Origin of the sequence: Amorphus sp. 3PC139-8 (assembly GCF_040750475.1) — a bacterium.
GTDB lineage: Bacteria > Pseudomonadota > Alphaproteobacteria > Rhizobiales > Amorphaceae > Amorphus.
In genome coordinates, this window is sequence record NZ_JABJVY010000035.1 from 1 (window position 1) to 46,282 (window position 46,282).

42 protein-coding genes and 1 riboswitch are annotated in these 46,282 nt (G+C 62.7%); of the genes, 18 read left to right on the forward strand and 24 right to left on the reverse strand.

Going from position 1 to position 46,282, the window contains the following annotated elements:
* Positions 1-89: 89 nt before the first annotated feature.
* Positions 90-512 carry a group II truncated hemoglobin gene (locus HNS03_RS22960; protein ID WP_367198390.1) on the reverse strand — a complete coding sequence of 141 codons (423 nt, stop codon included), beginning with the start codon at positions 510-512 and terminating at the stop codon, positions 90-92.
* A gap of 234 nt (positions 513-746) precedes the next feature.
* Here HNS03_RS22960 and HNS03_RS22965 point away from each other — a divergent pair, with 234 nt between their 5' ends.
* On the forward strand, positions 747-1,976 hold the full coding sequence (locus HNS03_RS22965; protein WP_367198391.1) for a GNAT family N-acetyltransferase: 1,230 nt from the start codon (positions 747-749) through the stop codon (positions 1,974-1,976).
* Between the two features lie 75 nt (positions 1,977-2,051).
* Entirely contained in the window at positions 2,052-2,480 is a 429-nt protein-coding gene (locus HNS03_RS22970; RefSeq protein ID WP_367198392.1) for an HIT family protein, read from the forward strand.
* Positions 2,481-2,631: 151 nt separating this feature from the next.
* On the opposite strand, the gene HNS03_RS22975 is transcribed toward HNS03_RS22970, so the two are convergent.
* The 7 genes from HNS03_RS22975 to HNS03_RS23005 all read right to left on the reverse strand — a co-directional run bounded on the left by HNS03_RS22975 (position 2,632) and on the right by HNS03_RS23005 (position 9,416).
* Positions 2,632-2,985 carry an AzlD domain-containing protein gene (locus HNS03_RS22975; protein ID WP_367198393.1) on the reverse strand — a complete coding sequence of 118 codons (354 nt, stop codon included), beginning with the start codon at positions 2,983-2,985 and terminating at the stop codon, positions 2,632-2,634.
* Entirely contained in the window at positions 2,982-3,707 is a 726-nt protein-coding gene (locus HNS03_RS22980; protein WP_367198394.1) for an AzlC family ABC transporter permease, read from the reverse strand. Before HNS03_RS22980 ends, HNS03_RS22975 begins: the two co-directional genes overlap by 4 nt.
* Before the next feature lie 157 nt (positions 3,708-3,864).
* Positions 3,865-4,794, reverse strand: coding sequence for a hypothetical protein (locus HNS03_RS22985; protein WP_367198395.1), 930 nt, complete (start codon positions 4,792-4,794; stop codon positions 3,865-3,867).
* A complete protein-coding gene (locus HNS03_RS22990) occupies positions 4,791-5,594 on the reverse strand; it encodes an ABC transporter ATP-binding protein (RefSeq protein ID WP_367198396.1) in 804 nt (267 codons plus the stop codon). Before HNS03_RS22990 ends, HNS03_RS22985 begins: the two co-directional genes overlap by 4 nt.
* Positions 5,591-6,595 carry a FecCD family ABC transporter permease gene (locus HNS03_RS22995; protein ID WP_367198397.1) on the reverse strand — a complete coding sequence of 335 codons (1,005 nt, stop codon included), beginning with the start codon at positions 6,593-6,595 and terminating at the stop codon, positions 5,591-5,593. Before HNS03_RS22995 ends, HNS03_RS22990 begins: the two co-directional genes overlap by 4 nt.
* The gene (locus tag HNS03_RS23000; RefSeq protein WP_367198399.1) at positions 6,592-7,479 is read right to left on the reverse strand and encodes an ABC transporter substrate-binding protein; all 888 of its coding nucleotides are present in this window, start codon (positions 7,477-7,479) and stop codon (positions 6,592-6,594) included. The genes HNS03_RS22995 and HNS03_RS23000 overlap by 4 nt, the downstream gene beginning before the upstream one ends.
* Positions 7,479-9,416: a TonB-dependent receptor plug domain-containing protein gene (locus HNS03_RS23005; protein WP_367198400.1), complete on the reverse strand. Its 1,938-nt coding sequence runs from the start codon at positions 9,414-9,416 to the stop codon at positions 7,479-7,481. Before HNS03_RS23005 ends, HNS03_RS23000 begins: the two co-directional genes overlap by 1 nt.
* A 152-nt stretch (positions 9,417-9,568) precedes the next feature.
* Positions 9,569-9,771, reverse strand: a riboswitch (cobalamin riboswitch).
* Between the two features lie 308 nt (positions 9,772-10,079).
* Here HNS03_RS23005 and HNS03_RS23010 point away from each other — a divergent pair.
* The 7 genes from HNS03_RS23010 (at position 10,080) to HNS03_RS23040 (ending at position 18,534) form a co-directional block, all read left to right on the forward strand.
* Positions 10,080-10,655: an RNA polymerase sigma factor gene (locus HNS03_RS23010; RefSeq protein WP_367198401.1), complete on the forward strand. Its 576-nt coding sequence runs from the start codon at positions 10,080-10,082 to the stop codon at positions 10,653-10,655.
* Positions 10,656-10,986: 331 nt separating this feature from the next.
* On the forward strand, positions 10,987-11,925 hold the full coding sequence (locus HNS03_RS23015; protein ID WP_367198402.1) for a FecR domain-containing protein: 939 nt from the start codon (positions 10,987-10,989) through the stop codon (positions 11,923-11,925).
* A gap of 294 nt (positions 11,926-12,219) precedes the next feature.
* Complete coding sequence (locus tag HNS03_RS23020; RefSeq protein WP_367198403.1) at positions 12,220-14,679, forward strand: TonB-dependent receptor; 2,460 nt, start codon at positions 12,220-12,222, stop codon at positions 14,677-14,679.
* Between the two features lie 112 nt (positions 14,680-14,791).
* The gene (locus HNS03_RS23025) at positions 14,792-15,715 is read left to right on the forward strand and encodes an iron-siderophore ABC transporter substrate-binding protein (protein WP_367198404.1); all 924 of its coding nucleotides are present in this window, start codon (positions 14,792-14,794) and stop codon (positions 15,713-15,715) included.
* Complete coding sequence (locus HNS03_RS23030) at positions 15,712-16,758, forward strand: FecCD family ABC transporter permease (protein ID WP_367198405.1); 1,047 nt, start codon at positions 15,712-15,714, stop codon at positions 16,756-16,758. Before HNS03_RS23025 ends, HNS03_RS23030 begins: the two co-directional genes overlap by 4 nt.
* On the forward strand, positions 16,755-17,741 hold the full coding sequence (locus HNS03_RS23035; protein WP_367198406.1) for a FecCD family ABC transporter permease: 987 nt from the start codon (positions 16,755-16,757) through the stop codon (positions 17,739-17,741). Before HNS03_RS23030 ends, HNS03_RS23035 begins: the two co-directional genes overlap by 4 nt.
* Positions 17,728-18,534, forward strand: coding sequence for an ABC transporter ATP-binding protein (locus HNS03_RS23040; protein ID WP_367198407.1), 807 nt, complete (start codon positions 17,728-17,730; stop codon positions 18,532-18,534). Before HNS03_RS23035 ends, HNS03_RS23040 begins: the two co-directional genes overlap by 14 nt.
* A gap of 19 nt (positions 18,535-18,553) precedes the next feature.
* On the opposite strand, the gene HNS03_RS23045 is transcribed toward HNS03_RS23040, so the two are convergent.
* Positions 18,554-19,117, reverse strand: coding sequence for a fumarylacetoacetate hydrolase family protein (locus HNS03_RS23045; protein ID WP_367198432.1), 564 nt, complete (start codon positions 19,115-19,117; stop codon positions 18,554-18,556).
* A 41-nt stretch (positions 19,118-19,158) separates the two neighbouring features.
* Here HNS03_RS23045 and HNS03_RS23050 point away from each other — a divergent pair, with 41 nt between their 5' ends.
* Complete coding sequence (locus HNS03_RS23050; RefSeq protein WP_367198408.1) at positions 19,159-19,686, forward strand: FadR/GntR family transcriptional regulator; 528 nt, start codon at positions 19,159-19,161, stop codon at positions 19,684-19,686.
* 36 nt (positions 19,687-19,722) lie between these two features.
* Here HNS03_RS23050 and HNS03_RS23055 read toward each other — a convergent pair whose 3' ends face one another.
* From HNS03_RS23055 to HNS03_RS23075, 5 genes are read right to left on the reverse strand one after another with little or no spacing between them, the layout of a single operon-like run.
* Positions 19,723-20,484, reverse strand: coding sequence for a citryl-CoA lyase (locus tag HNS03_RS23055; RefSeq protein WP_367198409.1), 762 nt, complete (start codon positions 20,482-20,484; stop codon positions 19,723-19,725).
* A gap of 32 nt (positions 20,485-20,516) precedes the next feature.
* On the reverse strand, positions 20,517-21,644 hold the full coding sequence (locus HNS03_RS23060) for a CaiB/BaiF CoA transferase family protein (protein WP_367198410.1): 1,128 nt from the start codon (positions 21,642-21,644) through the stop codon (positions 20,517-20,519).
* Between the two features lie 10 nt (positions 21,645-21,654).
* Positions 21,655-23,631: a tripartite tricarboxylate transporter permease gene (locus HNS03_RS23065; RefSeq protein ID WP_367198411.1), complete on the reverse strand. Its 1,977-nt coding sequence runs from the start codon at positions 23,629-23,631 to the stop codon at positions 21,655-21,657.
* Positions 23,632-23,685: 54 nt separating this feature from the next.
* Entirely contained in the window at positions 23,686-24,825 is a 1,140-nt protein-coding gene (locus tag HNS03_RS23070) for a Bug family tripartite tricarboxylate transporter substrate binding protein (protein WP_367198412.1), read from the reverse strand.
* A 10-nt stretch (positions 24,826-24,835) separates the two neighbouring features.
* Entirely contained in the window at positions 24,836-25,990 is a 1,155-nt protein-coding gene (locus HNS03_RS23075; protein ID WP_367198413.1) for an acyl-CoA dehydrogenase family protein, read from the reverse strand.
* Positions 25,991-26,092: 102 nt separating this feature from the next.
* Between HNS03_RS23075 and HNS03_RS23080 the strand changes: the two genes are divergently transcribed.
* Positions 26,093-26,905: an IclR family transcriptional regulator C-terminal domain-containing protein gene (locus HNS03_RS23080; protein WP_367198414.1), complete on the forward strand. Its 813-nt coding sequence runs from the start codon at positions 26,093-26,095 to the stop codon at positions 26,903-26,905.
* A 27-nt stretch (positions 26,906-26,932) separates the two neighbouring features.
* Here the strand turns inward: HNS03_RS23080 and HNS03_RS23085 are convergent, their stop codons facing one another.
* Together HNS03_RS23085 and HNS03_RS23090 are read right to left on the reverse strand one after the other, a co-directional pair.
* The gene (locus HNS03_RS23085) at positions 26,933-27,340 is read right to left on the reverse strand and encodes a hypothetical protein (RefSeq protein WP_367198415.1); all 408 of its coding nucleotides are present in this window, start codon (positions 27,338-27,340) and stop codon (positions 26,933-26,935) included.
* Positions 27,341-27,418: 78 nt separating this feature from the next.
* The gene (locus HNS03_RS23090) at positions 27,419-28,351 is read right to left on the reverse strand and encodes a LysR family transcriptional regulator (protein ID WP_367198416.1); all 933 of its coding nucleotides are present in this window, start codon (positions 28,349-28,351) and stop codon (positions 27,419-27,421) included.
* 116 nt (positions 28,352-28,467) lie between these two features.
* Between HNS03_RS23090 and HNS03_RS23095 the strand changes: the two genes are divergently transcribed.
* From HNS03_RS23095 to HNS03_RS23120, 6 genes are all read left to right on the forward strand, one after another.
* The gene (locus HNS03_RS23095; RefSeq protein ID WP_367198417.1) at positions 28,468-29,472 is read left to right on the forward strand and encodes a TRAP transporter substrate-binding protein; all 1,005 of its coding nucleotides are present in this window, start codon (positions 28,468-28,470) and stop codon (positions 29,470-29,472) included.
* Positions 29,473-29,551: 79 nt separating this feature from the next.
* Complete coding sequence (locus tag HNS03_RS23100) at positions 29,552-30,052, forward strand: TRAP transporter small permease (RefSeq protein WP_367198418.1); 501 nt, start codon at positions 29,552-29,554, stop codon at positions 30,050-30,052.
* Complete coding sequence (locus HNS03_RS23105; protein WP_367198419.1) at positions 30,049-31,353, forward strand: TRAP transporter large permease; 1,305 nt, start codon at positions 30,049-30,051, stop codon at positions 31,351-31,353. Before HNS03_RS23100 ends, HNS03_RS23105 begins: the two co-directional genes overlap by 4 nt.
* Positions 31,354-31,371: 18 nt before the next feature.
* Positions 31,372-32,949, forward strand: a complete 1,578-nt coding sequence (locus HNS03_RS23110; protein ID WP_367198420.1) for a long-chain-fatty-acid--CoA ligase — start codon at positions 31,372-31,374, stop codon at positions 32,947-32,949.
* A gap of 53 nt (positions 32,950-33,002) precedes the next feature.
* The gene (locus HNS03_RS23115; RefSeq protein ID WP_367198421.1) at positions 33,003-33,815 is read left to right on the forward strand and encodes a p-hydroxycinnamoyl CoA hydratase/lyase; all 813 of its coding nucleotides are present in this window, start codon (positions 33,003-33,005) and stop codon (positions 33,813-33,815) included.
* A 62-nt stretch (positions 33,816-33,877) separates the two neighbouring features.
* Positions 33,878-34,321, forward strand: a complete 444-nt coding sequence (locus tag HNS03_RS23120) for a MaoC/PaaZ C-terminal domain-containing protein (RefSeq protein WP_367198422.1) — start codon at positions 33,878-33,880, stop codon at positions 34,319-34,321.
* A gap of 120 nt (positions 34,322-34,441) precedes the next feature.
* On the opposite strand, the gene HNS03_RS23125 is transcribed toward HNS03_RS23120, so the two are convergent.
* The 8 genes from HNS03_RS23125 to HNS03_RS23160 all read right to left on the reverse strand — a co-directional run bounded on the left by HNS03_RS23125 (position 34,442) and on the right by HNS03_RS23160 (position 45,623).
* Positions 34,442-35,476 carry an NAD(P)-dependent oxidoreductase gene (locus HNS03_RS23125; protein ID WP_367198423.1) on the reverse strand — a complete coding sequence of 345 codons (1,035 nt, stop codon included), beginning with the start codon at positions 35,474-35,476 and terminating at the stop codon, positions 34,442-34,444.
* Positions 35,477-35,478: 2 nt separating this feature from the next.
* Entirely contained in the window at positions 35,479-37,248 is a 1,770-nt protein-coding gene (locus HNS03_RS23130) for a thiamine pyrophosphate-binding protein (protein ID WP_367198424.1), read from the reverse strand.
* 30 nt (positions 37,249-37,278) lie between these two features.
* Positions 37,279-38,052, reverse strand: a complete 774-nt coding sequence (locus HNS03_RS23135) for an arylmalonate decarboxylase (protein ID WP_367198425.1) — start codon at positions 38,050-38,052, stop codon at positions 37,279-37,281.
* Positions 38,053-38,239: 187 nt separating this feature from the next.
* Positions 38,240-39,349 (reverse strand): C4-dicarboxylate TRAP transporter substrate-binding protein, encoded by a 1,110-nt coding sequence (locus HNS03_RS23140; RefSeq protein WP_367198426.1) that lies wholly within the window; start codon positions 39,347-39,349, stop codon positions 38,240-38,242.
* A 42-nt stretch (positions 39,350-39,391) separates the two neighbouring features.
* Positions 39,392-40,702 carry a TRAP transporter large permease gene (locus tag HNS03_RS23145; protein WP_367198427.1) on the reverse strand — a complete coding sequence of 437 codons (1,311 nt, stop codon included), beginning with the start codon at positions 40,700-40,702 and terminating at the stop codon, positions 39,392-39,394.
* Entirely contained in the window at positions 40,699-41,265 is a 567-nt protein-coding gene (locus HNS03_RS23150; protein WP_367198428.1) for a TRAP transporter small permease, read from the reverse strand. The genes HNS03_RS23145 and HNS03_RS23150 overlap by 4 nt, the downstream gene beginning before the upstream one ends.
* Before the next feature lie 240 nt (positions 41,266-41,505).
* Complete coding sequence (locus HNS03_RS23155; RefSeq protein ID WP_367198429.1) at positions 41,506-43,563, reverse strand: hydantoinase B/oxoprolinase family protein; 2,058 nt, start codon at positions 43,561-43,563, stop codon at positions 41,506-41,508.
* 11 nt (positions 43,564-43,574) lie between these two features.
* Complete coding sequence (locus HNS03_RS23160; protein ID WP_367198430.1) at positions 43,575-45,623, reverse strand: hydantoinase/oxoprolinase family protein; 2,049 nt, start codon at positions 45,621-45,623, stop codon at positions 43,575-43,577.
* Between the two features lie 203 nt (positions 45,624-45,826).
* Here HNS03_RS23160 and HNS03_RS23165 point away from each other — a divergent pair, with 203 nt between their 5' ends.
* Positions 45,827-46,237 (forward strand): IclR family transcriptional regulator, encoded by a 411-nt coding sequence (locus HNS03_RS23165; protein WP_367198431.1) that lies wholly within the window; start codon positions 45,827-45,829, stop codon positions 46,235-46,237.
* Positions 46,238-46,282 lie beyond the last annotated feature (45 nt).

Genomic DNA, 46,282 nt, shown 5'->3' on the forward strand with positions numbered 1-46,282 from the left:
TCGGCGGCGGCGGAGAGATTCTTGGCGGGCAGAGAATAGGACTCCATGAAGTCCTCCACGAACCCCTTCGCGTCGCCTCGCCCCGGCAATCAGCAGCGGGCGCTCGCCTCGTGCGGATTGCCGGGCTGATTGCGCATCCAGTCCGCCAGCCCCGCCATCGCATCATAGAGCACGGCCCGCGCCTCGTCGTCGGCGACGGTTTCATCCAGCGCGCCGCGCATGCACATCAGCCATTGGTCGCGCTCGCTTTCGCCGATCGGCACGCCGAGATGGCGCCAGCGCAGGCGCGGATGGCCCTTTTCGGCCGAATAAAGTCGCGGTCCACCGGTCCATTCGCCGAGATAGCGCTTGAAAACCTCTTTGGTGGAGGTGAGATCCGGCCGGTGCAGCGCACGGATGCCTTGCGCTTCCGGTAGCGTGTCCATGCGCGCATAAAACACCTCGACCAGCCGGTCGATGGTCGCAGCACCGCCAATCCGTTCGTAGAGCTGCGCGCGGTCCACACCCGTCATTCGGTGTCCTTTCGTACGTCGAAGCGTTTTAGCGCCGGCCCAGGGGCGCAGGCGATTCCGTCGGACATAAGGCCCGCTGAGAACTTTTCCCGTGCTGCATTCTGACGCATTTTGCGCGCCACATTCGCCGCGCCAACTCCGATTGCCTACCCGGCCCCTCTTGAGGTCGGCCCGCAAGCGCTTACCCTTAACGGGGGTACCGTCGCCCTCCTCCCGCTTGGCTCCGGATCCTTCATGACCGCCGACCCGACCCGATCGTCGAATCTCGTCCTCAAAGCCGCCGGCAGCGTCGCCTCGCTCGATCGCACGGTCTGGAACGGCCTCGCCAATCCCGGATGGCGGCGCGAAAACGGCAATCTCATTGCCGACGGCACGCCGGCCCGAGGCTACGATCCGTTCGTGGATCACGACTTCCTGACGGCACTGGAGGAAACCGGCTGCGTGGATGGCCGAAGCGGCTGGTATCCCCGCCCGCTCCTGATCGAGGATGAGGCGGGAACGCTGCGCGCCGCCGCGCCGAGCTACCTGAAAACCCATTCCCAAGGCGAATATGTGTTCGACCACGGCTGGGCCGATGCCTTCGAGCGCGCCGGCGGCACCTACTACCCCAAGCTTCAGGTCTCCGTTCCGTTCACGCCCGTGACGGGACCGCGCTTGCTGGTGCCGCCCGGTCCCGAAGCGCAGGTCCTGAAAACGCACTTGGCGGAAGGGCTCGCCACCTTCGCGCAACAAGCCGAAGCCTCCTCGGTGCACGCGACCTTCCTGCTTAAGGAGGACTGGGAGATCCTGGAGGCGCAAGGCTACTTGCCGCGCACCGACGTCCAGTTCCATTGGGTGGACCGCGGCTATGGCGATTTCGACGGCTTCCTGGCCGCGCTGTCGTCGCGCAAGCGCAAGCAGATCAAGCGCGAGCGGCGCGACGCCGTCGCTGCCGGGCTCGCCATCGAGTGGGTCAGCGGCGCCGACCTGACCGAGGCCCACTGGGACGACTTCTTCGCCTTCTACACCGACACCGGCGCCCGCAAATGGGGCCGGCCCTATCTCAACCGCGCCTTTTTTTCCGCGCTTTCGGATAAGATGGCGGATCGGGTGGCCCTGGTGTTCGCCCGCAACGAGGGCCATGCCGTCGCCGGCGCGCTCAACCTGATGGGCTCGGACACGCTCTACGGCCGCTACTGGGGTTGCCTGGAGGACCATCCGTTCCTGCATTTCGAGATCTGCTACTATCAGGCGATCGAGTTCGCGCTGTCGCGCGGCCTGACGCGGGTCGAGGCCGGCGCCCAGGGCGACCACAAGCTCGCCCGCGGTTACGAGCCGACCCTCACGCGCTCAGCCCATTTCATCCTGCATCCGGGCCTAAGAAAGGCGATCGCCGACTATCTGGCGCGCGAGCGCGAGGCGGTCGCGGTGGAGCGCGACATCCTCTCCGATCACGCGCCCTATCGCCGAGAGGACGGGTCTTGAGGACACGGGGCCATTCGGCTTGACCTGTCAGGCGGATCTTGTAGCGTCGCGCCGCAAACTGCGGAGAGAGGCCCGATGACCGGTTACGACGACACCAACGTCTTCGCGAAGATCCTTCGCGGCGAGCTTCCGGCGATCAAGGTCTACGAGGACGAGAAGACCTTCGCCTTCATGGACATCATGCCGCGCAGCGATGGTCACTGCCTGGTGATTCCGAAGGCGCCGTCGCGCAACATCCTCGACATCGCTCCGGACGACCTCTTCGCCGTCATGGTCACCGCCCAGAAGCTCGCCAAGGCCGCGAAGCAGGCATTTTCGGCCGACGGCATCACCATTCAGCAATTCTCCGAGCCGGCCGGCGGGCAGGTGGTGTTCCACACCCATGTCCACATTCTGCCGCGCTTCGACGGGGTCGCGCTGCGCCCGCACACGGGCGACATGGCCGACCAGGAGGTCTTGCTGGCCCAGGCCGACAAGCTGAAGGCGGCGCTTGCCGGGGCTTGAGCGCCCGGTTCTCGAGTTGACCAAGCCAGCGCGCACCCGCGCGCCGGCCAGCCGAAGGGGCGCTCCCGGCCACGTCGCGTACGGCGCGCGGAAGCGTTTCCGGGCGAAGGCGAAGCCGGTTCGCCGTCCGGAAACGCGCAAAACCGATGGATCAGAACAAGAACCAGGTGCCGATCACCAGCGCCTCGGCCACCAAAAGGCCTAGGACCAACCGCTTGCCGGTGACGAAGTAGACCGCAAGACCGGCGAGGGCGGCACCGACCCGAACCTCCATCGCCACATCGGCGAGGGCCCCGTTGGGAAACAGGATCAACTGCGCGATCAGGCCGGCCACGAGCGCTGTCGCAACCGCCTTGATCCAGGCGAAGAACTCCGAATCCTCCGTCAGCCGGCCTGCGAGCAGCACGCCGAGCCAGCGCCAGACATGGGTCGGCACCGCCGCAGCGATTAGGATCGAGAGATAAGGCCCAAGGCCGGCGAGGTTCATATCCGCCGCACCGCTCATGACCGGGCTCTCCCGATACGGCCGCCGACATAGGCAAGCGTTCCGCCGATCACCCCGGCCCAGAGAAGGTCAAGACCCAGGCCGGCCACATGCGCGATCGGCCCCAGCGCCAGCCCGAAAATCATCGCCAGATGATCCGCCCGCACCCGCCCCGCGCCCGACAGGGTGAGCAGAAAATAGAGCGGGGTCATCAGGAGCAGGGCGGCCGAGAGCCAGCCGGGAATATGACCGATCGCCACGAACCCGATCGCCGCCGCGACCAGATTGACCGTGACGAGGCCGATGGCGAACCCCGCGAAGTAGGCGAGCCGCGCCGGCGCCGGCGTCTTGGGCATCTCCGACATGGTGAAGACCCAGGACGTCACGGCCACGAAATGCGACAGGGCGAGCAGGCGCAAACGCGAGGTTCGCGGCGCGCGCACGACAGGCGTCCACGACATCAGCATCGGCAGGAAGCGGATCGAGGAGAGCGTCACGGCAAGCGCGGTCGCGATCCAGCCCGCCCCGTTCAAAACCGAGCCCACGAACACGAGTTGGGCCGGCAACGCCCAGACCGTCAGGGCGAGAAAGATCGTTTCCGTCAGGCTGAGCCCCGCATCCCGCGCAAGCGCGGCAAATCCGATCTGGGCGGTGATCAGCACGACCGCCGGCACCGACGCCATCTTGCTCACGCCCTTCACGAACCAGCCAAGGGAGGAGCGGAACGAAGGCGCGTCGGACACGAAGAAAGCCGCTTAAAAGACAGGGATGTATTGCCGGTATCATAGATCCGAGCCCCGTCCCAGGGCGGCAAGCGGCCGGCTGCCATGCATCCGATGCGCCCCTCGGCCCAGCTTCGCGGTCGATCGCAAACCGGTTGCGTTGGCCCTCGCCTCCCGCTTACGCGACGAGATGCCCGTGCTGGGCGATCGCCACCTTCACCGCCGCGCGCCGGTCCCGCGTGTTCGGTTCGGCAAGCTCCGCCGGATCGACGCCTTCGGCCAGAGCTTCCCAGATCTCCGCCTTGGTCCGGACCAGCTCGGGCACGCCGTGATCGGCGAGAATGGCCTGGAACGCCGTGTGGGCCGATGCGTCGAAGGGCCAGGTGCGACCGAAATGGTCCTTCAGAGGATGGGCGGGATAGAGATGCGCGCAGGGCACGAGGCCGTCGGGGATCGGATCGTTGGCGGCATGGGTGCGCCCGGTCTTAAGCAGTTGCGGCAGAACGTGGGTGTGCGGCCCCTCCGGGCTCTGCGCGTCCGGCGCGGGGATCGGCTGCTTGACCTCGCTCCGGCCGAGCTTGGTGACGAATACCCGGTGCGGCGAGAGCGCCGGCATTTCGGCCATCAGCGGATTGGCGGGATCGGAAACGGATCGCCCGACCGCTTCGCGCAACCGCTGAGTCGTCGCCGGATCGGCACTGCGCACGCAGACATCGACCTGGTGGGTGCCAAGCCCCATATCGAACAGGATCGCCTCCCGGTCGACCGGATCGACCGCGTCCGTATCCGGCCCGAGCTCGGTGACCACGGTGCGCCGGTTCATGGCCGCCTGCTCCGCCGGCAGGCAGAGCGCGATCGCGTGGTTCCAGCTCGTCGGATCCTTGGCCGGCGTCTCGTAGGCGACAAGGCGGAGTTCGGCTGCGGGAACGATCCGAAGCGCTCCGCGCGCTGTCGCGACAGAGAGATCATCCGCGAAAGCGGTCGCTTCGTCCGGATCGCGCAGGAATTCCGCGATCGCACCGAAGGTTCCGACACTCCAGCCAGCACGCGGATCTTGCAACAAGCGGCACAAGAGCGCGCCGGCTGCCGTGTTTGCGGTCTTCGTCATTCCGCCCCTCCTGCCGTCGATCCTTTGGGAAGGCGCCGCCAAGGGACGACGAACGGTTGCCCCTCATGCGCGCCCAGAACCGAAGAGACGCCATAGATTTCGGCGATGCGCTCTTCGGTCAGAACCTGATCCGGCCGTCCTTCGGCAACGACCCTGCCTCGGGTCAAAAGCACCAGCCGGTCGCAGAAGCGGGCGGCGAGCGACAGGTCGTGCAGCACGACGACCACCCCGGCGCCGTCTCGGACCGTCCGCGCCAGGAGCTCCATCACCTCGAGCTGGTGATAGGGATCGAGCGCGGCCGTCGGCTCGTCGGCGAGCAGCATGTCCGCCTCCACGGCCAGGGCGCGGGCCAGAAGAACGCGGGTGCGCTCGCCGCCGGAAAGGGTCTCGATCGACCGGCCGGCGAATTGCTCGATCTCGGCGGCACGCATCGCCCTGGAAATCGCCGCCTCGTCGCGCGCGGCATCGGACGCTCCGAACCCGCTGGAATAGGGGAGTCGGCCGAGCGCCACCACCCGTTCGACCGTGAGCGGCCACTCCACGCGACCGGACTGGGTCAGGAAGGCGAGCCATTGCGCAAGTTTGCGCGCGTCAACGTTGTCGGCGGCAACTGCGTCATAGAGCACCGAACCGGCATCGGGCACTCTAAGCCGGGCAAGCACGGAGAGAAGCGTGGACTTGCCCGCCCCGTTCGGACCGATGAGACCGACCAGCTCCCCCGGTCCCGCCGCAAAGCCCACGCGGTCCAGGATCGTCGTTCCGTTCAAACGGACCGTGATGTCGCGCGCCTCGATCCTCATCTCTCCAGCCTCCGGTAGCGCCAGACCAGCGAGAACAGGAAGGGCGCGCCGATGATCGCCGTCACGACGCCGAGCTGAAGCTCCGGGCGGCTCGGAATCAGCCGCACGGCGATGTCGGCGGCGAGCGTCAGCGAGGCCCCGCCGAGACCGCTTGCGAACAACAACCGTCCCGGACGATGGGCAACGAAAGGACGGAGCAGATGCGGCACGACCAGCCCCACGAAGCCGATCACGCCGGTGACCGCCGTCGCCGCGCCGACCGACAGCGCAACGCCACCGACAACGGCCGCGCGCACCCGGCGCATGCCGATGCCGAGGGTACGCGCCGTTTCTTCGCCGAGCGACAGGGCGTCGAGGGCCCGCGACGTCGACAGGAGCAGCATCCAGCCGACGATCATCGGAGCGATGGCGACCCAGACATGGGAGAAGCTGCGGTCGGCGAGCGAGCCCATCAGCCAGAACATAATCTCCATCGCCGCATAGGGGTTCGGCGCCAGATTGAGCGTCAGCGAGATCAACGCGCCGGCGAGGCTGTTGATGGCGACGCCTGCCAGGATCAGCGTCGTCGTGCTCATGCCGCGTCCGGCGACCGCGAACAGAAGCCCGCCCACGAGCAACGCGGCGACGATGCCGCCGAGCGGCAACAGCAGCGACGATGTGGCCGCGAGCCCGGAATAGAACACAACAACCGCGCCGAGTGCCGCCCCGCCGGAGACGCCGACCACGCCAGGCTCGGCGAGCGGGTTGCGCAGAAAGCCTTGCATGACGGCGCCCGACAGCCCCAGCGTGAAGCCAACGAGCAGACCGAGCAGCGCCCGCGGCAGCCGGAGCTCGACGAGCACGAGCGCGCCGATCGTTTCACGGCCGCCCAAGGCGTCGGCGCCGGCCGCCGGCAGGTCCAGCGGGGCATAGCCGATCGCGAGCGACAAGGCGAACAGGACCAGGGCAAGGCCGCCCAGCAAGGCGAGGAGCCACGGATAGCTCACCTCTGCACGCCTCATTGGCCGGCCCTCCGGTGGGTCTCGATCGTCTCGGCGGCTTGCCTCAGGAGTGCTAGCGCATCGACGAGCGCCGGCCCGGCGCAGGTCCACAGCCTGGGCGACAGGGACACCACCAGCGGGGCCTTGGGAAGCCTATCCAGGATCGGATGATGGAGGACCTCGTAGGCGAGCGCCGGCGAGGTTTCCTCGGCGTTGAGGATGAGCACATCGGGCTTAAGCCGGGCAAGCTGCTCCAGCGACAAGCGCCGATAGCGACCGAGATCCTGCTCGGCGCCGAGATTGCGCAGGCCCGCCGCCTCGATGACGGTATCCACCAGCGAGCCGGCACCCACCGTGAAGCCATTCGGCGCGAATACGACGGCGGTCGGCGCGTCGTCATCCGGCGTGGCCGGCCCGACGAACGCCCCGGCAATTTCCGCGACCATCGCCTCCGCCCGCTCCGACTGGCCGAGACGGTCTCCGAGCATCCGGATCTGAGCCTCGACCTCCGGCAGTGTGGTCGGGACCTCCAGTTCAAGAACCGGCTCGCCGACCCTGCGCAGGAAATCGACCGTCGTGCGGGTGGTGTAGCGGCCCGCCACCACGAGATCCGGCGACAGGCGCAGGATTTCCTCCGCCAGCCCATGGTTCGCCGGGTAGCGCGCCGCTTTGTCAGCCACGGTCGATTGGTCCGGGTTCTGGCCCAGATAGGTGACCGACACGATCTGGTCGGGATCCGCGAGCCGCAGCAGAAGTTCGTCGGCACATAGGTTCATCGAGACGACGCGCTCCGGCGCCGCCCGCTCATCGTCCGCCATCGACGCGGCCGGACCGGTCAAAATCCCGAGAAAGAGACCGGCGGCCGCGCACCCTACGACCGCCGAGAAAATGCGCGACACCGTCATCAGAAGGTCAGCTTGACACCGGCGTATGCGCTGATCCCCTCTTCGCCGTAGCCCCAAACGTCATAGTAATCCTCGTTCAGGATGTTGTTCACACGGCCATAGATCTGGGCATTTTCGTTGACATCGTAGGATGCCGCGAGGTTGACCAGCGTATAGGCATCCAGATCGACGACATAGGTCTGAGTGTAGCTTTGATTGTACACCCAGTCCTTCTGGACGCCGGTATAGTCGATGTTGAGGTTCACGTTCGCCCGGTCGTGCAGGAAGCGGTAGTTGATATCCAGGCTGGCGACGTTGCGCGGCCGGCGGACCAGCTCGGCACCGGTCGCATCGTGACCATCGGTGTAGGTGTAGGAAGCGCGCACCGTCAGCGGATCGATCGGATTCACCGACAGCCCAACCTCGACGCCGTCGATCTTCGAGGTGCCGGGCAGGTTGATGGAACTCTGCCCGGAGCCGGTGATCATGTCGGAGATCCGCTGGTTGAAATAGGTCACATCGACGCCGGCCCGCCCCGCGAACAATTGCTGGTCGACGCCGACATCCCAGCCGGTCGCCTCTTCGGGCTTGAGGTCCGGATTGCCGCTATAGGTGTTGGTGTAGCCGTAAAGCTCGAACATCGTCGGGTTCTTCACGCCGGTGCCGAACGAGCCGTGCAGCTTGGTGCCCGTCCGATCGATGAAATAGGCCGCTGTCGCCCGGTAAGTCGTGGAATCCTCGAAGATTTCGTTGACGTCGTGACGGATGCTGCCGGTCAGGTTCAAATTCTCAAACAGGCTGAGCTGATACTGGCCGACGAAGCCGGTGGAATTCACCGTGCGGTCGAACGAGGAATAGGCCGAGTCGGAGACCACGCCATCCTCTTCGTTCTGGACCGCGAAGGTCACCACGTGGCTCGCATCGAACACCTCCGGTGTGTTGAAGAACACGTTCGACTGGTAGTCGAACCGACGCGTCGAGCCTTCATAGGTGCTGGTCACGACGGTCGGAGCGAGATTGCGATACTTGGTGTCCGTCTTGGTGTAGCTGACGCCGGCGATCTGCTCCCAGTGGTGGTCGAACAGGCTGAGCCGGGCCTGGGCGCGCGAGTAGAGGTCGTCGCCGGTGGTGTCCTGCAGCGAATCCGTCGGCCCTGTATGGCCGTAAGCTGGCAGGTAGGTATCGGTGTCGGTGTCCGTCTTGGTGCTGGTGTAGCGGATCACGCCCGACATATCGAAATACTCGTTGGGGCTAAGGCTGCCTTTCGCGAACACGGTGCCGTTGCGATAGCCGTCCTTCTCCGTGTTGCCGAGATTTTCGCTGGCGACCGAGATCCCGTCGGTTTTGTAGCCCATTCCGCTCACGATGAAGTTGTACATCTCGCCGGCGCCGCTGATCGACGCATTCCCGTTGACCGTCCCGAACGAGCCACCCTCGAGCCGACCGGAGATATGGGTTCCCGGCTCGCCGGTCCGGGTCACGATGTTGATGACGCCGCCGACCGCGTCGGAGCCGTAGAGCGCGCTTTGGGGCCCCCTGAGGACCTCGATCCGCTCCACGTCGTCAGCGAGCAGCGTGGAAAAATCGAACTCCGAGCCGAAGGCAGGGTCATTCACCGGAACGCCGTCGATAAAAACCTTCGTCTGGTTGCCTTCCGATCCACGGATACGAACCTGGGTGAGCTGTCCGATCGGTCCCGTGCGGTTGACCGCCAGACCCGGTACTTGCCGCAGCGCGTCGGACACGAACTGGATCTTCTGCTCGCGCAGCTCCTCTCCGGTGATCACGGTGACCGCGCTGCCAACCTTGTCCAGCGACGTGGGCGCCAGGTTCGCCGTGACGGAGATCTCCGGCAGCGCGACCACCGAGGCGTCGCCGAGATCGGCATCCTGAGCATGCGCGGGCAGCGCAAGAAGGAACGGCGACAGCGAAACGGTGGCGCAGGCAACACGGCGCACGGCAGTACGCCGTCCACGAAGAGACGTCGGAAAAGATAACATGGCAGTCCTCGAGCGGCACACGGCCGGATGGCACGTCACCGCGATCGAGGCGGACCCATGCGAGGAACATGGAGACCGTACCCATCGAGACACCCCGCCCGATGTGACCGCGCGTGACCACGGCTGACGGCAGGTCTCCTGACTTGCGGGTCCTCGTCGCTCCGCTGCCTTCCCAGGATCATTTCGACCCCAGTGGCGTCCAACGCGGAGAACTCGCCGCTCACAGTTGCGGGGGCAGTCACGGAGTTGGCGCGCGTCGCCGCACCGTGTTCCCTATTGAGCCCGAAAGGGCACCGTCACGGTCAGGGATAAAGCGTCGCGGTCGGGAGTCAAGCCAGAGCAGAAGCATTCCAGTCCGACGTCCCCAACTTCGAAATCCTCAATTCCGGCCGAACAATTTGATCGACATTTCCTGCCCCGCCAGGAAATATAGAACTCGCATTTACTCTTTGCGATCTCCTAATAAACGCCGGTCCATATCCATGTTCGCATGACAAATTTTTAGTTATTACAAAGTGTATATTCTGATTGAACTTGCGTTAACTGTCGAAGAATTGCTATCGTTTGCGGACCCAGCTCGATCGAGTGGGCAATACTCATCATTTGGACGCCGGGGCGGACGTGGACGTCGCAGACGAGTATCAGTGCGAGCAAGGGGGCCAGGCGGCGCCGGTCGAGATCGATGCAGCCAGGGCGCTCTTGGATCAGGCGATCTCGGCCTACTATTCAGACCTTCACGCCGCGATCCGCCGGCGCGGAGCCGGCACGAGCCAAGCCACCGAGATTGTTCACGACCTCTATATTCAGCTCTCGCGCAAGCCGGAGCGCCTGGTCGGCAAGTCCTCGCTGCGGGCGTTCCTGATCCGGGCGGCGGTCAATCTGGGGATCGACCGGGCCCGGCGCGCCGCATTCGAGGCACGGCTGTTTGAATCCCTCGACATCTCCGTCCACGCGCCCACCATCGCTGCGCCGATCGAGACCCGGCTCGACCTGTCGCGCCGGCTGGCCGTCCTGCGCAAGGCGATCCTCGCGCTGCCCGCTCAGCGCCGCGACGTCTTCATCGCCCATCGCCTGGCCGGAATGGACAAGGATGAGATCGCCGAACAGCTCGGCATCACCCGCGGGCAGGTCAACCGCCACTTGCGCAAGGCGATGCTTCACTGCATGGAAAAAATAGACGAATTCGAAAACGGATAGGCCGCGTCGCCCTCTCCCATTCGTCTATCTCTAGAGGCTGTTATGGACTTGGAATAGAAGCTGCGTCGGGGAGAGCGGCGCGGACAACAGGAGAAAGGCGATCCGAATACTCTACCGTATTTGGGAGCCCTTCGACGCATTCGCCGTCCCTCTGTCCCCACCCCTTCGGACCGGTCGCTTTGTTTGCGCCGGTTCGTCGCCGATCTCGACCGTACTCCCGGTCCGCGCATCGATCGGCTCCTGCCGGAGCGAAGAAAACGGCAACGGCGCAGCCCCATTTGAAGTCCATAACAGCCTCCAAGATAGACCGAGACCAACGATGCCGCCGGCCGTGACATCCGAGAAACCGCACGATATCCGCGAACAGGCCATCGAGTGGCTGCTGCATCTGGAAGACGCAGATACGCCCGATGAAGATCGCCGCGCCTTCGAGGAGTGGCTGGGCCGCGATCCCGCCCACGCCGAGGCGTTCGAGAAGGCACGTCGGCTCTTCGGCGAATCGGCCGACGCGCTGAGAGAGAACCCCGAAGACACGCGCGCCGCGATCCGGAGAAAAGGCAACGGCCCGCTGCTGCCGGCCGTGCTGCTGGTCTGTCTCGTTCTGGCCGGCGGAATGTTCTTATGGGCCGATGGTCCGACCCGCCTTCAGGCCGATATCGTCTCCGGCGCGAACGAGAGCCCGATCCTCCGCTTAGGCGACGGCTCGACGGTTCAACTCGACGCAGGAAGCGCCGTCGCGGAGGACTTCACCACCGACGAACGGCGGATCCGACTTCTCAAAGGCCAGGCCTATTTCGAAGTCGCGCCCAATCGCGCGCGTCCGTTCGTCGTGCAGGTGGGCGACGAGCGTTTCGAAGCGGTCGGAACCGCCTTCGACGTCAACCGTACGGCAGGTCAGGCCGAAATAACGGTCACGGAAGGTAAGGTTCGGGTCCGCACCGGCGACGGAGCGGGCGTCGTCCTTTCGCCGCACATGCGCACTTCGGTGCGTGACGGCACCCTCGGGGCAGTCGAAACGGTTCCCGACGGCATGGAGACGCCCTGGCGCTCCGGCAGGCTCGTGTTCGAAGACAGGCCCTTGACTTGGGTCGTCGGCAACCTCGCCCGGCACCTGCCTGGCAAGGTTGTGATCGCTAACCCGGCACTCGGCGATCGGCGGATCACGGGGACGCTGGATCTTTCTGACCCGCACGCGGCCCTGAACGATCTCTCGACCGCCGTCGGCCTGCGCACTGTCCAGGCCGGAAGGCTTTTGACCGTCGTCTATTAGAGCATGTCCAGGCCAAGTGGACACCGGTCGGCCGTCCGGAAACGCTCTGAATTAATAGGTTAGAACCGTTCCGCGATTCCATGAAAAGCCGAACGGAGCCAGGCAATTGCGCCAAGAGGAGATCGTCGCCACCGGCGCCATTACCCTCCAGTTCGGTCCGCCGGCCTTAATCTGGATCAAAAAAATCGAGATTTTTTTGCCGGACCGGGCTTCGAGGCCGCAGCTCATTCGTCCCCCAAGGACCACCGCGTCAGTGGCGCTGTCGTACCGCGCGAGCCTTGTGGGATTTTTGGCATGCAGAATCGATCGAATGGAAATGGCCGGACGGCTCCCGCCCGGCTCCTCGGGCTGTCCCTGACAGCCTCGGCGCTTGTGCTGGGCGCGACCATCGTCCCCTTCTCCGCACAGGCCCAGCAAACGCAAACCACGATCAACGTTCCGGCCGGGCCGCTGTCGACCGCGCTCAACCGGCTGGCCGCCCAGACCGGGCTGCAGATCGTCGTCGACAGCGATCTCGTCGCCGGCATGTCCACGCCCGGCCTCTCCGGCACCTATAGCGCGGAGGAAGCGCTCGCCATCCTCACCTCCGGCACGGCCCTGCGCTACACCTTTACCGGGCCGACGACGGTGACGCTCGCCAGCGCCTTCCCCAACTCGCAAGGTGCCGTCGCGGCAAGCCAAGGAGCGGTGACGCTGGAGCCGATTACCGTGCAGGGCGAGAAATTCCCCCGCGACACGTTTCGCACCTACACCAGCGTCGGCGTGTCCACCAGCGCCGAGATCAGCGACTACAACGACACCACCTTCGACCAAGCCGTCAGCCGGATGGCGAACGTCACCGCCAACCAGACGGGCACCGGCGACAACAATTTCTCCATCCGCGGCCTCAATGCCGAAGGCGTGACGCAGCCCAGCCGCTCGGCGCCGATCATCTCCGTCGTGGTCGACGGGGCGACGCAAGGGGTCGAGGCAACCCGGCGCGGTAGCCGCGGCGTCTGGGACGTCGAGCAAATCGAGGTCCTGCGCGGCCCGCAATCGACGCTGCAGGGGCGCAATTCGCTCGGCGGCACGGTGATCGTCGATACCAAGGACCCGACCTATACGCCCGAGATCATCATCGAAGGGCAGATGGGAAATCAGGACTATTTCGACGGCGCGTTCGCAATCTCCACCCCGATCATCGCCGACCAGGTCGCCGTGCGGATCGCGGGCCAGGCCTTCCGCAAGGACAACGACATCGACTACCCCGATCCGTCGATCGCCTCGCTCGGCGATGACGAGTATGAAGAGCTCCGAGGCAAGCTCCTGATCGAACCGGAGGCGATACCGGGACTGAGCGCGCTCTTCACCGTCAGCCGCACCCATGACAAGCCGTCCTGGAACGCAGTAACCGGACCGGACTATTTCGCCCGGGAATATACCGACCCGTCCAACACGGCTGCGGAGTTCCGCGACACCTACGTCAACCGCTACATCGCCGAGCTCGGCTACGAATTTTCTCCGAGCCTTACGCTGAAGTCGATCACCGCGTTCAACGACGCCAACGTGTCGATCTCCTCACCGGCGGGGTCCTCCTTCGATCGCTCCGACAAGCGCGACGAGAAGGACTTTTCCCAGGACATCCAGCTCACCTTCAACCGGCCCGATTTCCCGCTTTCCGGCGTGTTCGGCGTGTTCGCCGGCAGCTTCGAGACCGACCTCAATTCCTCGATCGAGACCAACTCGCTGGCCGCCTACGGCATTCCGACCGCCAGCGTCCAACAGCTCGACGCGGAGAACAAGACAACGTCGGTCGCCGCCTATACCGACCTGCGCTACGAGGTGTGGGACCGCGTGACGCTGCTGGGCGGCGGCCGCATCCTGCAGGACACGGTCTCCTCCGACTATAACGGCAAGGCGCTGGACCTGGAGGCGACCCAGGTCAACATCATGCAGTGCCTCTATCTCGGCTGCGTGCCGGAGCCGGCCTACGGTTCGCTCAACGAGGACACCTCGGTCACCAATACCGTCTTCCTGCCGAAGCTCGGCATCGCATTCGACCTGAGCGAGGATCAGACCGTCGGGGTCACCGCAAGCCGCGGCTACCGGGCCGGATTTGCCGAGGCCGTGCCCGGCACCACGACCATCAACAAGGTCGATCCGGAATATCTGTGGTCCTACGAGGTGGCGTATCGCTCGCGCTGGCTGGAAGACAAGCTCGCGATCAACGCCAACACCTTCTACTACGACTACGAAAACCAGCAGATCCTGACCTATAATCCGAACTTCCCCGGTCAGACCTTCACCGAAAACAGCGGCAAGTCCCACGCCTACGGTGCGGAGTTCGAGGTGCGCTATCGACCCTTCGCGTCGCTGGAACTGTTCTCCACGCTCGGCCTGCTCAAGACCGAATTCGACGAAGGCGTCACCACGGCCGGCAACCTCACTGGCAAAGAGTTTCCGGAATCGCCCGCCGTCACGGCCGCCTTCGGAGGTGTCTGGCGCCATCATTCCGGCTTCTTCGCCTCCGCCGACGTCACCTACACCGACGGCTACTACAGCGGCGGCGACGTCATGAATTCTTCCGCACAGAAGGTGGACTCCTACACGCTCGTGAACGCCCAGCTCGGTTACGAGACCCGGTACGCCCTCGTCTCCGTCTTTGCCCGCAACCTGCTCGACGAGGACTATCTGACGAGCATCTCCAACACCGGTAACGAGGCAACGATCGGGGAAGGTCGCTTCTTCGGACTGCGCGTCAGCGCGCGCTACTAGAGCGTTTCCAGGCCAAGTGGAAACCGGTTGACCGTCCGGAAACGCGTGGAAACAGAGGGCTAGAACCGTTCGGCGATTCCGCGAAAAGCTGAACGGGCTAACAGGAAATCGAATGCTCCCACGTCTTGCGATCGCAACCGCGATCTTGATCGCCGCCGCGCCCGTCGCGGCGGCGTGCGACGGTCGTTTGATCGAGGCGGCGGACGTCGTCGGCAGCCCCATCTGCGTGCCGGAAAATCCCAGACGCATCGTCGTTCTTGATCCGACCTACAGCCTCGGCATGTCGCTGGAGCTGGGCCTTCCGGTCGTCGGCGCACCCCTTTTCGGAATGAGCGACGAGGATCTTCTCGCCAAAGCCGAAGCGCAATCGGTGACGGATCTCGGCGCTCTGACAGAGCCGAGCCTTGAAAGCATCATCGCGCTGAAACCCGACCTCATCCTCGGTAGCGGCTTCGTGGGAACCGGAATTCAAGAGATGCTGTCGACCATCGCGCCTACGGTGCTGATCACGGATCAGAACTGGAAGGACTTCTATCGCCGCCTGGCGGCTGTCACCGGCCGCGAAGCACGCGCCAGGGAAGCGCTCGCCACCTACGAGACGCGGGTCGCCGAGATACGGGCGAAGGTGCCGGACGTCCCGGTCTCGGTGATCCGCATCACCGGCTGGGACTTTCAGGTCTATCTCGACGCACCCGACGCCTACGGGCCGTTCCTGGTGATGCGCGAAGCGGGCGTAAAGCGCACCGATTATGAGACCGCCGATGCCGGAGGCCCGCGCCTCAAGCGCCCGGATCTGGAGGATCTCGCCGCCCTTTCCGGCGACATTCTTCTCTATATCGTTGGCGGGTCGAACGATTCCGACACCAGCGGCCGGCATGAAGAGGTTCTCGCCAACCCGCTGTGGCAAATGCTGCCGGCCGTGGAAGCAGGCAACGTGCACCGCGTCGATCCGGCGACCTGGATGGAGTTCAGCGGCGTGACCTCCGCGCACCGGGTGCTCGACGATATCGAGCGCCTCATCGTCCCCGGTCCATGACCGAGAGCCGGGCGCGGACCGTCGGGCCGAAACCGCAACTTATGCCGAGCGCCGAGCGCCACGTCGTCGCGCTTGGGGTTTTGGCGCTTGTGCTTGTCGCAACCGCCATGTGGTCGATGACCATCGGGCCGACCGACATTTCAATCACCGGCATATTCACGGCCCTGACCGGGTTCGACGGCTCGCGCGAGCACCTGATCGTGACCACGGTGCGCCTCCCGCGCATGCTGGCGGGCCTCGTGGCCGGCTCCGCGCTCGCCGTTTCCGGCGCGATCATGCAGGCGGTGACCAACAACCCGCTCGCCTCCCCCGGCCTTCTCGGGGTCAATGCCGGCGCGGCCTTTGCCGTGGTGGCCACCTTGACCTTCCTTCCCGATGCGCCGACCGGCTTCCATGTCTGGGCCGCCTTCGCCGGGGCCGCCATGGCGGCAACGGTCGTCTACCTGGTGGGCTCGATGGGGATTGCCGGGGCAACGCCCGTCAAGCTCGCGCTCGCCGGCGCGATCGTGTCAGCCTTCGTCGCCTCCCTCACCTCCTCCGTCCTGATCTTCGACAAGACGACGCTGGACGCGATCCGGTTCTGGTCGATCGGCTCGCTCGCCGGGCGCTCGCTGGACAACATCGCGACCGTCGCCCCCTATGTCGGGGCCGGCCTCACCCTTGCGATCGTATTTCGCCGCCAGATCACCACAATGAGCCTGGGCCTGTCGGTCGCGCGGACGGTGGGCCAGAATGTCGGGCTGTGGCGGACGATGGCCGCGATCATGGTGATCCTGCTCGCCGGAGGGGCGGTGGCCGTCGCCGGGCCGATCGGGTTCGTCGGCCTTGTGGTTCCCCACGTGGTCCGGCTTCTGGTCGGCATCGACTATCGCTGGATCCTCCCCTTCTGCGCCGTCGGGGGCGCCCTGCTCGTCATCGGGTCGGACGCCGCCGCCCGCGCCGTCTTTCCCGCGCGCGAAATCCCGGTTGGGGTCACCATGGCGCTGATCGGCGCGCCCTTCTTCGTCTATCTCGCCCGCTACCGGGTCGGAGGAGCGCGATGAGCCGCGCGTTGATCCTGATGGTGGCCGCGACCGTCCTCCTGTTCGCAGTCGCGCTCGGCCAAGGCGACCAGGCGCTAACACCCGGAGAGATTGCCGGCGCCCTTCTCGGAGATCCGACGACGAGTCCCGTCGCGTCGATGATCGTCATGGAGGTGCGTCTTCCCCGCGCGCTCCTGGCCTTGCTGGTGGGCGTCGCGCTCGGGGTCGCCGGCGCCATCGCCCAGACGGTGATGCGCAATCCGCTCGCCGAACCCGGCCTTCTCGGCATCAACGGCGGCGCCGCGTTCGCCGCCATCATCCTTATCGTCGGCTTCGGTCTGCGAGCGCCCACCCTGCTGCCGTGGTGCGCCTTTGCCGGCGCCTTCGCGATGGCGCTCGCCATCTATCTGCTCTCCTGGCGCAACGGCGCCTCGTCCATCCGCATCATCCTGATCGGCATCGGCCTGTCGTCGCTTGCCGGTGCCGCGATCAGCTTCGTCTCGGCATTCGGAGACGTCGCGGCGGTCCAGCGCGCCCAAGTCTGGTTAGCCGGCAGCGTCTACGACGCCCGTTGGGAGAAAGTGACAATCCTGGCGGCCTGGCTCGTGATCCCGCTCGGCGCGACATTTGTAATCAGTCGGGAACTGGACCTGATCGGCTTCGGCGAAAGCTCCGCACGCGGGCTCGGCCAGCGCGTCCACGTCGTCGGAGCATTGGCGGTGTTGATGTGCACGATCCTTTCCGCGGCCGCCGTGGCAGCGGCCGGGCTGATCGGCTTCGTGGGACTGATCGCGCCGCATATCGCCCGTCGGCTCGTCGGACATCGCCATCTCCGTCTCTTGCCGGCGGCGGGCCTCGTCGGGGCCGCCCTGGTGCTCGCCGCCGATCTGATCGGCCGGACCGTAATCGCGCCGGCCCAATTGCCCGCCGGTCTGGTGACGACTCTGATCGGTGCCCCCTTCTTCGGCTTTCTGTTGTGGAGGCGCCGCCATGTCGCAGGCTGATCCGAAGCCACCAGCCGCGCTCGCGGCGTCCGATCTGTCGACGGGCTATCCGGGGGCGCTGATCATCGACGGCCTGGACCTGGAGATCCCGCGCGCCACCTTCACCGCCCTGGTCGGACCGAACGGATGCGGAAAGTCCACGCTTTTGCGCGCGGTTGCGCGGCTCCAGCCGCTCCATCGCGGGACAGTTCTCCTCGACGGCCGCGCCATCGCCCAGCAATCCACAAAGGAGATTGCCCGCCAGGTCGGAATCCTGCCGCAGGCGCCGGAAGCCCCGGAAGGGCTCTCGGTGGCCGATCTGGTCCGCCAGGGCCGCTATCCGCACCGGGCGCTGTTCGGGCGATGGGCGGAGGCCGACGCGCGCGCCTGTGCCGATGCGCTCGACGTGACAGGGCTCACATCCCTGCAGGATCGACCGTTGGACAGCCTCTCCGGCGGACAGAAGCAGCGCGCCTGGATCGCCATGACGCTCGCCCAGCAGACCGCGATGCTTCTGCTCGACGAGCCGACGACCTATCTCGACCTCGCCCATCAGCTCGAGGTCCTCGATCTTCTGCGTGCCCTCGTCAAAGAGCAGGGGGCGACCGTCGTCGCCGTCCTGCACGACCTCAACCAGGCCGCCCGCTATGCCGACCACATCGTGATGATGAAGGATGGAGCAATCCTGGCGGAAGGCGCACCGGACGCCACCGTCACCCAGGCTCGCATCGAGGCGGTGTTCGACATCAAGGCTATGGTTATGCCGAATCCTGTCGACGGCACCCCCTTGATGATCGCCGTCACTCGCCGCTGAGCGAGCCCGATCCGTGCCGTTAGTGTGGCGATCGGGGTCGAATTTGCGTCTCGATGATGGTCAGGATGTCGAAGATCAAAAGCCACGTGTTTGACTGCTGCCGCGTCTCGCCGTTGACGGTGCAGGAGATCTCGGTGTCGGCGATGTCGATTTCGTCGCGCGTGACCGCGAACGGCCCCATCGGACAGAACGTGTCCTGGGACTTGCCGATCAGCCGCTGGCTGTAGCGCCCCTGCAGGTCGCGAGCGGTAACGTCGTTGACGATAGTGTAGCCCCAAACGTGGTCGAAGGCGTCGGCGGCGCGGATCCCGCGTCCACCATTGCCGACGATCACGGCGAGCTCCGCCTCGTAGTCGACGGCCTGCGTCACGGCGGGATCAATCACCACGTCCGCACCGCAGGCGACCACCGACTGCGACACCTTGGAGAAGATGATCGGATGGGCCGGAACGGCACCGGCCACGGCCGAGGAATCGAAGCCGGAGCGGGCGAACTCCTGAGCGTGATCGCAATAGTTCTTACCGACGCAGAAGACGTTGCGCTTGGGCAGCGGGATCGGCGCGTCCAGTTCGACCGCTGACAGCGGCCGAGTACGGCGTCGCGCGCAACACGGTGCGCCGTACGGTGGAAGCGATCGTGGCCGACGGCACGATCCAGCGCCATGTCGGACGCGGCAGCTTCATGTTGCGCAATCACGAGGAGATCGCGCGGATCGTGCAGCAGGTGACGGGGGTGTCGCCGGCCGACCTCATGGCGGTGCGGTTCATCGTGGAGCCGCCGCCCCCCGCGATCGCCGCCACCACCGCCAGCCGGTCCGATCTCGACGCCATTGCCGAGGCCCACAAGCGCACCTCCAGCGCCAAGGAGACGGAACGCTTCGAGCACTGGGACGCGGAGTTTCACCAGCTCATTTTCGCCGCAGCCCGCAACGAGCTCTTGATGAGCCTGCACGACATCCTGCGCACGATCCGCAACCGCAACACCTGGATCGAGTTGAAGCAGAAGACCTTTTCGGAAAACCGCCGGCTCGACTACTGCGCTCACCATGGCGCCATCCCGGCCGCCCTGACTCGGCGCGACGCCGAAGGCGCGGCGGCGGCGATGCGCATCCATCTCGAAGCGATCCAGATGACCCTGTTCGGCCGGTCTTGAGGTGGAGCGGCAAATCGTCGGGGCAAGGCGCCAAAACTAGGAAGTCGGAGGATTGTACTGAAATGCACCCTGCACGTCTTGCCAGATTTTTCGACCCGACGCCGACGTCCGATCCTCTTCGATGTGTGCGACGAGGCCGCCTGCCCGGGAAACCACGGAGATGGGCCGCATCGCACTGACGGGAATTCCGATCTCCAGCATCAGTGCGGCCAAGGCGCCAGTCGCGTTGATCGTCAGATGTTTACCGAACGCCTTGTCGACTTCTTCCGACAAAATCCGGATGAGCCCGATCGCCCGCCCTTCCGCGCCGGCCTCTTCGGCCAGTTCGAACAGACGCGGGCTTCGCGGATCATCCGGTCTGTGCAGATTGTGGCCGAAGCCCGGGATCGGTTTGCGCGTGGCGCGATGATCGGCAACGATCTTGGCGCAGTAGGCGCGCTGCTCTTCGGCCTCAAGACCGGCTTCAAGCAGCCGACCGCACCCGTCCATCGTGCCGGAAAACACATCGCCAACGCAGGTCAGACCGGCGGCCATGGCGATTTGCGCCTGATCCGGATTGCAGTCACGGACAAGCCGGGTGACGATCGCATGGGGCGTCATCCCGTGTTCCATAAGCGTCACTAGACAAAGATCGAGAATCTTGGTCTGCGTTGCATTCGGCATCCGACCGATCACCAAGAAATACAAGATCTCAGTAAAACTGTGCTGACCGAGTAATTCGTTGACGAGATCCTTTCCGCGCCAGGTGATCGAAGTTTCGTCGAAAGTCGAAATCTGCGTCGTCAGCCCATCATCCATCGAGGCACTCCCTTTCCTCACGGCCGTCTCTATTAGCTCTTGGGCAGGTATTCGTCGTTGTGCTCGCCGAGCAGCGGCGGCGGACTTTGCGGAGGAATTCGTGCACCGTCGAACCAGATCGGGCAGTGGATGGAACGCACGTTCGACCCATCGGCGGCTTTCCAATCGTGGAACGTCGCCAAGTGCTGAACCTGCGGATCGTGAGCGACCTCTTCGACCGCATTGACCGGTGCAAACGGCACGTCGAAACGTTCGAGCCGCGTGACCCACTCCGCACGGCTGCGTGTTTCGAAGGCAGCCGAAAGGCATTCGGCCAGCGCGGAATAGTTCTCAAACCGCAAAGCGCGCGTGGCGAAACGCGCATCGTCACCGAGGTCCGGACGCTCCAAAGCTTGACATAACGCCTCCCAGAACTTCGGCAGCGACGAGAGATGAAGGGCCAGAAGCTTGCCGTCCCGACACCGAACGGCATAACTCTGCGAAGCGGCCACGCGCGTCGTTGGGGTGACATCGAGGTTGCTGTCGACAAAGGCGAAGGGGTCGGGGATGAAGGCGATCGACGCTTCGAGCATGCTGACATCGACGCGTCGCCCGGCTCCTCCCGTTCGCTGACGCTCCAGAAGCGCCGCCATGACCCCGAGGGCGGCATACATACCGGTGACGTTGTCGGCGATCGTGGGGCCGGTGAGTTGCGGCGTATCGGGATCGATGAACAGACCGGTGATGCCAGCGAGCGACTGGGCCACGGCATCATAGGCCGGGCGCGCCGCATACGGCCCGTCCTTTCCGAATCCCGTTACCGAACAGCGAATGATATCGGGGTTGAGGCGTTCGATGGTCACATCGTCGAGGCCGAGCCGATCGAGCACGCCCGGACGAAAATTGTCGAGCAACACATCTGCCGTCCGCAGCATATCGTGGAGCGTCTGACGCCCATCGCCGGAGGTCAGATCGAGCGTCACGCTCTTCTTGTTCTTGTTGTAGGCTTTGAAGTGAGGACTGTAGAGCCCACCGAGAAAACTGCGAAATGGATCGCCGCCGTCGGGTCTTTCGATCTTGATGACTTCTGCACCCAATTCGGCGAGCAGGGATGTCGCCAGCGGGCCTGTTATTACGGCGCCCAGCTCCACGACGCGTATTCCGTCCAACGGTCTCGTCATTCAACGCTCCTTAAAACGAGATCAGCGTGGGATGCCACAGCACCCCACCGAGACGTCCAAAAACAAAGACCAGGATCAACCAACCGCACACCGCCTGCGCCAACGCCAGCTTCCATCGCCCCTTCAGCGCGATCAGCGTGTAGGACGCCATCGCGAGCACAATCGCCAGTGGCTGGTAGATCAGGTAGCTGAGGAGCACGATCGCGGTGAGCCACAGCAGGGTGGCCCCATCCCGCCAATCGCCTGCCAGTGACGCCACGCCCACGGGCCGGTCGCGCAGCGTTGCGGCATCGCGAACTGCCGCGCCGAGAGCCAAGAGAACGAGCGGCGCAGCCGAAAACAACGGGAAAAAACGGCTGTCCCAGGGCCACTCGAACGAGCGCCAGACCGCGAAGGCCGCACCTGCCGCAACGATCAAACCGAGGATCGCTGATGTCGCGGCGACAGACGGCGGGTCGCCGCTGATCCACTGGTCGCTCGCCCGTTTCGGCGCAGCATCGGCCTCGGTCTTTGCCCTGCGCTTTTTGACTTCGCGATAGACGCTCGTCGCGACGGTAAGCACGACGATCCCGCCCAGAACCAGACAGGCCGGCCGCGTCAGCCAGGAGAAGCCATGGATCTGCATGGCTAGGTGCAGCGACGTTTCGATGATCGGCCCGATGATGAAACCCAGAATAAATGCGGGCCGGGACCAGCCGGCGCGCTTCATGACTACGCCGAGACCCCCGAACGCCACCAGGGTGATCCAGTCTCCCATCTGATTGCCGGTCATCCACGCGCCCATCAGGACGAACAGCGTGACGCCCGGCACGAGCATGCGGCCTGGAACATATGCCAGCCGCGCCAACTGCTTGCTCCAGATCATCAAAGCAATCGCGCCGAGAACGTTGGCGATCACGAGGATGATGACCAGGCTCATCGTGACGTCGAGGTGGTACGACAGCATGGCGGGGCCCGGCGTCAGGCCCTGGATCAGAAAAGCGCCAAGCAGGATCGCCATCGGCGGACTGCCCGGGATCCCGAACACGAGTGTAGGGATCAAAGCCCCGCCCTTGGCGGCGTTGTTTGCCGTCTCAGGCGCAATGACGCCGCGAACGTCGCCTTTGCCGAAATTGTCGTTGTTCCGGCTTGTCTGAACCGCATGGCCGTAGGCGATCCAATCGACGATGGCCCCGCCAAGGCCTGGCAACATGCCGATATATGTTCCGAGCGCACCGCACCGCAGAACCAGCCACCAGTTGCGTCCCGCGTCCTTGACGCCGTCGAACAATGTCGCCCGATTTTCGGATGACGGCCTGTCGCGCGCGATCGATCGCCCATGCCGAGAAAGGTCGATGATCTCGGGGACGGCAAACAACCCAAGCACCACGGGAACCAGCGGCAGGCCGTCGAGGAGGTAGATGAAACCGAAGTCGTAGCGCGGTATCGCCCCCTGCGGCGCATATCCAACCATCGATATCAGCAATCCGAAGGTCGCGGCCGCCAGGCCGGTCAAGATCGAGCGTCCACTCAGAGAGCCGACCATCACCAGGCCGAGAAGCCCGAGCATCACGAACTCGGGCGCGGCGAACGACATGATCAGCGGCTTGACGATCGGTATCGACAGCGCCAGGCCGAGCGCGCCGAGAACGCCACCGATCGCGGAAACGGTAAATGCCGCGCCGAACGCACGCGGTGCTTCGCCGCGCTGGGCCATGGGAAACCCGTCCAGGATCGTCGCCTGTGAAGCCGCCGTCCCAGGAACGCCTAAGAGGACCGATGCAAGCGTATCGCTCGTGGTCGTCACAGAGAACATCCCAAGGAGGAACGCCATGGCCGGTCCGGTTTCCATGGTGAAGGTATAGGGAAGCAGGATCGACATGCCGGTGAGGCCCGACAACCCCGGCACCACACCCAGGCAAAGCCCGATACAGATACCGGCAAGCAACAGCGCCGGCGCCGGCCACACGAAAACGAGTGACGCGCCTGACAATAAGGCGTCGAACATGAAGAGGGATCCTGTGAGGCGGCTGCGGAAGCTTTGCGCTTCCGCAGTCTTTGTCTAGTTGGCAGAGGCCTCTGCAACGTAGTTCTCAAGGAACTGACGCATCTCGTCGGAGATGTTCAATTGCTCCTCCATCACCGCTTCCGCTTCCTCGCCAAGAACGAAAACCGGCACGAAATTCAGGCTTTTCATGGCGTCGCGCTGGAATTCCTCATCCTTGGCGAGATCCGCTAGCGCCTGGCGAAGATCGTCGACAGCCTCCGGGGGAGAACCGGGCGGCAACGCGATCAAGCGCAACATACGGGTCGAGAGCCTGTTGATCGTATCGTAGGCTTCCCAGAGCTGACCCGATGGTTCTTTGCCCTTCATCTGCTTGTACAGGTCATAGAAGGTTGGAATGGAGTCCGGCACGCCTTCGCCGCCCATAGGTTTGCCGTCACGCCACACTTCGTGCTGGTAGAGCGGCACGACAATTCCCGGCTCCACCATCGTCGGAACGACGACGGACATGTATGCGGGAATCGTTTCCGAGTAGAATTGAACTTCGTTCTGCTGAACGGCTTGCCGTGCCGGAGCATTTCCCTTGAAGCCGGTGATCACCCTGTGTGGAACGTCCAGAAGATCGAGCGACATGCGGATAAGAAGATCCTTGGAAATCGTTGGCCGAAGCCCCGCAGCCAGGAACGGTTCGGCATTCACGACATCCTCCGGATTTTCTATTCCCGGAGCGGCATCTTTTCGGATGTAGTTGATCGGCACCCCCTCGACGCCCCCGATCACCTCGAGGTCTCGCAGATCGATGGTGAGTGCCGGATCCTCCAGAAGCTGGTATTCATAAACGGCAGTGAAATAGGACACCGTAAGACCGTCCGGCGCGGCGGCTTCGCCCAGATGATTGGTGGCGACCAGGCCTCCCGCACCGGGCATATTGCGCACGATCACCTCCGGATGGCCGGGGATATGCTTGGCCAAATGCTTGGCCACCAGCCGTCCCTCGATATCTGTCGACCCGCCGGCGGAGTAGTTGATGAGGACATCGAGACGCTTGCCCTCATAAAACGGCTCCTGAGCATTGGCACCAACGGCAGTCGTGACCGCGAATGCACAGGCTAGAACCAGACCTCGTGATTTCATTCTCTCCTCCCTTTCGTTTTTGAAGCAGCGTTGTCCGCTCCTTTTGGTGACGCTCGCATTCACAAGGCGCGCGTTACGCGCTTTCGGCGAGCACCTGCCGCGCGATCGCCATGCGCATGACCTCCGAAGGACCTTCGGTGATCATGAAGCTCCGCTGATCGCGCCACAGCTTCTGGATCGGCATGTCCAGTGTCAGCCCCATGCCGCCATGGAACTGCAAACAGCGATCGGCAACGCGAAACCCCATCTCATCGCCATAGAGTTTGAGCATGTAGCTCTCCAAGCGAATGTCTTCGCCTTGATCGATCTTCCAGGCGGCCTGGCGCACCATCAGTTGGGTGGCATGCAATTCCGTGCGGCTGTCGGCCAAGGCCCACTGCACCGCCTGCCTGTCAGCGAGCCGTTCTCCGAACGTGCGACGTTCCAAAGCGTAGCGCGCCGTCATTTCGATGCAGCGCCGGGCAACGCCGCAGGCACGTGCGGCATGCCGGAGACGACCGAGATTGATCCAACGCTGTGCGAGCTTGAAACCCTCGCCTTCTTCGCCGACACGGTTCGAAACCGGAACGCGAGCGTTTTCGAACACGATCTCGCAGGGCGCATCGCCCATCATCGTGCGGTGCTTGGCGGCAATCCGCACGCCCTCGGTCGCCATATCGATCAGAAGGCAGGTTATTTGATCGCGACCTTCCCCCTGCCCGGCCGTCTTGACCATGACCTGGGCAAAATCCGCCGTGTCAGCGCCCGTTATGAACCGCTTGACGCCGTTGACGACATAATCGTCTCCCTCTCGGACGGCCCGCGTTCTCATCGAGCGGGGATCGGCACCAGCGTCGGGTTCAGTTTGTGCAAAGCACGCGGTCTTCTCGCCGCGGCACGTCGGATCGCGATATTGCTCGGCGAGCTTGCCGGTGAGGGTTTCCAGGATCGGCCCGACGGCCGGCCCAAAGATGCTTTGGTCCCGCGCTGGAACCGCTGTCGTGCGGCTGATTTCCTCCCAGAAGAGCGTCATACCGAGCGCGCCAAGCCCAGCGCCTCCGAGCTCCTGCGGGAGGTCCAGAAGCCACAACCCGGCTTGCTTCGCCTTCTCGCAGACTTGCGCCCGCTCCGCAGCCGGAAGCGCCCCGTCTTCATCCAAACGCGTTTCCAGCGGAATCAATTCCCGATCCACAAAACGCGCCAACATATCGCGAAACGCGGACAGCTCATCCGGCAGCGCCAGATCCACCTTGTCTCCTCCCCGGCGAAGACCTCTTATCGACATTGAGGCTCTTGATTGTGCGGACAGCGCACATTATGTTCGTAATTCGCGCAACCCTAGGGAGGCTCCGTGACCGCGTCAACCGAAAACCCGAAACCGCGAGCCGACTGGTTCATCACCTCCGTTGATCGCGGGCTGAGAGTCTTGCGCTCATTCGACCGAAACGCGCCACTTCAACGCGTCGGCGATATCGCCAAGAAAACAGGGATGTCGCGGGCCGCTGCGCGCCGGTTTCTGATGACGCTCGAAGAGCTCGGCTATCTGGGCTGCGACTCCGAGCAGCGATATTTCCTCAGACCGCTCGTGCTGACACTTGGCTATTCTTATTTGTCGTCACTCAACACGGCCGAACTCGTTCAGCCGATTCTGCAATCGGTCATGGAGCAGACTGGCGAATCCTGCAGCCTCGCCTTTCTCGAGGGTAGCGACATTCGCTACATCGCGCGCGCGATCTCGCCACGCCCCGTTCAGATCGCAGTTCGCCCCGGCGACCGGCTTCCCGCGCACGCAACGTCGATGGGTCGCGTTCTTCTCGCCGGCCTGCCGGAAGACGCTCTCAAGCGCTATTTCGCGACCGCGCGGATGGAAGCTTTCACGCCGCATACGTTGACCGATCCCGCCAAGCTACGGGAAATCGTCACCCGGGTTCGCGAGGAAGGGCACGCCGTGATCGACAGCGAGGTCGGTATCGGCATCGTTTCCATCGCAGTCCCCGTGCTCGGACCGAAGGGTGAAACGCGGGCGGCGATCAACATCAATTGCCAATCAGGCCGAACCGACACGATACAAACGATCCACCATCATTTGCCGGCGCTGAAAATCGCCGCCGATCAGGTCGCGTCGGTTCTGGAATCGCTGCCGGACGTCTTTTTCCGGGCCTGAGCAACAAGTGGCTCGTGAGCATTCCATTTAGACCGGTTCGATCTTAACGAAAAGGAATTGCTCAAGTTCTTGAATTTGGAGCCATTTTCCGCCGATCAGATGTGTCCACATGATCGGAGAAGGCTCTAGGGTCAGGACCCATAAATCCGGAGGCGATTTGGTCGAATGCACTGATCGGCCCGCGTTCGGCAGGTGCCGAATGCGGACGAGTCGATCGGAGCTTTCTGCGTCGAGCATCTTATCAGCGCGCCGTCGGAGCGCAGGATACTCGATGAGCGAGAGCGCAGGAAGCCCGGCCGGTTTTGCCGTTCCGACCTCTTCGAAGGGCCAGCTCTTGGGACGCCGCAGTCGGTCAAATCGATCCGCTCCTTCGGACGCCAAAACGGCTGCGATCTGCTGCTTCGACCCGCTCGGCCGGGGAAATACCCCGCCCATCGCGGCTCTCGTTGCATCTCTTTGCCGTTTCAGGCGCCATGGCCTGCAGATTTATGAGTCCTGACCCTAGGCCATGGCCTAAACGACCCGAAAGAAACTTCGCTGACCGTCATCCTGTTTGAGCAGAAGGGTCAGCACCATTTCCCGCAGCCATACCGCTCCGCGATCCGTCTCCGAGCGCTTGTGCCAATACAGCCTAAGATCGATTTTCGGCAGATCGAAGAGCAGCTCCACAGTCCTCAGCCGTGCCGCGCTGGCATAGAAGCGCGCCAGTTCCTCAGGCGCGGTTGCGATGAGATCGGTCTTCGCGACAATCAGTGGCGACGCCAGGAAATCGGTGACCTGAAGCGCAATGCGACGATCCAACCCCTGACCGCGCAATGTCTTGGCGATGATGCCGTCACCGCCACTGACCGACGAGACCGTGACATGGTCCAGGGCCAGATACTCACTCAAAGTGAGTGTTTCGCCGATCTGGGGATGATCCTCACGCGCGACACACATCCAACCGTCGATGAACAGCCGTCGCTGGATCATTCCCTCTTTCAAATGGGGCCAGACGCCCACCGCGATATCGATCTCGCCATTCTCGAAAGCCTCCATGTGACGAGATGCCTGTGTCGTCGTCACGACAAGACGAATACCGGGTGCAATCTTTCGAATCTGTTCCGTTAATACGGGCAGAAAAAGGATCTGTCCGATCTCGGACATCAGAACGGTGAATGTTCGGGTGGACGTGCTGGGCTCGAAATCCTGACCGGATGAAAGCGCATCCCTGAGAGACGATAGCGCGGTCGCGACGACCGGCCCGAGCTCCAACGCGCGTTGGGTCGGCACCATACCGCGACGTGTTCGAATGAATAGCTGATCCTGGAGAATGTGACGAAGGCGCGCGAGAGCCCCGCTCACGGCCGGCTGCGACAGATGAAGCCGCCGCGCCGCACCATTTACGCTGCCGTGCCGAAGAATGGCATCGAACACCACCAACAAATTCAAATCGAGCCGAGTCATATCCATAAGCGCGATATTAGAGCAAAACATACTCAATTTGACAAATATCACTACGCGCAGTTCTTCATGGCCCTGCGATCGACCGGCAGTCGATCGCTAGGTTTGGGAGGACCGCAATGTTTACAAAAAAGGGTGCAATCGCCCTGGGAGCCCTGCTGATCTCTGCGTTTTCGGCACATGCCGAACAGCAGAAACTGACCTTTTCGGTTTTTGAACCGCCACAGGCATTTGGGCCGGCCAAGGTTTATGGTCCGTGGGCGGAAGACGTAACCAAAGCTTCGAACGGAACCATCGAGATCGAGATGCTTGCAGGCGGTCAGTTGGGCTCGCCGCCGGCGCAGCTCGAGCTAGTTCAAAATGGCGTCGCAGATCTCGCGCTGATTATCCCGTCATTCACGCCAGGCCGGTTTCCCGGCAACGAAATCGCCGAACTCCCCTTCTTGTGGGATGACCCGAGCATTGCCGGGATCGCCGTAACCAACCTCGTCAAAAATGGGGATCTCGAATATCCCGGTATACATGTGATCGCCGCCGACGTGACCGGACCCTACCAGGTGCACTCGGCAAAGCCGGTCGAGACGCTCGACGACATGCGCGGACTAAGATTGCGCGCGGCCGGTCCGGTTTTTGCCGCTGCAACGTCCGCCCTGGGCGCCACCCCCGTCGGCCTGCCGACCCCATCTGTTGCGGAGAATATCAGCCGCGGCGTTCTCGACGGCACGCTTCAGGACTGGACGCTTCTCAACGCCTTCAGGATCATCGACGCAACCCCCTACCATTTCGACTATCCCCTCGGGGGCGTCACCGCACTCCTCGTTATGAATAAAGACGTCTACGACGATCTCCCGCAGGACGCTAAGGATGCGCTTGCTGAATATGGGGGGACGCACTTCGCCCGGCGTTGGGGCGAGGTGCTCAAGGCGGAAGAAAAGGCCGTTAAGGAAAGCGTCGAGAACGATCCGGACCAAGTGGCCGTCTATCCGAACGAGGTCGAGGCGGAGAAATGGACCGAGGCGCTGCAACCCGTCGTCGAAGACTGGGCGGCCAAGTCAGATCGCAATGCCGCGTTGCTGGAGGCCTTTAGGGCAGAGCTGAAAGGCGCCGAAGAGCAGATGCAGTGACCTTTAGCGGCGCGAGAGACTTCGACCTCTCACGCCGGTCGATCGCATCCCGCAGCTCACAGCACCGGCGAACAAGATCATGTCCAGAATCACAGCAGCTCTCGCCGCGATCGGCGTGTGCGCCTTGATGGCCATCACGCTGATCACCGTCGGCGATGCCATCCTGCGAACCTACTTCACCTCTCCAGTGGTCGGAGTGTCGGAGGTCGCCGAACTCTTGGCGCTCATAGCCATCGCGAGCTTTCTTCCGCTCTCGCTTGAGGCGCGCCATCACCTTTCGATCGACTTCCTGGCAGAGGCATTCGGTCGTCATAGCTATCGCTGGCTCGGCGTTTTCGGTGCCCTGCTGACGCTTGTGTTTTTCAGCATGATGGTGTGGCAACTGCTGCGCCACAGTCTCGACCTGCTGTCGTCCGGCGCGTCGACCTGGTTTCTCGCCTGGCCTGTCGGGCCATGGTGGCTTGCGACCACGGCGATCCTGTTCCTGTGCATTCCGGTTCAGATTCTGGTCGTCCGCGCGCTTCTGACTGAGAAAGGCGCGGAGCACTCCGGAGCGACGGCGAGCGAGGACCTGCTATGAGCGGACCTCTCGCAATGACGGCCATCGGCTTTGCCGGACTCTTCGCTCTCATCCTCATGCGCGTGCCGATCGGTGTCGCGATGGGCATTTCCGGCTTTGTCGGCTTCGGGATTCTCTCGGGGTTCGGCCCCGCACTGACCCTGTTCGGAACGGAACCGGCCCAGGTTCTCAGCAACGCGAACCTGGCGGTGGTCCCCCTTTTCCTGCTTATGGGCTCACTGGCGACGGTGAGTGGCCTCTCCGACGACATCTACCGTCTCGTCTATGCGATGATCGGACATTGGCCCGGCGGTCTTGCGTGCGCAACGGTGGGAGGCTGTGCCGGCTTCGGCGCCGTGTGCGGATCGTCGCCGGCCACCGCCGCAACGATGGGCCAAATCGCTCTGCCGCAGATGCTGCGGCGCGGCTACTCGCCGGGACTGGCCACGGGAACGATCGCGGCGGGCGGAACGCTCGGCATGCTCATTCCGCCGTCCATCGTGATGGTCATCTACGCCTTCCTTGCCCGCGAGTTCGTGATCGACATCTTCGTCGCAGCCTTGTTGCCGGCCCTGCTGGCGGTCGTCCTCCAGGTTTTGGCGATCATCGTCTATGTCAGGATTTGGCCGGAGGCCGCGCCGGCGGGAGAACGGATAGCCTGGCGGGAGCGGGCGCGGATCGTCCGCAACAGCTGGGGCGTCGTCATCATGATCGGCTCGGTCATGGGCGGTCTGTATTCCGGCATCTTCACCGTGAACGAAGCTGCTGCGGTCGGCGTTCTCGTGGCCTTCCTCTTCGCGATGTTTCGGCGCTCGCTAAACCGGCGGTCCGTTATCCGCATCGTTCGCGAGACCGCGTCGAATACGGCGATGATCTACGTGATCATCATCGGTGCGTCGATCTTCACCTATTTCGTCACCGCGACCCGTTTGCCAGGCGCTCTGACGCAGACATTCGGCGATATGGACGTGCCGCCGCTTGTTATCATCGTCGCCATCCTGGCGATGTACGTCGCGCTCGGGTGCGTCTTCGACACGATCTCCAGCATGGTCATAACGCTTCCCTTCGTCCTGCCCGTCGTCACCGGCCTGGGCTACGACGCCATCTGGTGGGGTATCGTCCTGATCATGGTGATCGAGCTCGGCATGATCACGCCGCCCGTGGGCATGAACGTCCTGATCCTCCACGGCATCGACAGGACGATCCCGATCGGCCGGATTTTCACCGGCATCATTCCCTTCGCCATCGCCGATCTGATCCGCATCGCGATCATCGTTCTGTTCCCCGCACTCGCCCTTTGGCTGCCAACGATCGTGCGTTAGCCAGGAGACCCGCTCCCCATGCGCCAACCCGACAAGCTTGAAACCCTTCGCGACCTCTTCGATCGCAATCTTGCCCTGCATCCGGATAAACCGGCCTACATTTACGAGGACGAAGCGGTCAGCACGCGCGATTTCGCCGATGCCGTTTTTCGGCTGACGCACGCGCTCGAGGGACTCGGCGTGCGCCGCCAGGACCGCGTCGCCATTCTAGCGCAAAATGGGCCACGCTACCTAGAAGCCTATTCGGCGTGCGAAGCTGCAGCCTTCGTGCTGGTGCCGATCAATTACCGGCTGTCCGCACCGGAGATCAATTACATTCTCCGCGACTCCCAACCCCGCATTCTGCTGTACGAGGCCGAATACGCCGGCATCGTCGACGCACTGAAGACTAGCCATCCGGAGATCGTCGCTTACGTCTGTATCGACGCGGAGGGTGAAAACGGATCGTTCGGATATGCGTCGCTGCTCGAAAGCGCGTCAGCCCAGCCGCCGAAAACACGTCCCGCCCCATCCGACCTGACCTACCTCATTTATACGAGTGGGACGACGGGACTGCCCAAAGGCGCGATGCATGATCATCGCGGACAAGTCCGCTTCGGTCAGATTCTGGCTGCCGAACTTGGAGTCGGCCCATCCGACAGCATGCTTCTTGTCATGCCGTTCTATCATATAGGCGCCAAGTGTTCGCACCTGGCCTGCTGCTATCGCGGCGCTCCCATCATTCTTATGCGCAACTACGACATTCATCTTGTGGCGCGCGCGCTTGAGCGTCACAGAGCGACGATGGCGCACCTTGCGCCCCTAATGGTGCAGGATCTCGTCAATCTCCAGCAGCAATCGCCCCGCGATCATTCCAGCCTGCGATTGGTCGAGTACGCTTCGGGACCGATGGCCATCGAACCGTTGCGTCAGGCGTTGAGAACCTACGGCTCGATCTTCCTGCAGATCTACGGAATGACCGAGACCGGCCTCGGCACAGCCCTCTACCCGCATCTTCACGTCGTCGACGGCGACCAAAAAGACTTGGCGCGACTGGGTTCGGCCGGTCAGCCGTCGCTGCACTTCGCAATACGGATCGTCGACGAAGACGACCGCGACATGCCTGTCGGTGAAACCGGCGAAGTCCTGATCGCAGGACCGTCGATGATGCAGGGCTACTGGAACAACGAGGAAGCCACGCGCAAGGCGCTCGCGGGCGGGTGGATGCATTCCGGGGACATCGGTCGCCTGGATGAGCAAGGCTTCCTGACCATTCTCGACCGCAAGAAGGACATGATCGTCTCCGGCGGCGAAAACATCTATCCGCGCGAGGTCGAAGAAGCGCTCTACGCCCATTCGGCGGTCGCCGAAGCGGCCGTCATCGGCATTCCGGATGATCGGTGGGGCGAGGCGGTCAAGGCCTTCGTCGTCGCCCGCAAAGGATGCGATGTGAGCGAAGAGGACCTGATCGCTCACTGCCGCACGCTGATTGCAAGCTACAAAAAGCCGAAAAGCATCAGTTTCCTCGAAGAACTTCCCCGCCTGGCGAACAAGAAAATCGACAAGAAGGCGCTGCGCGAGCCCTTTTGGCAAGGACGCATGCGCAACGTGAACTAGCCGATCGAGACCGAAGCCCCACAACATTCAGTGCATCGAAAAAGGAGAAACCGATGATGAATCTTGAGACCGTCAAGGTTGACCAGAAAGACAGAGTCGCTGTTATCACGCTCAATCGCCCCGAGAAACGCAATGCGATGAGCCCGCAACTTCATCTGGACATGGTCGAGGTTCTCGAAACCCTGCGCGATAAGCCCGACATCAACGTCGTGGTGATCACCGGCGCGGGAAAGGCGTTCTGCGCGGGAATGGACCTGAATGAATTCTTCATGAAGAACAGAGACGACAATGTCATGTTCGAGAAGGCCTACAGGGCGGCGGTCGAATGGCGCGGCAGGACGCTGCGCTACTATCCGAAAGTGACGCTGGCCATGATCAATGGCGACTGCTTCGGGGGAGCCTTTTCGATCGTGGAAGGGTGCGATCTGGCGGTGGCAGCCGATGACGCCCGCCTCGGCCTTTCGGAAATCAACTTCAAGATCTTTCCCGGCGGTTCGGTAAGCAAGTCCTTGGCCAATCTGCTGCGGCCAAGGGATGCGCTGTTCTACGGACTGACCGGTCGGCCTTTCGATGGCAAGGAGGCTGCTCGGATGGGCTTGATCAACTATTCCGTTCCGGGAAGCGAGCTTGAAGGCCACGTAATGGATCTGGCCGCCGAAATCGCGACCAAGGATGGCATGGCGCTGAGGGCCACCAAGGAAGGCTACCGGATGTCGCTGGAGATGAGTTGGGAAGCGTCGATGGACTACACGCTTGCCAAGCAGGACCAACTCACGCTGCGTCAACAAGGGGCATGGCAGGATCAGGGCATCGGCGACTTTCTTGACAAGAAATACAAGCCGGGTCTCAGCAGCTACGACGGATGATATCCGCTGCCACTGCGATCTCCTGATCGCAGATCGCGGTGGCATCTCCCAGGAACATGAAAATGAGCGACCTCTCCTACGACACGCTGAGCGAAAACGATCACCTTGTCGGTGCCGGTCGAACGATCCGGGACGCCGACCTTTCGATGGCGTGCATGATTTCGGGTGACTGGCATCCGATCCATTGCGACGATCAGTACGCCCGGAGAATGCCGACGGGCCGACCCCTCCTCCACGGCGGTTATTTGACGGCCCTGACGATGGGCATGTCGGCCAGCCTACTTGCCTTCAAGGAGCCGGTGGTCATGTTGCTCGGTCTCGAGCAATGGACGTTCCGCGCTCCGGTCGGCGTCGGGGACACGCTGCACCTTGAAATGCGGCTGCTCTCGAAACGGCGGACTTCGACGGGCACGCGCGGCGTTCTGAAGTTCCAGCAAAATCTGCTGAACGAGAAAGACGCCGTCGTTTTGGAAGGCGTGTCGGCCCATTTGGTCGGCGACGAATAAGCTTCGCAGGGGAACGTTCCTTGTCCGGCAACGAACGTTCGGCCCACGTTTTGGCCTACAGGCCGGACGGCGCAAAGTCCGGCCTGTCCGCTCCATCCACCGTATCGCCTCGATCTCGCATCAGCCGTTCAGGCTTTCGAGGCGTTTGGCCCACGCATCCAACACCTCCGGATTGCGAGTGTAGAGCGGCTGCTCTCCCCGCATGATGCGCGTCGCATTCCCGACGAGAACATCCGGCATCACGGAATAGAGATCGACCGTGTGGCCGAGGATATGAGGCGTCAGGATCACCCGGTCGAGTGTGCGGAGCGGATGGTCGGCCGGCAACGGCTCGGTCGCCGTCACATCAAGGCCCACACCGGAGAGATGCCCCGACTGGATGACCCGAACCAATGCCTCTTCATCGATGAGCCCGCCGCGGGAGGTGTTGATGACGATCGCGTCCGGCTTCATCGCGCGAAGCTCTTTCTCGCCGATCAGGCCGCGTGTCTGATCGGAGAGCGGCACGTGAAGGCTGACGATATCGGACCCGACCAACAGCTCGTCGAGCTCCACCATGCGGACGTTGGCCGGCGCCTTGTCGGCCGGCAGGTACGGGTCATAGACCAGGATTTCCTTGGCGTCCCATCCCGCGAGGCGCTCCACGACGCCGCCACCGATGCGCCCCAGCCCGATCAACCCGATGGTCCGGCCACGCAGCATGCGCGCGTACATCTGCGCCGGACGCGGCTGGTTTTCGCGCAAGATGCGCTCGGACCGGTGCAGCTGGTAAAGCAGCACCAGCATCATCATGACCGTCGCTTCCGACATGGCGAGGAAGTTTTCCGCCGTCGCCCCGTTGGCCACGATCAGTTCGCGCTCGGCGCATGCGCCCAGATCGACGGCGTCGACGCCGATGCTGGGAAAAACGAGCGCCCTGAGATTGGCCGACGCGTCGAGATCTTCTTCGCTGATGCGGGCCCGCGAACTGGCAACGATGATATCGACGCCATCCAGAAACGTCCGGCGCTGCTCCGCCGAGAGGCGAAGCGGGACACCGGGCGTTATCTGAGGCCCCGGAACCACGGTCCAGCCAAGATCCGCCAGCTTGCTCGAGGCGCTTGCGAGCACATCTTCAAGGACCGGATCCTGTGTGATGTAGATCTTTGGCGCCATGGTCACTCGCTCCTCGTCAGACCGGCGACCATGTTGGGATTGTAGCCCGGCTTCACGCGCGCATCGATGACGACGGGCCTTCCCTGCTTGACCAGCGCGACGCCCTTTTTGACCGCGTCCACCAATTCGCCGGCGGTCCAGACGGGGCCGATCCCTTCGATCCCTTGCGCGCGCGCGACGCCGGCAATGTCGATCTCCGGTTCGCCGATGCGCTGACCGATCCACTTATTCTCGACCGGTCGGTTACGGGAAACGGCAACCCGCTCCTGATGGACCTCGTCATTGTAGAAAGAGCGGTTGTTCGAAACGACGGCGAGGAACGGCGTTTCGTAGTGAGCGGCGGTCCAGAATGCGGACGCCGCCATCATGAAATCGCCGTCGCCGAGCACGGCCACGGGCAGACGTCCTTTGTCCTTCAGGCCGAGCGAGGCCCCGATGAGCATGCCCGGCCCCGACCCAATGCCGGCGCCGCCGTCCGAACCGAGGAAATCGAAGGGATGACGGAAGTGCCAGCTTTCACCGGCCCAGCCGAGCGGAAGGCGCACGATCGAGGCGCATTCGCCCTCCAGGCCTGCGCCGAGCGCGCCGGCGAGCACCATGATATCCAGCTCCGTTTCCGGCGCTGGCGCGCCGAGCGCCGGTAGAACCGGCTGGTCCACCGGCTCGGTGCCGGCGCCCACGCCCAGCGCATCCGCAATCGCGTGAACGGCGAGGTCCGGCGCACAGGCAAGGTTGACGTCGGCAGGCGGCAAGCCCTGATGCTCCATGCCCCAGCCATTGTGGAGCTGATAGTCCAGCGACGCTTGAATCACCTTGGCTTCGACCTCGCGGGCCAGCTTCAACGTGCCCGCCAGATCAAGCCAATCGAGACTGACTATGACATCAGCGCCCCGCAGGACCTCGCCGGCGGCATCGTCGATAAAGAAGGCGGGCTTGCCGCGATGCTGCGGATGATTCGTCGGGAAGGACGCGCCGACCCGGATGTCCGTCAAAACCTCGGCATTCAACGCTTCGACCAGCGCGACCCGGCGCGCCCAATCTTTCGGGTTCCGGGACACCCGTCCGGCCAGAACGACCGGCTTTTTGGCGTTTCTCAAGAGCTCAGCGGCCCGCTCGACACCCTCCATTGCCGGGGCGGCCGGCAGTGGCGGCTGGTAGCGCGCATAATCTGGCAGCGTCGGAAGATCCTTATGCTGCCGCTCCTGCACCGACACGTCGAAATTCACATAGGTCGGTCCGGTCGGCGCGGTCCGCGAGATCATGTTGGCGCGCAACATGGATTCGATGCCGGCCTCCATGGACGCGGGCTGGTCGTCCCATTTGACATAGTTGCGGATGAGCGAGCCCTGATCGCGCGAGGTGTGCAACCAGTCGATCCAAGGCCGCCGCATTGCGGCATCGACAGGCCCGGTCGCGCCGTAGATCAGCATCGGGACGCGATCGCACCAGGCATTGAAGATCGCCATTGTGCCATGCATCAAACCGACGTTGCTGTGCATGATGACGGCCATAGGTTCACTCGTGACCTTGGCGTAGCCATGTGCGATGGCCGCCGCATGCTCTTCATGGAGGCAGAGCAACATCTGGGGATCACGATTGCCGAGTTTGTTGACCAGGCTGTCGTGAAGCCCGCGAAAACTCGAACCCGGGTTGAGGGCGACATATTTTATACCCAGCCCTCGCAGAACTTCCGCGAGAACGTCGCTCCCCCAAATCCCGTTGTCCTTCGACGCGACGGGCAGCTCGACGGCCTTGTCGTTCTTGGCATCCATGCTTTCCTCCAAACGAGATTGTGCGGTTTGTCAGTAGTCGTTCATGAGCCGGCCATAGCCGGCGATCCGGTCGCTAACGCCCATTGTGCGCAACACATGCCAGGCCATGGCCTGGTTGCTCGTGATGACCGGTCGTTCGAGGCGTCCCTCCAGGGGCGCGATCACGTCGAGCGAGCGTATGGCGGTGCAACTGATGAAATAGGCGTCGGCTTCGCCGTGGCGGTGAGCGACCGTCAACTCGAACCAAGCTTCGGGCGTGACAGCGGCCATCTCGTGCGGGGAGAACAGGTCGAGGCCCACCGAATCCACGACCTCGACTCCCTGTCGATGCAAGAATTCAATCTCGCTTTGATTGATGTGGTCGACATAAGGCGTAACGAGGACCACTCGCTTCGCGTTCAAAACCGACATCGCGCGAGAAATCGCTTGCGATGTGACAACGATATCGATCCCGCTTGCGGCGCGCGCACGCTCAAGAATGGATGTTTCGAGTTCTTCGCTCGAGGTGGAAACGGCCGTGCAATGAAAGCCGATCAGATCTGGCTTCGTGTCCGCCAAAAGCGAGGCCGCCATCTCCACATTGTCCACCATCGCCAACAGCTCCTCCGGCGAACTGCCGGTCAGGCGCAATCGGGTGGCATGAAAAGAGATATTCGACGGAAGCAGCGCGTCAAAATCCCCCTCGGCGACTGTGTTTCCCGATGGAACCAGCAACCCGAGCCTGGCACGCGAGCCAAATCGAACCGATGCGCGTTCCGCCGCATCGGGCCGTGTCTCGAACGTATCCTCCGCCTTCGATACCAAACCCAATTCCTTCGTTTTCTATATAATATTAATTTATCTATCGCTAACAACGACGTTTCGCAACTCAAGTCGACCTATCCGGTACAAATTAAAGGATTGCAGGCGTAAAAACGGCCCGGCATAAGCCGAGCCGGGAAACGACCGACCAAAGTCGGTGCGGGCAAAAATGCCGTAGATTGAAATTCGTCTATTGCACAGCCTTTGTAAAAACCTCCTGCTCAAGAAGGTCCGCAAAGGCTTCCGGATCGCCTTTCACGTCTTGGACGAGGCCTTTCCACCGTTCCAGCGCATCGATATGAGCCTGGACGATCTCTTTGGCGTTCTCAGACCCGCCCTGACTGATGATGTCGCTGGCGACAGCCTCGAGCTCGCCGGCTCGAAATTCCTCCATTGCCGTGTTGAACGCCTCGTCCGGCGTCCAGAAGGCGATGCCCTTCTCCTCTGCCGACTGGCGCGCCGCTTTCTCCTGATCGGCGTATTTCTTGGTGATGAGGGCGATGCGCTCGGGGATCAGCGACATCATCTGCTCACGCTCGTCGTCAGAAAGGCTGGCGATCGAGTCCTTGTTGAAAATAAACTCACCAAGGCCGTGATAGCTGCCGAACGGTTGGTCGACGATGCTTTCCACCGAGTCGACCAGGCCAAGCGTGTCCAACCACGCCAAATTTCCGACGGCGCAATCGACCTGGCCTTGCTGCAAGGCGGGGCCGACTTCACTGGCCGGCAGCGAAACCGCGACGCCACCGAGCGCATCGATCATGCGCGTCGCGAAACCGCCGGTTACGCGGATCTTCCGGCCCGACAGATCGTCGAACGATTCCACGGGCGATGCACACATGAGATACCACGGCGATGCCGCGTGACCGCCGAGCCAAACGGCATTCTGGCTGTCGAGATCGGCGATGCACTCATCGCAATCGAGCATCATCGTCTGGTTGGTCGCCCCGGCCGCAGCCCAGAAGTCATCAGCGAAGGGCAAAAGCTCCGGCAGCATGGCAACATGCGGAATTTCGCTTGAGTTCAATGTCGGAACGATAAAGCCCCCGTCCACGACGCCGTCGCGAATGCCCCCGAGCGTCGCCTGCCCTCCGAGCATCTGACCGCCAACGAAGACTTGACCGGTCAACTTGCCGCCCGTCTCCTCGGACAATTGCTCGAAGAACTCTTGGGCCTGCGTGGCTTCCGTCGCCAGAGGCGGCATGAAGGTATTATAGGTAATCTGGTCCGCGACGGCCGCAGCGCCAAAGCTTAAGAGCGTCACGCCGACACATGGAAAAACCAATGCCTTCAGCTTCATCTTCTTTCCTCCCATTGCATTGAAGACTTCGTTGTTCGGCCGTCAAAGCCCCATCAGCCGGGGCAACAAAAGCGTGATCTCCGGAAACGCCACAAGCAGCGCGATGACGACAATGTCGACGGCCAAAAACCATCCGACACCCCGGAAAATCTGTCCGAGCGAAACCTCCTTTCCAACAAGCGACTTGACGGCAAAGACATTCAGCCCGACCGGCGGCGTCATAAGTCCGATCTCGACAAACTTGACGATCAGAACGCCCACCAGCGTGAGGTCCAGACCCACTGACTTGAAGACCGGGAGCATCACCGGCAGCGTCAAGAACAACAGGCCGAGCGGATCCAGAAACATGCCGAGGACGAAGTAAGTCAGCGCAGCAATCACGATGACGCCAACCTGCGTTATTCCCCCATCGGACATGATGCTCGCCAGAAATGCCGGCAGGCCAGAAAACGCCATGAACCGCGTCAAGAGAACAGCGCCAATGACGATGAAGAAGATGGATGCCGTACCGACAAGCGCGCCCCAGAAGCTGCTCTTAAGTACGCCCCAGTTCAACTTGCCCTGAACCAACGCGACGAGAAAGGTCAGCGCGGCACCGAAAGCGCCTGCTTCGGTGGCGGTAACGATACCGCCATAGATACCTCCGATGACGCCGATAACCAGCAACGGGAGTGGCCAGATACCGCCCGTTGCGGCGAGTTTTTGTCGAAAGCTCACGTCGACGTCGCCGTGAGGAGCCAAGGACGGCCGAAGCTTCACGCGCACCATGATCATCGTGGCGAAGGCCAGCGCCGAGAGCAGACCCGGAACGACACCGGCGATAAATAGCTTGAGGATCGAGGTCTGCGCGAACACCCCGATCAAGATCATCAGGACGCTCGGCGGAATAAGCGACCCAAGCGTTCCCGCAGATGCGACTACGCCGGTCGCCAGGCCCATGTCGTAGCCGTTGCGCTTCATCTCCGGAAGCGCGATCCGACCCATGGTCAAAGTCGTGGCGAGGCTGGAGCCCGACGCGGCGGCAAAACCGGCGCAGGCGAAATTTGTCGCGACGGCCAATCCTCCCGGAAACCGGCCGAGCCAAAGCCGGGCAGCCTCAAAAAGCGCCGTGGTCAAACCGGAATGGAAGGCCAGCGTACCCATCAGCAGGAACATCGGGATTGCCGAAAGCTCCCAGCTTGCCGCCGTTTCGAACGGCACAAGGCTCAAAACGCTGAGGGCTATGTTGAAATTGGTGATTGCCGCAATCCCGAAAAACGCGACCAGCCCGAGGGACAGCCCGATCGGAACGCGAAGGGCGATCAGCAGCAGAATGACACCGACACCGGTGAAGCCGATTGCGAGCGAGCTCATATCGGCGTCACCCGCTCAAAATCGTTCGAGACGTCCGTTCGACCGAGGCGCTTCCAGTTCCAAAACCGATAGGCGTGAGTTGCCAACTCGATGATCGAGATGGCGACGACGAGCGCCATGGCGAGCACCGGTATCCACCGGGCCGGCCATGCCAGAAGGAAGTAGTCGGCGGTCTGAATTTTTTCCGATATCTCGGTTGCGCGCAGCGCTTCGGTTGCCGCGCGCCACCCAATCAGTGTGGCATAAAGCGCCATTAGAGCAGCGGAAAGACAGCCGAGCAGGACCTGAAAACGCGGCGAAAGCAGGTCGGCCAAAAGGCTCGCATCGATGTGTTGCCCCTTTCGCTGGACATAGGCCAACGGCAGAAAAATGAGGGTGACCATGTAATATCGGGAGACAATCTCGGTCGTCCCGGCAAGGGAAAAGCCGGCGAAATAGCGAAACGCGACATCCGTTACGACATGAACGGCCATGAGCCCCATCACACATGCGCCCAGGGCCGCCGACACGCCGCTAATGCCATCCAAGAGACGCGCGGCCGAAATTTCTCGAAGCTGGCTCACAAGTCCTCCCATCCGCTGCGGCGATCAAGTGGGCGCAATCACCGTAACGAATTCAAGCTACTTCAAGTATTACAGAGCCGTACGTTATTTTCTATCAGCCCTGAAATCCGTATCGAAAGATAAATTTCTCTAAAATCGGCAATAAATCTAGGCATTGCCGAAAACACGCATTCATACACGGAACATCCACGGAAAATACCTATGCCACAAACGCGCCCCGACGCATTCGCCATGTGGATGCTAAGCACACGATGTCTCATCGACATCCCGTCGCAGCACTGTTTCGACCTTCATCGAGATGCTTTTGCCGGTAATTTTGGCCCAGCAGGCGTCGATGTCCAAAGCGGACAACGGCTTCTTCTCGGCTTCATGCAGTCTTTGCGCAGCCCTCCAGACGCGCCCACGCAGAGATGACCGAAGGGCTACCGGCACGGCTTGGACGTGGCTCATTAGTCGAAGCCAAGCGTCGTCCGTCCAAACCGCGTCGTAGGTTTGTCTTTCCGGTCCGAAGCTGAAAGCTTCGTGCAGCGCGTCCGATTTCATCCGGGCCCGCAGATCCGCTGTTGCTTCGACATCTACGGTCTCTGACCCGATCAGAACGCCGTAACAATTGCGCGCCGCTTCGATCGAGATCATGTCATTCCGAACGTCGCGAAGCACGCTTTGCGGATCGCGATCGAGCGGCGAGCCGAATCCGCCGCCGCCGGGTGTCAAAATGCGCACGACGTCGCCCGCATCCACCTCGAGGGAGTCGATCTTGGGGATTGGGTTGAAACGGTCGTCTCCCGCCCGCTTGATGAATACGGCCGCCTTTTCTCCACAAAACCCGCCATTCAAGCCCCAGGGTCTGAACCGGTGCCGCTCCTGGCCGCGTGCCGTCACCAGGCAATTGTGCTCCAGCACCTCAAATTCGAACACAAGACCAAGACCGCCACGGAACTTGCCGGCTCCGCCCGAATCCTGACGCAGGCTGTAGTTGAGAATGCGCACACCCGAAACATTTTCGACGACTTCGACAGGACTGTTGCGCAAATTGGCAATGTCAACCACATCGCGCGCGTTGAGGCCGTCGCCGCCTTCATGGCCGCCCGTACCGCCGACCATCGGCTCCAACACGTTCACCTTGAGACCGCCCCGTTCGAGATTGGGCTCAGCAAACACGATGGGAGCGATGTATCCGGCGCCTGCTGCCGGAATGACGTTCGGAACCGCCTGGGCAAGCGCACCGCAGATCGCATCCTGAATGCGCACGCCGGTCGTGGTTCGCAGCCCGACGGCAGCCGGCGGCTCGCAATTGACCAGCGATCCGCGCGGCGCGACCACGCTGACGGGACGCAACAAGCCCGCGTTGACAGGGATGCCCTGATCCATCGTCAAAAGCACGAACATGATCTTGTAGATCAGCCAGGGATGCGGCTTACCTTCCGAGTAGATATTAAAGGCGGACCGCAATTGGCTGTCAGTCCCCGTGAAATCCACTGTGATCGCATCGCCCGCGACGGTGAGCGCGACGCAGAACTTGACCGGGATGTCGGAAACAACGTCATCGTCCAAATAATCGGAGAAGCGGTAGACGCCGTCCGGGATGGTTTCGATGACCGACCGCGCTCGCAGTTCACTGTAGTTAAGAACGTCATTCATCGCATCGACAAAGGTGTCTACACCATATTTGTCGACGGATTCACCTATCCTGCGTTCTGCGACACGCAAGGCGGTGATCATTGCCTTGACGTCGCCCCAGTTGTCATCCGGTACACGGCAGTTGCACAGGATCAATTTCAAAACATCGGCATTGAGCTCTCCGGCCTTGTAGAGCCGGGTCGGCGGAATGCGAATCCCTTCCTGATAGATTTCGTAGCTCGAGGGCGACAGGCTGCCGGCGACCCGTCCGCCAATATCGGTCGAATGGACGTAGGAGTAGGCAAAGCAGACGAGCCGCTCTCCGGAGAAGATCGGCGCCAGAACGCTCACGTCGGGCAAGTGCGACGAAAGCCCCCCGCTGCTGTAGGGATCGTTGCAGACAACGATGTCACCCGGCTCGAACGCATCGAACTCCGAGAGGATCGACGCGAAATTCAGGTTCGCGAACATCGTGATCCCGATGCTTTGCGGATAGCCGAAGATTTCTCCTTCCGGCGTGACCAGCGCCACGCCGAGATCGGCGGTCTCGTTGACAAACGCCGTGTGTCCGGTCCGCTGGACGGCAAAGCCCATTTCTTCCGTGATCGAACGGAAACGCTGCACGAAAATCTCGAGTTGAGCTGAATCCGTCCGCATGGCTGCACTGTTTCCGTGCATGGGCTCCTCCCCTATTCCGCCTTCGAGACCAAGAGATTTCCGACGGCGTCGCAGGCGCCGATAAAGCCGGGCACGATGAACGTGGTCGTATCGAACTGCTCGACGATCGCGGGGCCCGCGATGGTGTCGCCAGCCATCAACGCATCGCGCCGATAGACCGCAGCGTTGCGGAAGCGATTGCCGTAGAAAAGCCGCCGCTCTCCGACTTCCAAGCTTCCCGCGGCCGCGTGGCGCTCGTTCAGACGTGGCAGGTCCGGCCGTGGACGCCGGCCGGTCGACACAACCCGAAGCGCCATCAATTCGATCGGTGATGCCGGATCATGGTTGCTGTAGAGCTTTTCGTAGGTCTCGTGGAACAGTCTGGCCAGATAATCGGGATCAATTTCATCGAGCCTGACGCCTTCCGGCAGGGTGACGTCCACGTCGAAAGCCTGGCCCCGATAGCGCAGGTCGGCCGAACGCACCACCTCGACCACCTCGATCCGTTCGCTTTCCGCAGAAAGCCGATCGCGCCCTTCTTGTTCGAGTTCGGCAAAACACGCCTGCAGGTCCGCCGCGCTGAAGGCGGCCAGCGGGCCGCGCATGCTGCGGATATGATTGGATTTGTAATCGGCGATCGTGGCGCCGAGTGCGCACATGGTTCCCGGCGACGGCGGGACGAGAACCTGTTGGATCCCGATCTCCTCCGCCAGCAGGCAGGCGTGCGTGGGTCCCGCACCACCGAAGGCCACAAGTGTGAAGTCGCGCGGGTCGAGGCCGCGCTTGGTCATCATGGGCAAAATCGCGCTTGTCATCGTCGCCGTGCCGAGGCGCAGAATTGCCTCCGAAGCCTGCTCGGCCGAACAGCCAAGTTGCTCAGCGATGCCGCCGACCGCCTTTACCGCATTCTCGCGGCTCAGTTGCATGGTTCCGCCGACAAACCGATCAGGATCGATAAAGCCCGACACCAGATAGGCGTCGGTGATGGTCGGCCGGTTTCCGCCCCGGCCATAGCAGGCCGGCCCCGGCTCCGCGCCCGCACTCATGGGGCCCAGCTTGAGGACGCCGAAAGGGTCGAACCAAGCGATCGACCCGCCGCCCGCTCCCACGGCGAAAACATCAACGGACGGCATCACCAGGGGAAAATCGCCGACGACCGCCTCGGTCGAATGGACCGGCTGCCCGTCCCGGATGATGGAAAAATCCGCACTGGTCCCGCCGATATCCAGTGTCACCGCGTCATGGACGCCGCTCAAGCTCGAAACGAACGCCGCCCCGACCACGCCCGATGCCGGCCCGGAAAGCATGGTGTTGACCGGCTTGGTCTTTGCGCTCGATGCTGCAAGCACGCCACCGTTCGACTGGGTGATCTGCAAAGGCGCCTCGAGACCGACGCCGCTGGTATCGGCTTTGAGATTGTCGACATAGGCGCTCATGATCGGCTGCACATATGCATTGAGCGCAGCCACGCTTCCGCGTTCGTATTCGCGGATTTCCGGCCAAAGGTCCGACGAGCAGGAGATGTGGAGGCCGGGACGACGGGCACACAACGCGTCGGCCAGGCCGCGTTCGACGTCGGACCCCTTGTAGGCGTTCAGAAGACAGATCGCCGCACTGTCAATCTCGGACGGCAGTACGGCCAGCACCTTGTCCGCAATCGCCTCAAGCGATGAACGATCTTTGTCATCGCCGCGCAGAGGAACCTCGATCACATCGCGGCGCTCAATGATCGGCGCCGGCACGTCCGATTTGAGGTTGAAGATACCGGTCTTGCGCAGCCTCGCGATCTCCAGAATGTCTCGATTTCCAGAGCTCACGATCAAGGCGCACCGCGCACCGCGCCGCTCAAGAACTGCGTTGAGCGCAATCGTGGTGCCATGGACGAAATTCGCAATCGTCCGGGGCGAGCTTTCGATGCTTGAGAGCAACTCGCTTATACCCCGAGCCACCGCCTTGGAGGGGGCGGACGGCGTACTGGCAACCTTGTGTGTGAAATATTCCGAACCGTCGAGCGCGATGAGGCTCAAGTCCGTGAATGTCCCACCGATATCGATGCCTAACTGGAAGCGCTCCGAGGCCAAAATCGATTTCCTATATAATTATCGACTGCATAATTGGATTACATATAAAGAGAATGCCGGTCAACAGCCCGAGCATCTTCAGAGGCGCTCCAGGGCTGGCATTCCCAGGCATGCACCGGTATTGCGGCCCCTGAACTGCATTCCGCAGCACCGGCTCATGAAGAAGAAATGTCCGCGTGAGCGGCAAAATTTGGAGATCCGCGATGGTGAAAGATGGCAAGGAGCGGTACGGTGTCCGTTCCGTCGTCGTCGGTGCGAAACTGTTGAGCGTGCTGTCGTCCCGCAACGGAGCGATGTCGCTCACGGAGCTCGCGCACGCGGCCGACATGGCCCCCGCGAAAGCGCATCGCTATCTCGTCGGGTTCATGGAATCCGGGCTGATTTCCCAGAGTGACATGAACGGCCGATACGATCTCGGACCGCTCGCGCTCGACCTGGGACTCGCCTCCATTCGCCGCCTGGATGTCGTCGAAATCGCCTACCCGATCATGGTTGCGATGCGTGACGAGACGAATGAGACGACGTCGCTGGCGGTATGGGGCAATCGCGGGGCGACCTTGGTGCGCTGGGTCCCCAGCAATGTGGCCTGCCCCCTGAAAAGTGGTCCTCCCTGAAGTAGGCTTTCGAGCCAGATGGAGGATGCAGGAATGCCCCAGAAG

What these genes read in the sequence shown, in the direction of transcription:
- HNS03_RS23035 (WP_367198406.1), top strand. Translation starts at nt 16,755, where the DNA reads ATGAGCCGCGCGTTGATCCTGATGGTGGCCGCGACCGTCCTCCTGTTC.
- HNS03_RS23165 (WP_367198431.1), top strand. Translation starts at nt 45,827, where the DNA reads ATGGTGAAAGATGGCAAGGAGCGGTACGGTGTCCGTTCCGTCGTCGTC.
- HNS03_RS22995 (WP_367198397.1), bottom strand. Translation starts at nt 6,595, where the DNA reads ATGAGGCGTGCAGAGGTGAGCTATCCGTGGCTCCTCGCCTTGCTGGGC.
- HNS03_RS23115 (WP_367198421.1), top strand. Translation starts at nt 33,003, where the DNA reads ATGATGAATCTTGAGACCGTCAAGGTTGACCAGAAAGACAGAGTCGCT.
- HNS03_RS22985 (WP_367198395.1), bottom strand. Translation starts at nt 4,794, where the DNA reads ATGACGAAGACCGCAAACACGGCAGCCGGCGCGCTCTTGTGCCGCTTG.
- HNS03_RS23020 (WP_367198403.1), top strand. Translation starts at nt 12,220, where the DNA reads ATGCAGAATCGATCGAATGGAAATGGCCGGACGGCTCCCGCCCGGCTC.
- HNS03_RS23025 (WP_367198404.1), top strand. Translation starts at nt 14,792, where the DNA reads ATGCTCCCACGTCTTGCGATCGCAACCGCGATCTTGATCGCCGCCGCG.
- HNS03_RS23110 (WP_367198420.1), top strand. Translation starts at nt 31,372, where the DNA reads ATGCGCCAACCCGACAAGCTTGAAACCCTTCGCGACCTCTTCGATCGC.
- HNS03_RS22975 (WP_367198393.1), bottom strand. Translation starts at nt 2,985, where the DNA reads ATGAGCGGTGCGGCGGATATGAACCTCGCCGGCCTTGGGCCTTATCTC.
- HNS03_RS22965 (WP_367198391.1), top strand. Translation starts at nt 747, where the DNA reads ATGACCGCCGACCCGACCCGATCGTCGAATCTCGTCCTCAAAGCCGCC.
- HNS03_RS23055 (WP_367198409.1), bottom strand. Translation starts at nt 20,484, where the DNA reads ATGGATGATGGGCTGACGACGCAGATTTCGACTTTCGACGAAACTTCG.
- HNS03_RS23155 (WP_367198429.1), bottom strand. Translation starts at nt 43,563, where the DNA reads ATGCACGGAAACAGTGCAGCCATGCGGACGGATTCAGCTCAACTCGAG.
- HNS03_RS22960 (WP_367198390.1), bottom strand. Translation starts at nt 512, where the DNA reads ATGACGGGTGTGGACCGCGCGCAGCTCTACGAACGGATTGGCGGTGCT.
- HNS03_RS23030 (WP_367198405.1), top strand. Translation starts at nt 15,712, where the DNA reads ATGACCGAGAGCCGGGCGCGGACCGTCGGGCCGAAACCGCAACTTATG.
- HNS03_RS23000 (WP_367198399.1), bottom strand. Translation starts at nt 7,479, where the DNA reads ATGACGGTGTCGCGCATTTTCTCGGCGGTCGTAGGGTGCGCGGCCGCC.
- HNS03_RS23140 (WP_367198426.1), bottom strand. Translation starts at nt 39,349, where the DNA reads ATGAAGCTGAAGGCATTGGTTTTTCCATGTGTCGGCGTGACGCTCTTA.
- HNS03_RS22970 (WP_367198392.1), top strand. Translation starts at nt 2,052, where the DNA reads ATGACCGGTTACGACGACACCAACGTCTTCGCGAAGATCCTTCGCGGC.
- HNS03_RS23040 (WP_367198407.1), top strand. Translation starts at nt 17,728, where the DNA reads ATGTCGCAGGCTGATCCGAAGCCACCAGCCGCGCTCGCGGCGTCCGAT.
- HNS03_RS23130 (WP_367198424.1), bottom strand. Translation starts at nt 37,248, where the DNA reads ATGGATGCCAAGAACGACAAGGCCGTCGAGCTGCCCGTCGCGTCGAAG.
- HNS03_RS23065 (WP_367198411.1), bottom strand. Translation starts at nt 23,631, where the DNA reads ATGTTCGACGCCTTATTGTCAGGCGCGTCACTCGTTTTCGTGTGGCCG.
- HNS03_RS23105 (WP_367198419.1), top strand. Translation starts at nt 30,049, where the DNA reads ATGAGCGGACCTCTCGCAATGACGGCCATCGGCTTTGCCGGACTCTTC.
- HNS03_RS23125 (WP_367198423.1), bottom strand. Translation starts at nt 35,476, where the DNA reads ATGGCGCCAAAGATCTACATCACACAGGATCCGGTCCTTGAAGATGTG.
- HNS03_RS23095 (WP_367198417.1), top strand. Translation starts at nt 28,468, where the DNA reads ATGTTTACAAAAAAGGGTGCAATCGCCCTGGGAGCCCTGCTGATCTCT.
- HNS03_RS23145 (WP_367198427.1), bottom strand. Translation starts at nt 40,702, where the DNA reads ATGAGCTCGCTCGCAATCGGCTTCACCGGTGTCGGTGTCATTCTGCTG.
- HNS03_RS23100 (WP_367198418.1), top strand. Translation starts at nt 29,552, where the DNA reads ATGTCCAGAATCACAGCAGCTCTCGCCGCGATCGGCGTGTGCGCCTTG.
- HNS03_RS23090 (WP_367198416.1), bottom strand. Translation starts at nt 28,351, where the DNA reads ATGACTCGGCTCGATTTGAATTTGTTGGTGGTGTTCGATGCCATTCTT.
- HNS03_RS23120 (WP_367198422.1), top strand. Translation starts at nt 33,878, where the DNA reads ATGAGCGACCTCTCCTACGACACGCTGAGCGAAAACGATCACCTTGTC.
- HNS03_RS23085 (WP_367198415.1), bottom strand. Translation starts at nt 27,340, where the DNA reads ATGGGCGGGGTATTTCCCCGGCCGAGCGGGTCGAAGCAGCAGATCGCA.
- HNS03_RS23060 (WP_367198410.1), bottom strand. Translation starts at nt 21,644, where the DNA reads ATGACGAGACCGTTGGACGGAATACGCGTCGTGGAGCTGGGCGCCGTA.
- HNS03_RS22990 (WP_367198396.1), bottom strand. Translation starts at nt 5,594, where the DNA reads ATGAGGATCGAGGCGCGCGACATCACGGTCCGTTTGAACGGAACGACG.